The sequence below is a fragment of the Candidatus Krumholzibacteriia bacterium genome (genome assembly GCA_035268685.1).
Classification (GTDB): domain Bacteria; phylum Krumholzibacteriota; class Krumholzibacteriia; order JAJRXK01; family JAJRXK01; genus JAJRXK01.
In genome coordinates this window covers 1-57,671 of sequence record DATFKK010000087.1, presented here as the reverse complement: position 1 = coordinate 57,671, position 57,671 = coordinate 1, and the positions used below count along the sequence as shown (strand labels likewise).

Genomic DNA, 57,671 nt, shown 5'->3' with positions numbered 1-57,671 from the left:
CTTCAGTTCGATCTCGATCCAGATCGGCGGGATCGGTGCCCTGGCCCCGAACCGTCGACACGACCTCTCGCGCCTCGGCCTGCGGGCCATGATGGGCGGCGCGCTGGCCTCCAGCATGACCGCGGCGATCGCAGGGATCATGCTCTGAGACCGACCGGTCACGACGCGGCGAACAGCTCCTCGCGCGCGCGCTCGGTGACGGCCAGCACCGCCGGGTGCGTGACCTTGCGCTCGACCGAGATCGCGTAGAAGCGTTCGCGGACTTCGCCGGTTCGCCCCACGACCCCGACCCCGTACTGTCCGCAGATCTCGGACTCGATCACCGAAGGCCCGGCCATGAGCCCGACGCCCTGCTGCGCGAAGGTCTTCATGAGCGCGCTGTCGGCGAACTCGCCCACCACGTCGACGGCGAGGTTGTGGGTGTCGAACCACCGCTGCAGACCGCGGCGGAGCATCGACCCGTCGACCGGCAACAGGAACGGCGCCCCGTCCAACGACGCCGGGAAGCCCGCCCCGAAAGCATCGACCAGATCCCGCGTGCCGAAGACCGTGACGCCGCACTCACCCAGGGGGTGGTTGTACGCTCGCACGTGCACATCGGCACCAATGGGAGCGTCGGTCAGCACCAGGTCGAGTTCGTGGACGGCCAGTCGTCCCAGCAGCTCGCGCGGAGGACCTTCGGTGCACACCAGGCTCACCGGGAATTCCATGCGCAGCGCGGGCGTCAGCAGACGGTGCGCGATCAACTTCGGCAACACGTCGCTCACCCCCACGTGCAGGCGCTGCCGCACGTCGCCCGTCCGGCCGCGCACCGCGTCGACCAGCTCGGCACCGAGCGAGAAGATCTCGTCGGCGTAGCGGTACACGGTCTCACCGGTGGTCGTGGGCACGAGGCGCCGCCCCTGACGCTCGAACAACGGCTCGCCGAGTTGCTCCTCGAGCGCACGGATCTGGGCGGTGAGGGTGGGTTGGGAACGGTGGACGCGTCGACTCGCCGCGGTCACCGTCCCCTCGCGCACCACCACCCAGAAGTAGTACAGGTGCTGGTAGTTGAGCTCGAGCATCGCCGTCGCCCTCTCGTTCGACTATTGGCCAGACCTATCATTCGGTGTCGAATTATCTACTACCGCGAAGAAGGATCCGCACTATCCTGCCCTTGCGACGGCGGAACGGTCGCCGGCGCGACGTCCCGTCAGGGGCGCCCCCACGGGGCGGAGGCCATGCGGATCGACCTGCACATCCACGGGGTTTCGTCGGACGGACGGCAGCAGGAGATCGTGACACGGCGCATCCAGTTCGCGTTGGCACGTTTCGCCGATCGGATCTCGACCGTCACCGTGAAGGTGAACGACGAGAACGGTCCCCGAGGCGGCATCGATCATCGATGCCTCGTCGAAGTGGACCTGCGGTCGGGGCCGAAGCTCTACGTTGAGGCGCAGGGCGTAGATGCGGAGGCCTCGGCCGCCGTTGCTTCCCGCCGGGCCGCACGCCGTGTGCGCGACGAGCTCACCCGGCGACGACTCTTCGAGCGCCGCCCACGTGCGGTGACCGTCCAGGAACCTCCCGCGGCCGAGAGCTGATCGGGGAGGACCCATGAGAATCGAAGACCTCGAGCAGTCGTTGCGCCACATCGCAACGCTCGACGAAACCGACGACCACCTCATCACCGCCGTTCTCGACTGCACCGGGGGTCGGTCGGCGATCCGCCAGCGCCTGCAGCAGCGGATCCGGCCCGTCCTGACGGACCTTCCCGCCGATCGCCGGCACAGCCTGGACGAAGCCCGGACCCGGATCGAGCGCTGGATCGACGACGACCTGGCCGCCGACACCCGCGGCGCCGTCGTCTACGCCCGCGGAGGCGGTGACCCCGTCTTCCTGCCGCTGGAGTTCCGTGTCGAGATGTCCCGCGAGGCGGTCGTCGTCGACACCTTGCCCAGCGTGTACGACCTGTGCGCACTCAAGGATGCCTTCCATCGCTACGTGGTGTTGCTCTGCACCGAGGACAGCATGCGGATCCTCGAGGTACACCTGGGCGCGGTGACCCGGCAGATCTGGAAGGAGCGGCCCGAGATCCGCCGTCGTGTCGGCCGCGAGTGGACCCGGGAGCACTACCGCAATCATCGACGCGATCGCACACAGCGTTTCGTGAAGGAGATGATCGGCGTCCTCGAGGCACGGACGGACACCGGCGGCTACCAGCACCTGGTGCTCGCCGGCGTGCCGCGGCTCCTGGCGCAGGTCCGCGATGCTCTTCCCGGGCGACTCCGCGAGATCGTGATCGACCAGCTCCCGGCCAGCGGCCGGACGTCGGTGGAGGACGTCGTCACCGCGACACTGTCCACCTTCGTCGAGGAGGAACAGCGCGAGTCGCTGTCGTTGGTCGACGCTCTCTTCGACGCCTTGTACCGCGACGGGCTCGCCGTGGTGGGTGCACGCCGATGCCTCGCCGCGCTCGAGCACGACCAGGCCGACCTCTTGATCATGGCGCACGACTACGACACCGACGGCCGCGAGCCGATCCTGCGTGCTGCCCAGCGCCGCGGCTGCACCGTCGAGTTCGTCGGCGGCAACGATCGCCTCGACCGCGTGGGTGGTGTGGGTTGTCTGCTGCGCTACCGCCCGCCGTCGATGACCCTCGACTCCCTGGAGCTCCGCACCGTCGAGGGCGGCAACTGAGGAACCCGCCGTGCGAGTCGTCCGTGCCGGTCCGGCGCCGGAAGTTGCGGAATGCAGCGGACCCGGTCCCCTCTTCCGCGCGCCGGCCGGCGACTCACTCCTCGACGTTCCGCGACGCGCCCCGTGACGGCCGGGTAGCTCCGGGCATCCTGGTTGCTCGGGCCGCAGGCGACACGTCCCGTCGCCCCTCCCGCCGCGCGGAGCGCGCCTCCGATGAAGACCCGGGTCCTGATCGTCGACGACCATCCGACCTACCGGCACCTGCTGATCGCGGCCGCCGAGTCCAGGGGATTCCGGGTCCTCCCACCCGTGGAACGCGCATCCGACGCGATCGAGTGTTTCAAACGCGAGCAGCCCGAGGTCGTGATCCTCGACCTGCACCTGCCCGGCGAGGTCGACGCCTTCGCCCTGAGCGAGTTCATGCTCGACCTGGCCGGGAACACCCGGATCGTCGCCGCGAGCAGCTTCTCGGAGAGCGGGCTGGTCGACCGTGCCTTCCAGCGCGGGGCGCACCGGTGCCTGCGCAAGCCCTTCCACATGGACGAAGCGCAGCGCCTGTTCGATCACCTGAGCCGTGAGCTGCACCCCGTCGCGGTGTGATCGACTACTGCACGTAGCCCAGACTGCGCAGACCCTCGCGCATCTCGTCGGTGAGTTCACCGGCCGCGGTGGCCGGGGGTGCCTCGGCGATCACCCGGTCGTTCCAGTCCCGCAGACGTTCCTGCAGACGAATCCCGGCATCGAGGCTGTCGACCTGCGCCACGAGATCGTGGAGCTCGTAGGGATCGCGCTCGAGATCGTAGAAGGCCTGGACGTGCCCCAGGCGATCGGCGATCAGCTTGTACCGGCCGTCGATCCACGCGACCCAGTCGGGGCCGTAGGCCAGGCTCTCGGCGGCCATGGGAATCGGCGCGCGCTGGCGGTCGCGCATCCACTCGACGCGGTTCTCGCCGTCGATGTCCTCGGGTGCGCGCACGCGGAGCAGGCCGAGCACGGTCGGCATCAGTTCGGTCAGCGGGAACTGCTCGGCGATCACCTGGTTCGGTCGGACGCGCGGACCCATGAGGACCAGGGGAACGTGGAGCTGCTCCTCGAACAGCGTGTGGCCGTGCCCGATCCCCCAGATGCCGCGCGGGTCGTGGTTCCAGGCCCTACCCTCCTCGGCGTGGTCGAGGAACTCCTCGCCGTGGTCGGCGACGATCACCACGAGCGTGTCGCGCAGCAGGTCCCGCCGCTGGAGCAGCTCCAGGATCAGACCGATCTCCAGATCGACCTGCCGGATGGTCGCGTCGTAGAGGGCGATCTTGGTCCGCAGCATGTCGCGGACCTCGGCTTCGCTCGCACGATTGCCGAGGTAGGTGCCGGCGTCGCGGTCGCCCCAGCGCTCCAGTGCGCCACGGTGCGGGTCGTCGAGCACGGCCTCGTCGACGCCGATCGCGCGGAGCTGCGCGTCGGCGGCCCGTGTCGGCTCGTGCGGATCGTTGAAGTGGACCCACAGGTACCACGGCCGGTCGTCGCCGTGGCGACCGAGCCATTCGCGGCTCAGCGCACCGATCCGGTCGGCACGGACCGCCTTGACCACCGGATCGTCGAAGCCACGGACGGGACCGAGACGCAGGTAGGGATTCGAGGTGATCGCGTGCGTGCGGTAGCCGGCCGTGCGCAGGACCTCGGCCAACGTTGGGACCCGCGCGGCGAGCATGCGCGGCGGCTCGGTCGCGACGTTGCGCACCGGACCCGATGCCCCCGCCCCGTGGCGGGTCGGGTAGCGACCGGTGAACATGCTCGCGAAGCTCGGCAGGGTCCACGGCGCCACCGACCGTGCCGCGGCGAAGCGGGTTCCGTTGGCGGCGACCAGATCGATCGACGGGGTCGTGGGTCGTTCGTATCCGTAGCACGACACGTGGTCGGCACGCAGGGTGTCGATCGACAGGATCAGGAGGTTCGGACGCTCCTGGGCCCGCGCTGCCGGAACCACGACCAGTGCGGACAGCAGGACGGCGAGCAGGTTCCGGATCATGCGTCCTCCACGACCGCGAGCCGGTCGACCGTCGACAGCAACAGGGCCTCCATGGCGTCGCGCCGGGCGGCTCCCACCTCGACGACCTCGTCGTGCGTGACCACACCACCGCCGGCCTCGACCGCGACGTTGGTGATCAGCGACACCCCCGCCACCCGCGCGCCCAGTGCCCGCACCGCCACCGCTTCGGGCCCGGTGGACATCCCGACCGCCACGCCACCCAGACGGCGCAACAGACCGATCTCGACGGGACTCTCGTAGTTCGGACCCCACAGCGACACGTAGGTTCCCGTGTGCGGCGCGATGCGCTCTTCGGCGGCCACCGCGCGCAACTGTGCGGCCAGACCGGGGTCGAAGACCGGGCCGGGGGTCGCCCCGCGGGCGGCCAGTCCCGAGGGAACGGCACCGTCGGGGACGAGGATTCCACGCAGCGGGTCCCGCAGGTGCAGGTCGATCAGGCCGGTGAGCACGGCCACGTCACCCGCACGCATGTCGGGTTGCAGACCGCCGGCGGCGTTGGTGAGGACGATCGTGGCGCAGCCCAGCGCCCGCAGCACGACCACCGGCAGGATCACGCTGCTCAGGTCCAGTCCTTCGTAGGCGTGCAGTCGACCCTGTAGCACGACGAACTCCGCCCCGCCGCGCCGGGCCTGGACCACACGGCCCGAGTGGCCCGCCACCGAGGCCGTGTGGAATCCCGGGATGCCCGCGAAGGGGACCGACGCCACCGCCTCGGTGCGGTCGATCAGACCGCCGAGACCGCTGCCGAGGACGAGCCCGACACGGCCTCCCGTGATTCCCCTCTCGTGCAGATGCGACGTGGCGGCGTGGAGGCGATCGGCGAAGTCGCCGCCCAGGGTCCAGCCATCGGGGGCGAGCGCGGTGGGATCGATCACGGACGTACCTCGGGAGTGGGGTCGTGGCGGACGAGTCGAGAGGATGCCCACCCGAGGCCGGCCACGCAAGCGGCGCTCGGGAGACTTCGTGCTACCCTGGGACGCATGAACGCTCCGATTTCGCATCCCGACGTGGTCGCCCTGGCCGAACACGAACGTACTCTGGCCACGGTGACCGCCTCCGTTCCGCTCGGCTGTCCCACCCGCGACACGTGGGTCGAGGCCGCCCTGTCCGCCGTCGACGTCCTGCTCGACGACCACGCACAGTGCGAACTCAAGGCGTCCACCAACGCCCTGGCCACCGTCGGCCGCTTTCCCGAGCACGACGAGCTGGTGCGCCGCATGGCGAGCCTGGCCAAGGAGGAGATGGTCCACTACCGCATGGTCCGGCAGGTCCTGCTCGACCGCGGTGGATCTCCCTCGCGCCCGCTGCCGAATCCCTACATGAAGGGCATGGCCCGCGACCGGCGCGGCGGTGACTTCGCGCTGCTCGACGACCTGCTCGTGTGCGCGATGATCGAAGCCCGATCCTGCGAGCGCTTCCTGGCGCTGACGCGCGGCCTGCGCGGCCCCTTCGCGGGTCGCGTGGAGGGAGGCGAGGACCTGGCGACGTTCTACGAGCGCCTGGCCCGCAGCGAGAGTGGCCATGCGCACATGTTCGTGGCCCTGGCCGACGGCTACTTCGACCCCGAGGTCGTGCGCGAGGAGCTGGCCCGCCGCAGCGAGATCGAAGCGGCAACGATCGAGTCGCTGCCGGTGTCGCCGCGCATGCACGGAGGTCACCGCGCCGCCGGCTGAGCCGTGTGCCTTGCCGTGCCCCCACCGCGCGCGCATCTTGCCCTGCGCCGCCGCCGGCCGAGATGCCGCGCCGAACCGCCCCCGGCGGAGCCGTCCGCCCCGAAAGGATCCGTGCCATGGACGCCATCTCCCTCGACGAACTCATCGCCATCGAGGGCCAGCTCTCCGACGAGGAACGGCTGGTGCGCGAGACCACGCGCCGCTTCGTGCGCGACCGCTACCTCCCGCACGCGGGCGAGTGGTTCGAGAAGGGCGAGTTCCCGAACGAGCTGATCCCGCAGATCGCCGACCTCGGCCTGCTCGGCGGCTCGCTCCCCACAGAGTACGGCGCCGCCGGCATGAACACGGTGCAGTACGGCCTGGCCCTCCAGGAGCTCGAGTACGGCGACAGCGGTCTGCGCAGCTTCGTGAGCGTGCAGGGCGCGCTGTGCATGTACCCGATCTTCCGCTTCGGCAGCGACGAGCAGAAGGAACGGTACCTGCCGAAGATGGCCGCGGGCGAGCTCATCGGCTGCTTCGGTCTGACCGAGCCCGATGCCGGAAGCGACCCCGGCGCCATGAAGACCATGGCCCGCAGCGACGGCGACGACTACGTGCTCAACGGCGCCAAGATGTGGATCACGAACTCGCCGATCGCCGACCTGTGCATCGTGTGGGCGAAGGTCGACAGCGACGATCCGAAGTCCATCCGCGGCTTCGTGGTCGAGACGGGCATCGACGGCGTCGAGTGTCCCACCACCCACCACAAGATGAGCCTGCGCGCGAGCCACACCGGCGAGATCACGCTGAACGACGTGCGCGTGCCGAAGAGCGCCATCCTGCCGGGCACCAAGGGACTGGGCAGCGCGCTGGCGTGCCTGAACCAGGCCCGCTTCGGCATCGCGTGGGGAGCGATCGGCGCGGCCAAGGCCTGCTTCGACGAGGCCCTGGACTACGGAAACCAGCGCATCGTCTTCGACAAGCCCATCACCTCGAAGCAGCTCATCCAGAAGCAGTTCGCCGACTCCGGCACGCAGATCGCGCTGGCCGAGGTGCTGATGCTCCACCTGTCGCGCCTGAAGGACCAGCACGGCAGCGTGAGTCCCTTCCAGGTCTCGCTGAGCAAGCGGAACAACGTGGCCATGGCGCTCGAGACGGCACGTACCTGCCGGTCGATCCTCGGCGGCAACGGCATCAGCGTGGAGTTCGCCGCCGTGCGGCACATGCTGAACCTCGAGAGCGTCTACACCTACGAGGGCACGCACGAGGTGCACACCCTGATCCTCGGCCGCGGGCTCACGGGACAGGACGCGTTCTGAGGGAGCGGCGGCCACCGCCGGCGCCGCTAGATTGTCGCGACCGGGACCGCTCCCCACGACGACGGAGGCCGACGTGTTCAACGCCGACAAGATCCTGGGCCAGCTTCTGGGCAGCCCCGCCGCCTCGGGTTTCGCCGGCGGCCTCGCCGGTGGCATGCTCACCAGCAAGGGCGGACGCAAGATGGGCAAGAAGGCCCTGAAGTACGGCGGCATCGCCGCCGTCGGCGCCCTGGCCTACAACGCCTACAAGCAGCACCAGCAGAGCAAGGCCGTACCGGGCCAGCCGGCGACCGGGACGGTCCCGCCCGCCGGCGCCCCGACCGGCGCCACGCAACCGTCCGCCCAGGAGCTGGCCCCGCCGCCGCCCGACAGCGGCTTCGCCCCGGCGTCCGACACGAACGCAGCGAACGAACAGGGCCTGCTGATCCTGCGCTCGATGATCGCCGCCGCCCGCGCCGACGGGAAGCTCGACGGCGACGAGATGAACCGCGTGCTCGGGCACGCCGAGGAGCTGGACCTGGATCCCGAGAGCCGCAGTCGTCTGCTCGACGAACTGCGCTCGCCCGTCGACATGGACCGCCTGGTGCAGTCGGCGACCACCGACGAGCTCAAGGCCGAGGTCTACGCCGCCGCGCTGCTGGCGATCGAGATCGACACCGAGGCCGAGAAGGCCTACCTGGCCATGCTGCGCGCGCGGTTGGGCCTGGACGAGGGACTGGTGGCCCGCCTGCACGAGCAGGTCGAGGCGGCCTGAGCGCTCAACCCTTCTTCCACCACGGACGGCGGCGCGGTTTCGCGCCGCCGTTCGTCTCCGACGGCGGCGGGGTCGACGGCTGGTAGTCCGAGTGCAGGGGCGGCGGGTCGCCGGGGAGCTGCTCGCTCTCACCCGCCTTCCGCGCCTCTTGTTCGCGCTGTGCCTGTCGCATGGCGACCAGGCCGGACAGCACGGCTTCCTTCTGCAGGCGGTCGTCGATCTGGGGATCGAAGACCTCCCAGTCGGCCCATTCGGCGAGCATGAACACCAGCGCGAACACGCGCGGTCCGCGCTCCATGACCCACGGACGGGGCAAACGCACCTCGACCTCGTGAACCGTCCCGGCCTCGTCGTCGCGCACGTCTTCGGGCTCGACGCGGGCGCCGTCGCGGCGTACGAACACGTCGAGCTCCATGATCCCGTGCTCGTCCTCGTCGCCGAAGACGTAGCGGTCGGGCCCGCGCTCGACGACGCCGGGAATGCGGGTGAGATGGGCGATCAGACCCTCGCGCTCCGCCGCACGCGTGTGCCGGGCGTCGGAGCGGAGCAGCAACGTGTAGGTCTCGGACATGGCGCACCTCGGTCGCGGGGTCGCCCGACACGATAGGACGCCGCGCAGTGATCGCGAACGAAGCCACGAGCCACCGGTCGACCACGACCGCTCTGCTGCTGTCGGCGGTGCTCCTGTCCGTCGGCTGTGGCTCGGATCCCCCGGAACTGCCCGCGGGACCGGAGGCCCGGGTGACGGTGGACTTCGACGCGCAGCGCCTCGTGGCCGAGCGCGAAGACCTGCGTCTCGACGAACCGCTGCCCGCGGACGTTGCCGATACCCTCGACGAGCTGCGCGCCGTTCTCGCGACGGGCCGCGACGATCCGGCGCTGCGGGCCCGGGTGGGCCGCGCGCTCCTCGAACCGATCGAGCAGGCCCTGCGCGACGCCCCGCGCTGGGTCTGGCGCGGCGCCGGGACCGATCCCGTCCCCGGCTCCCTGGCCACACTCCCCGCCTGGATCCTGCCCTGGCACCGCGACCAGCCGGTCGCCGCGCACCACACCGTCCGGCTCGACTGGCCCGCGGATCTGGCAGCGCCGGTGCCACGGACCGACCCTCGGGCCAGGGGGGACCGTCTGCTGCTGGTGGCGCCCTTCCGCGAAGGTGTCGCTCCACACCGGGACGACCCCGACACCCTGCGACACGGCCTGCGGGCCGCCGTCGCGCACGTGGACCTGCTCCCCCGCAACGACAGTGACGCTCCCGCACTGCGCCGGACCCTCGAGGACGACGAGCACGCCTGGGTCTGGCTCCGGGCCACGCCCCGGGGTCTGGCCACCCTGCGTCCCGCCTTCGGAGCCCTGCCCGGCGCGGTGGTCTGGACGCTTCCGGGGGGCCTCGATCCGGGCAGCCGGCCGGTGCTCGCGCCCAGCACCCTGGCCAGCGGCGGGATCGGACCCGCGCTGGTGGTCGTCGGCTCCTGGCCGGTGGCCGGCTCCGCGCTCGGGCGCCTGGTGCGTCCCTGGATGGAGCTCGTCACCCGGGGGGTGCCGGCCGATCTGGCCCTGACCGAGGCCCGCCGCGAGGCGATCCGCTCCGGACAGCCCGTCCACGTGTGGTCGGTCCTGATCGCGGTGGGCCGGACCGAGGGCCTGGCGCCCCCCGCACGCGCGACCTGGCTGCGGAGACGCCTGGGCTCACGGGGCGGACCCGGCCCCCGGAGCGGCCGGTCGGAATTTCTCGAAAGATCCCGGATTCTCTCTGCATCCGCTCCCGTACCCGCTCCGAACTAGGAGGCGAGCGCGGCGGAAGCCCGACGGCAGGGCCGCGCGAACAGCTCGGGATCGGGGCGAACGCCACCGATCCGCACGAGGTGGGCCGACGGTTGAGCGTCGGTTCGCAGGGGGCGGGGGGAAAAGGGGGCCTCCCGCCCCTACCGTTTTCGGGGCGAGGGCCGTGGTCCTCGCCCCGCGTCTTTTCTGATAAGGTCCCGGCAGAACGACCGAACGGCGCCGAGACGCGCGCCCAGCCACGTGTCGGGGAGGATGTCATGGGCTCCGAGGGAGCTCCGGATCGGGTGCTGGTGGTCGGTGCCGGCCTCGCCGGCCTGATCTGCGCGCACCGCCTGCAGACCCACGGGATCGACGTGACCGTGCTCGAGAAGGGACGGGGCCCGGGCGGCCGACAGTCGACCCGCCGCGAGACCCTGGGCGAGCACGACCTGACCTTCGATCACGGAGCCCAGTACTTCACCGTGCGCGACCCCGAGTTCGCACGGTTCCTCGCGCCCTTTCGCGAGGGTGACGAGCCGGTGGTCCGGACCTGGGACACCTCGATCGTCTCGATCGAATCCGGAACCATCCGGGCGCGCAGCGAGAACACCGAACGCTACGTCTGCCAGCCCGGCATGAACGGTCTGGCCCGTGCGCTGGCCGAGCCCGTGCGCACCCTCTACTCGACCCGTGTCCACACCTGCCGCCGCGAGGACGACACCTGGATCCTCGTGGACGAGGAAGACGCCGAGCTCGCCCGGGGCGCAGCCCTGGTGATCACCGCTCCGGCCGCGCAGGCCCTGGCCCTGCTCCCCGACGAGGCGCCACTTCGCAACCGGCTGCGCGCCATGCGCTACGCCCCCTGCTGGACGGTCATGGTCCACTTCCCACGCTCGCTCGAACAGGACTACGGTGGAGCCTTCGTCGACCGCTCCCCGCTGAGCTGGATCGCCGACAACGACTCGAAGCCCGGACGCAATCCGGACGGAGCACCGGGCGAATCGTGGGTCCTGCACGGCTCCCCCGAGTGGTCCTACGCCCATCTCGAGGACACGCCGGAGGACGTGGCCGACGCCCTCCTCGTGGCCCTGTCCGAGGCGATCGGGCACGAACTCCCGACCCCCGACCTGGTCCGGGCGCATCGCTGGCGCTACGCCCTGCCGACGATGTCGGCCGAGGAACCCTGTCTGTGGGACGAGGACTGGCAACTCGCCGTGGCCGGCGACGGCTGTCCGGCGGGAGCCCGGGTCGAAGGAGCCTTCCTGAGCGGTTGGACCGCGGCCCGTCGGATCCGGCTCGACCGCGAGGACGTGGCCTGAGCCCCCCCTCGCGCCCGACGTGCGAAGACCTAGACTTTCGGACGTGACCCGGCGACGAGTTCCCTGCCCACGAGGCCCTCGATGATCCAACTGAAGGCGACGGTCCGTCCCGCGGAACGCCGTCTCGTGTTCGGGGCGACGATCACGCTCTTCGGCATCCTGGCCGGTCACGCGTTGCTCGAGACCGCGCGCGACGCGCTGTTCCTCGGTCGACTCCCCGCGTCGCAGCTCCCCTGGGTCTACCTGCTGATCGCGCTGGCCTCGATCGGGCTCATGCAATGGCAGGCCCGGTATCCGATCGCGCGCAGCAACCGTCTGGTGCTGGCGGTCCTGGTCCTGGGCTCGGCGGTGGTGACGGCCGGACTGTGGGCCCTGCTCGGAGCCGCGCCCCCACCGTGGGTCCTGTACGTGCTGTACGTGTGGGCGGGTGTCTTCGCGACCATGGTCGTGACGCGTTTCTGGCTGGTGGTCGAGGACGTCTTCACCGTCACCCAGGCCAAGCGCGTGTTCGCGATCATCGGCGCGGGGAGCGTGTTGGGAGCGATCGTGGGGTCGGGCCTGGCGCGCGGTCTGAGCGAGATCGTCGAGCCGCGCCACTTCCTGCTGGTCGCGTCGGGGATCCTCGGCCTGACCGGCCTGCTGCCCATGGCCCTCCTGCGCACCGCGGAGGAGGCCCGCGGACGCGACGCCGAACACCGCCACCCCTCGCATGCGCTGCACTGGAAACAGGCCACGCGCACGATCCTGCACCGCCCCTACGTGAAGAGACTGCTGGGGCTCGTCGTGGTGTCGACGATCGCGCTGACCTTCGCCGACTACCTGTTCAAGAGCATCGTGGCCAGTCAGCTCGAAGGCTCCGATCTGGCGAGCTTCTTCGCGACCACCTACCTGGGGCTCAACCTGCTGTCGCTGCTGTTCCAGTTGACGCTGGTGAGCGTCCTGCTCCGGAGCTTCGGGTTGAACCGGGTGCTGGGTCTGACCCCGGCGCTGCTGGTGGTCGGGGCGGGCCTGTTGATGATCGTCTACACGATCTCGCCGTTGATCCTGCTGGTGCCGGCGTTGGTGCTGAAGGTGGTCGACGGGTCGCTGCGCCATTCGCTGCACCGCACCTCGATCGAGACGCTCTACGTGCCGCTCTCGCGCACCGTCCGCGAGCAGGTGAAGACCTTCGTCGACGTGCTCGGCCAGCGGGGGGGACAGGCGGTCGCCTCGCTGGTGATCCTGGTGGCCGTCGCGCTCCCGGGCTCGGAGATGGTCCTCGCCGCCGGCGTGATCGCGCTGAGCGTGTCGTGGATCCGCCTCGCCCGCGACATCCGCCGGCACTACCTCGACCTGTTCCGTACGACCCTCAGCGAACGCGACGTGTTGTCGGAGGTCGAATTCCCCGAGCTCGACCTGGCCTCGCTCGAGAAACTGATCGAACGTCTGAACAGCGTGAACGACTCGGAGGTCGTCGCGGCGATGGACATGCTGGCCGAACAGGACCGCGTGCACCTCATCCCCGCGTTGATCCTGTACCACCCGTCGAAGACGGTGGTCACCCGCGCCCTGCACCTCTTCGCGCGTACGCGACGCCAGGAGGCCCTCCCGATCCTCGAGCGTATCGCCGACCACGAGGACGCAGCCATTCGTGGCGGTGTCCTGCGAGCACGTGCGATCCTCGCCCCCGACGTGAATCGCCAACTCTCCGCCTACCTCGACGATCCCTCGCCCGTCGTGCGGGCCACGGCCCTGGTCACCCTGGTGGCCGCGGGCTGGATCAAGGGCGACGACGCGGCTACCGTCCTGCGGAACATCGCCAAGGACGCCGACGACGTCGAAGCGCGGGCACTCGTGCTCTCGATCCAGGACCAGCCCGATCCCATCCACACCTCGTTGCTGATCGAGTTCGCACAGAAGCAGGACCGCGAGGTCCGCCGCGAGACGGCGATCGCCATGCGCGCGGTCGGGAGCGAGGAGTTCATCGAACCTCTGATCGCCATGCTCCCGGTACGCGACGTCCGGAGCGAAGCCCGCGCCGCCCTCGTCTCGATCGGCGATCCGGCCCTCGAAGCCCTCGACCGTGCCCTGGGTGACGAGACCAGGGCCCAGAACGTCCGCCGCCACGTACCTCGCACCATCTCCCGCTTCGATCCGGAGTCCGCCGCGTCGGTGCTCATGCGCCATCTGCTGACCGTCCGCGACGGCCTGGTGCGGTTCAAGATCCTGCGGGGACTGGGGTCGCTGCGCCGACTCGACCGCGATCTGCGACTCGACGGACACACGCTGCGCAAGGCGCTCGAGCTGACACTGTCGGGCGCGTTCCGATTGCTCGACTGGCGTGCCGCCCTGCGCGAGGGAGCCCGCACCGCCCCCCGGCGGGCGACGGCGGTCCACGAACTGCTGCTGCACACGCTCGAGCACAAGGAGGCGCACGCCCGCGAACGGATGTTCCGTCTGCTCGATCTGCTGTTGCCCGAAGAGGACTGGCTACGAATCTACAACGGCCTGGAGAGTGACCGGGCCGAGGACCACGCCAGTGCGCACGAGTTGATCGCGGCCACACTCGAGGCTCCGCTCCGCGACGGACTGCTCGGCTTCGTCGACGACCTTCCCGACGACGAGCGGCTCCGCCGCGGTCTGGCCTTCTACACGCCGCGTCCGTGGACCTACGAGGAAACGCTCGCGTCGTTCCTGGAACAGGGAAGCCTGGGCATGCGGTGCATCACGATCCACCACATCGGTGAACTGGGGCTCACGTCGTTCCGCGACGCCCTCCTGGCCCTGCGCGACGAGCCGCCCCTGGTGCAACAGCAGGTCGTGGCCCGCGCGCTGGTACTGCTCGATCAACCCGAGACGGAGTTGCTCGGACATGAGTGATCCACGCTTCGTCGGACCGATCGATCGCCTGCTCTACCTGCGTACGCTTCCGCAGTTGCAGGGCATCGCGACCCGCGACCTGACCGCGCTCTCGCGCCAGGCCGAAGAGGTCGTGTTGCGTCGAGGTGACCTGGTACTGCGCGAGGGCGAACCCGTCGATCGCTTCTTCGTGATCGTGAGCGGCCAGGTCGCCGTGTTCAGCCACGGCCGGGAGATCGTCTCGTGCGGCAGCGGTGAGAACGTGGGAATCATCCCCGCGCTCTCGCGGGTGGAACCGAACTTCGAGGCGCGGGCGGCGACGGAGGGCGTCGCGCTCGTGTTCGAACTCGATGCCATCGTGGCCGCGCTCGAGGAGAACTTCCGTCTGCTGCAGAACCTGCTGCGCAACGTGGCGTCGTACCATCTGCAGATCATGCCGCGGATCGTGGCGGGATCGAGCCGTGTGCCGTGGACCGGCGAGGCCGTCAGCCTGCCGAAGCGATCGCTCGACGCGGTCGAACGCCTCGTGCTGTTGAGACGCGGGAACATCTTCCGCAACCTGGGGCTCGAGGCGCTCATGCTGATGGCGACGTCCATGCGGCAGGAACGCTGGACCGGTGGAACCGAGTTGTGGCGGCCCGGCGAGACGGCCGATCATCTGCTCGTGATCCTCGAGGGCGAGGTCGAGTGCCGTCTTCCCGACGGCGGCACCTTCGAAGCAGGACGCGGCTACCCGCTGGGGAACCTCGAGACCCTGGCCCGGGGAGAGCGCTGGTACACCCCCGTGGCCCGGACCGACGTCACGACGTTGCGCGGGAATCACGAAGCGCTCTTCGACGTGCTCGAGGACGACTTCGACGTGGCCATGGATTTCCTCGCCGCCGTCGCCGCGGGGGCGATGAAGGCCGTGGAGACCCTGGCCGAACGCAGCGTGCAGGGCGCACCCGCGTCGATGACGATCTCGTCTCCGTGAACCGGACACGAGAACGCGCCCCCCGTTCGATCCGGAGGGCGCTGGAGCGGGACGGGAACCCCCGCCCCGTTCGGGATCGACCGGAGTCGGAGGAGTCACCCCCAGAAGTAGGGATCGCAGCCCTCGCGAGGAGTCCGCCCCTCGGAGGCGGCCAACCCGTGACGGTAGACCGACTCGTAGACCTGCTCGCTGCGCGCGCGCGCTTCGGGATCGAGTCTCTTGCACCCGAGATCGAAGGCGCGAAGGAACGCGTGCAGCGCCGGCTCGAGTTCCTGATCACGGGACACTTCGATCAGGTAGTCGGCGATGCGCTGGCACGTGGCCTCGACCTCGGAGACCGAACCACCACGCAGCGCGGTGCTCATCCGCAGTTCTGTACGGCGTTCGTACGCCGGACGTTCGCCCGGCCGTCGTGAGGCGCGTCGCATGGCTTCCTCCTTGGCAAGTGGCGAATCGCGGACACGGTACCCCGATCCATTCCATAGCAAAAGGTAATTGATATACCGATTCCGGACCCTGATGCTTTTCCATCACTCCGCACCGACAACGCGGCATTCAAGCCGGCAAAGATGCGTGTTAGGCTTCGCGATCCGCGCCGGACACGGCGGCCAGCGCGCAGACCTCCGAGGCGGTCAAGTGGAGTACCAGGTCGAAGTCGAGGAAGGCATCGAACAGCCCTACGTGGGCTTCGAGTTCGAGTGCATGCCCGATGAATTCGAGACCCGGGTCGAACAGACCCTCACCGAGGTGTGGAGTCTCCTGGACACGGCCGGGGTCATACCGGCCGGGCCGCCGATCTGTGTCGTGCCGCAGATCCAGCGTCTGGACGACGAGATCCCTCCGCCCACGCCGTGGCGGCTCATCTGCGGCTTTCCGGTGGAGGACGAGGTCGAGGCCGAGGATCCGGTCAAGGCCGGGACCCTTCCGGGTGGTCGCGTCGCGACCACGGTGCACCAGGGCAAGCTCGACACGCTGTCGACCGCCTACCTGGCCCTGCAGGTGCACATGATGCAGAACGGGATGGAGCCGAGCGGCGCCCCGTGGGAGATCTATCTCACCGACCCGGCCTGGGAGCCCGACGAGAGCCAGTGGCGCACGGTGGTACGTTGGGCGATTCGCTGACCGGAGCGATCCGTCGCGGCTCCGCGCCCCGACTCAGAGCGCGGAGAGACCGATCCCGAGCAGGATCAGCGTGAACAGGACTCCGGTGAAACCGATCAATCTTCTGACCAAGGGCTCCGTCCCCATCGAGCGAGTCGCGGCCGGGGCTTCGCCTCTCTGGACGAAGCTTCGACGACCGAATCGGTCGGGCGAGGTTTAGTTCCATCGCACAGGATTGGCAAGACGCGATCGCGTGCCGTGGATGCGTCAGGACGGTGTGTCGGTGACCAGACGACCGCGGCCCCGCGTATGGTGCCACGCCCACCGGCCGAGGATCGACAGAATGGTCACGCTGGCCAGGACCGTTCCGCGGATGGTCCCCGTGACCTTGCTGCGGCCGATGCGCTTGCGGTAGTGGGCCGGAACCTCGATACAGCGCGCGCCTGCGGCCGCCACCTTGAGCTGCATCTCGACCGTCCAGCCATAGGCCCGGTCCTCCATCGCGGCGGCCTCGAGCGTCGACCAGCGGATGGCGCGGAACGGGCCGAGATCGGTGAAGCGGACACCGGTGATCCACGCGATGGCCCGGGTGGCCAACCAGTTCCCCCAGCGGGCCTGGGGCAGCAGGGCACCCGCCTCACGACGGCCGAGCACACGGGAACCGATCACCATGTCGGCCTCGCCGCGTTCGACGGGTCCGACGATCTCGGGCAGCTGGGTGGGATCGTCGCTGAAGTCGGCGTCGAGGAAGCAGACCACGTCGTCGGCGGCGGGCCCGCGGGAGCGGACCTCGGCCAGCGCCGTCAGACAGGCCTGGCCGTAGCCCCGTCGCTCGTCGCGGACGACCGTGGCTCCGTGCGCGCGGGCGACGTCGGCCGTGGCATCGGTCGACCCGTTGTCGCACACCACGACCTCGACCCGCGGGCGGTCGGCGACGGGCTCGAGCACGTGACCGATCGAAGCCTCCTCGTCGAGAGCGGGGATCACCACGAAGATCCGACTCACGCTGCGGCTCCCGTGGACGTCGAGGGAGGCGCCAGGGCCGACACCACGTCGCGAAGGTGTTCGTCGCGTTGCAGGGCACGGAGGTCGGAGGGCTCGAAGGCCAGGACGGTGCTCGTCTCGAGGGCCTCGGCCGTGGCCGCTCGCACCTCACCGGGTCCCACCGAGGTGTCGATCCCGAAGACCTCGCCGCGCTCCAGGATGGCCACCGCGGTCTCCGAGCCGTCGGCCTCGAAGCGCGAGAGCCGCACCCGGCCGTCCTCGATCCAGAACACGGTGGCGGCGCCGTCGAAGGCGTTCAGGACCTGGGCCCGGCGCGGCAGGCGGCGGACCCGCGCGACCGCGTGCATGCGTTCCCGTGCCTCGTCTGCGATTCTCAGCAGCGAGTCGACCCGCTTGCGGTACCATGGGAGGGCGCGACGTTCCGTGCCCTCTTCCCCGGTTTCGCGCATGACCTCACCCATCGATGCCTGTCTCGGGATCTTCGCGAAGGCGCCGCGCCCCGGCACCGCCAAGACGCGTCTGATCCCTTTGCTCGGCCCCGACGGGGCCGCGTCCCTGTACGAGGCCTTCGTCGAGGACACCGTGAACCTCGCACTCGGGTCGGCTGCCCGCCACTGCCGGCTTTGGCTCGACGGGTCGGGACCCGAGACCTACGCATCGGCCCCCTTCCGCGTGACCCTGCGCCAGGCCCAGCGATCCGGTCGTCTCGACCGCAGCCCGCAGTCCGCGGGCGACCTGGGCGACCGGTTGAGCGCAGCCGTCGACGAGGCCGACGGGCGCGGGGAACTGCCGCTGCTGATCGTGGGGACCGACAGTCCGGACCTCCCGGCCGGGCACCTCGGCTCCGCCCTGGATGCCCTCGCCCACGGCGCCGACCTGGTCCTGGGTTCCGCGGCCGACGGGGGCGTGTGGTGCATCGGCGTGGGTCGGCGCGTGCCGGGGCTGTTCGACGCGTTGCCGTGGAGCAGTCCGAGGACGGGAGAAGCCCTGCGGAATCGTGCCGACGCCCTGGGCCTGGAGCGGTCCGAGACGCGCGGCTGGTTCGACGTCGACACGCCCGACGACCTGCGTTCGCTCGTCACCCGCTTGCGCGAGCACCCAGGGCGCGCGAAGATCACCCGGGATTGGCTCGTCCGTTGCGACCGGCCCGAACTCGACCCCCGTCCCGGCATCGACCTGCCCGAGTCATGAGCAAAGCAATCGACCGCGAGCGCCCGGTGGCGTCCTTCTTCTTCGTGTTCCTGGTCCTCGTGTCCGCACTCGGTCCGGTCCGGGCGGCGGCACAGAACCTCGGTTCCGATCCCGACCCCGACGTCGGCGACTACACGATCGGCCTCTACGCCGATCCCGAGGGGAGCTCGCGCGCGATCCGTCTGGACGATGACGACGACACCTTCACCTGCTACCTCGGGATCCGCGGGGATCCGGCGATCGAGTTCAGCGGCATGGTGCTGCGCATCGAGATGGCCGACTTCCTCGAGCCGGCCGGACCGGTGGTGTGGAAACCACTCGAGGGCCTGCAGGAGAAGGAGATCATCTTCGGCGAGGGCGCCGAGATCCTGTTCCTGGGCTGCGATCGGCAGCCGCCGGACGCGCCGCTGATCCTCGGGCACTTCGAGGTGGCCGTCGATCCGCGCTTCCGCGAGGGCACGGTCGAGCCGCTGCCCCACGAGCGCTACGGTCTCGGCGTGCAGCTGTGCAACGAGGGCGACGTCTGGCCCAAGCGCAATGCCGATGCCCTGCCGTTGCGCGTGGAGCGATCGGTCTCGTTCTGGGATCGCGTGTCGAACTGGTTCGACTGATCCATGATCGTTCCGCTGCGCGACCACAACCCGACCGAGCGGTTCCCCGTGATCACGCTGGGTCTGATCGCGCTGAACCTGCTGGTGTTCGTGCGCGAACTCGCCGCCGGCGCCGAAATGGGCTTCTTCATCGCGCGCTGGGGAGCGACGCCCTACGAACTCACCAGCCTCGTGGATCTCGTCGGACGCGTGCAGGGCATGCCCCTGGTGCACGTGGAAGGACCGTCGTTCCTGCCGTTGACCGCGGTCACGTCGATGTTCCTGCACGGTGGCTGGATGCACCTGCTGTTCAACATGCACTTCCTGTGGATCTTCGGGAACAACGTCGAGGACTTCCTCGGCCCGGTGCGCTTCCTGGGGTTCTATCTCGTCACCGGCCTGGTCGGCCTCGCCGCCCACGTGGCCACCGATCCCGATTCGATCGTGCCGGTGATCGGAGCCAGCGGTGCCGTCAGCGGCATGCTGGGTGCCTACGTCGTGCTCTACCCGAAGGCCCGGATCACTTCGCTGTTGTTCCTGGGGTTCTTCGTGCAGTTCCTGCAGGTACCGGCCCTGTTGTTGATCTCGGTGTGGACGGCTCTACAGGTGCTCGGTGGTGTGTTCGGCCTGTTGGTGCCCGGACAGTCGGGGGGCGTGGCCTACTGGGCGCACATCGGCGGGCTCGTCGGAGGCTACGTGGCTCTGCGCTGGCTGTTCCCCGGTGCCGTGGCCCGAGAACGACTGCGTTCCCGGTGGCGTCAGTTGCCGGGGCAGTTCGATTCGGGCGACCGCCGCTGAGGTTCGTGCGCAGCGCCGACGGGCCCGTTCAACTCTCTCGGAAAGCACCATCGGCGTCGCGCCGGATCAACTTGCGGATCCGATCGAGGTCCATTCCGCGCACGCCACGCAGCCCGACCAGGACGATCGCCCAACCAGCGGCCACCGTGGCGACCTGGACCCACGACGCGGCGTCGCTCATCCACACCGTGACGGCGAAGGCCGCGACCACCGCACCGATCGGCCCGATCACGGAGCGACCCAGAGGGATCCGACGACCGCGCCGTGCCGCCACCACGAAGTACAGGGCGAGGTTCACGCCGTAGGCGGCGAGGGTGGCGAAGGCCGCGCCCTCGATCCCGAAGCGGGGGATCGACCACAGGTTCAGCCCCAGGTTCACGAGCAGCGACGCTCCGGCCACCAGGGCGAAATCGCGCTCGGCCTCGATGGCCAGCAGCAGCCGGGCGATCATGTGGGCGCCGCCCTGCAGGACGATGCCCCAGCTGAGCAGGCGCAGGGCGTCGGTCGCGGGAACGAACTCGGGTCCGGGAATCCACCGAAGGGCCACCGGGGCGAGGAACCACACGGCGAGGCCCGCCAGCGAACACAACACCAGCGAGACACGGGTGGCGTCGGCGACCATCGCACCGAGCCGCGTGGCGTCGACGTCGAGCTGCTTGCGCAGGGTCGGATAGACGGCCGTCGCCAGGATGCGCGGCAGGAGCACCACGACGTCGACGATCCGGACCGCCGCCGCGTACAGCCCGACCTGCTCGGGAGCCTCCATGCGACCGAGCATGAGCAGATCCATGCGATGGAAGACCACGGCCAGGACCGTGGCGCCGAGCAGTGGAACCGCCGCCCGAAGCTGACGCACCGACTCGCCGCGTTCGAGCCCCCGCCATCGCGACGACACCAGGCCGTCCCGCGTGGCCGCGCGCAGCATGACCGCGAAGCGCACGACGAATCCGGCGGCGAAGCACGCGGCGTAGCCGAGCACGCCGAGCCCGCCCAGCAATGCCGCCGCACCGCTCACGAACACGAAGGCCGAGCTGGTGGCGAAGGCGATCGTCGTCACGTGCATGCGTTCGACGCCCTGGAACACGGCGTCGAGCGTGTCGCTCAGGTTCTCGAGGAACAGAGCGGTCCCGACGATCAGGACCACCCCGAGGACCGGACGCGGGTAGTCCATCCACACGACGATGGCGAGCAGGGCGAGGTAGATCACCGCGCCGGCCGCCAGCTTCAGGGCAGCCGCGTGACGCGCCACGCGGTCGGCCCGCTCCGGCGCACTCGCGACCTCGCGCGCGACCAGATAGTCCAGGCCGGCACCGCCGACGATCCGCCCCACCTCGACCAGTGCCGCGCCCGTTGCGTACAGACCGAAGCCGGTGGCACCGAGCACACGACCGGCGATCGCCGTCAGACCGATCGAGAAGAGTTTGGAGATCGCGAAGGCGAGCCCGAGGAAGGCGCTGTTGCGGGCAATGGTGCGGCCGTTGGCCAAGGACACGCTCCCGTTCAGAAGACCTGGCCCGTCCCCACACTGATCACGGGGCTGCTGCGGTCGAGATCGTAGAGCGCGGGCCAGGCCAGGTCGAGCCGTACGGGAAGATCGTCGGCGGCGCGTACGAAGCCCAATCGCAGCCCGATGCCGTAGGCGCCCCGCAGATCCTCGGGACTGAAGTCGCGCCCGTCCTCGAACCAGGCGACACCGGTGTCGGCGAACAGCGTCACGCCCGGCACGAAGGTGTCGAGCAGGCCGGGTGTGTAGACGGCGCGCAGCTCCATGTTCGCCCGCAACAGACGGTCGCCGTTGAACTCGCGGAAGCGCGCCGCACGGAGCCCGGATTCGAGTCCGAGCGAGAACACCTGATGCCGGTCGGCCTGACTGATCGCACCGGCACGGAAGCCACTCGCGAAGGTCAGTCCGTCGCGCAGACGATGATACCCCTGCAGGTCGGCCACGACGCGCAGGTCGCGTCCGCCGTCACCCGTGACCAGGCCGCTCGAGGAGATCGACGCGGCGTGCAACCAGCCACGGCCACTGCGTCCGAACCACGACGAGCGCAGATCGACCCACAGCCCGCTCTCGGTACTCCCGAGCGCGCGCGTGGTCCAGCCCAGACGCAGGTCGAACTCCGGTCCGAAGGCGATGTCCTCGACCTTGCCCATACCCCGGACGAAGCGCAGCTCTTCGTAGATCCGCGTGCGTTGCGAAACACCCAGGTACACCGTGCGCCACGACTCGTTCTCGGGAACGTCACGGGGGAATTCGTAGCGACGGTCGAGGGTGCCGCGAGGGGTCTCGATGGCGAGGCTTCCCTCCGAGCTCAGGTCCTGGCTGTGCAGGCGGAATCCGACCACGCCGCGCCACACGCGGGACGCCGTGGTCCCGACCCGATGACCGAGTTCGACACCCACGTCGGTGAACTCACCCTGCGGACGCACGTAGGCTCCGTCGGCGATGTAGTACCGCGGCGAGGCCGTCCGGTCGGAGAACGACAGACCGAACGTGGCACGGTCGGTCAGTGAGACATAGGGACGCGCCAGTCGCCACTGGATGGCGTTGCCGTCGTCGGCGTCCCGCCAGGACACCGATCCGTTCCATCTGCCGTCGAACAGCTGCGGATCGCTCAGCCCCACCGCCCAGCTCGACCGGTCGACCCCCGAGTCGAGCTGCAGGTCGACACGCCGAGCGGTGCCCAGGAGATTGCGCTCGCTCAGCGACAGGCTCCAGACGCGCTCGTCCTCGAAGCTCTCGTAGCCGACGTCGACGGAGGTGCTCCACACCTCCTGGGTGCGCACCACGACGTCCACCGAGTCACCCGGAGCGGCCCGCGCCTCGACCTCGACCGCGGTGAAGATCCCCAGGCCGCGCAGCTTTCGCTCACTCTCCTGCAGGTGTTCCGGGTCGAGCGGCTCGCCCTCGGCGAACAACAGTTCCCGCTCGATCACCCCCTGGCGGGTGTCGACGTGCAGATCGTTGACGAGGGACAGGGGGAGCCACCCGAAGCGCTCCTGGTCCTCTTCGTCGAAGATCGGCGACCGCTCGATGCGAACGTCCCGGACGATCACTCCGCCCGGTTCCGTCGCGGCGCGTGCCGCCGGCACGGCGGCGAGGGCGACGAGGGCGACAGCCACGAGAATCGTTCCGATCTGCCACGTACCCCGAAGGGCTGGCAGAAATCTCCGCGACAAGACTGCCCTTTTGGCAGCTATCCCCTGTCGGCCCTGGGGCGGCTGGCAGGCACCCTCGCCCCGAAGGCTTCGTGGACGACACCGCAAATCCCTGCTCTGCAACGACTTGCTCACGTTCGGACCACCACGTCGGAGCCTGGCATCGCACTTGGTTGTGCGTCGGGCGGAGGCAGCGAGACGAGAACCACGGGGGATCGAGCCCCGGCAACTGCCACGAGGACAGTTTCGAGACCACGACGGAGGAACCTCGATGAACCACCTGATCACCAAGTTCGACGAGATGGATCGAGTCTTCAACAGCATGTGGGGCAATGCCCCGACCGCCAACCGCAACGGCGACACCGAGGAGCCGGTGACCCTGCGACCGCGGGTCGACGTTTTCGAGAGCGAGAAGGACTACGTACTCGAGGCCGACCTGCCGGGCATCCGCAAGGACGACCTGAAGGTCGAGGTCGAGCGCAACGTCCTGAGCATCGAGGGCGAGCGCAAGAGCGAGCACGGTGAGGATCTGCACGGCGTGCACCTCGAACGTGCCGGGTCTGCACGCTTCGTCCGCCGCTTCACCCTGGGCCGCGAGGTCGAACCCGACAAGATCGAGGCTCGCTTCGCCGACGGCGTGCTGCGGCTGACCGTGCCGAAGAAGGAGCAGGCTCTTCCGCGTCGAATCAACGTCGCGTAACGACACGGAACGACGAGGGACCGGCGGAGCAGGTGTTCGACAGGATCCGGGCTCGCTGTGACCGCCACTCCGCCGGAACCATCGGGGGCTCGTGCCGCGCACGGGCCCCCTCGTCGTGTCTGGCCCGGAGATTGCGCGTTCTGCCCCCCGGACGGCCCCGAACGCCGTCCCGGGTCACGAAACCATCAGCGCGCTCGCGAGATCGCGGCAACATCCCTGGGGTCCACACCATGTCCGCGCGTTCCGCCGCCATCGTTCCGGATGTGCTCGTCGACGTCTTCGAACACGTGCCCGAGTATTCGGGTTACGACGACCACGACGTCGTGAAGTCCCGCGAATCCGATTTCCGGATCTCCCTGGGTCGGGTGATCAAGTCCTGGGGCGACCAATTGCTCGACGCCGCCGAGCACGCGGACACCCCGTTGACCCGCTCGGAGATGCACGCCGTCGACGTCTTGCTCGGCGGGATCGCCGACCTGTTCGACCAGCTCAATCGTTTCCGACCCGTGCTCGTGGACGACGACGAGTCGACGCGTCGCGAGTCGCTGGCCCGTGCCGACGCCGGGATCATCGCGCTGCTGGAGGAAGGCGCGCAGCTCATGCGCGACCTCCGCACACCGGCGGTCGCCCATCGCTGGCTCGAGCACAGCGCGGCGGACATGGCCGAGCGACTCCAGCACCTGAACGATCGCCTGGAGCGGCGCAACCGCGTGCTGCTCGACGACGGAACGCGCGAGGCTCAATCTCTTCTCGTGTGACGGGAGGCTTCCATGGACACGTCGATCCCCCACGTCGCCTGGGGCGGTGCCGAGCGCGGCGAGGTCTTCGCCATGCCGCGGTCCCTGCAGACCTGGGCCGGTGAACGCGTCGACGTGGCCGTCGACACGGGCGAGGTCGCGCTCGTACGCGACGACGGAGAGGTCGTCGCCGCGATGCTTCCCGGCCGCCACCCGGTGCACGTCCTGCGTCGAGGCGAGGACCCTGGCGACATCGATCGACGCGAGTTCGCCGCGCGCATGCGGGTGGACGTCGACGCAGCCGACCGTCTGAAGCGGCGCACGCGTTTCGTGGCGACCACGGCCGACCTGGTCTTCGTGGCCACGGAATCGCTGGTACCCCTCGAGTTCGGGACCGATGCGCCCGTGCTCTTCCACGACCGTCGGCACGGCGCCGTGCCACTCGAGATGACCGGCGCCGCGCGCCTGGCCGTGTACGATCCCGTGCGTTTCCACGACTCGTTCCTGCGCTGCACCGAGGACCTGCGTGCCCAGGACTTCGACCGGGTGGTGACGACGCTGGTCGAGGCAGGGCTCGGGCAGGCCCTCGAACAGGACACCGACGACGTGGAGAGGATCGGTTCCGACCGCGGTCGGCTGGCGGTGCTCGGGACCGACTTCCTGCAACATTCGCTGTCGGCGGTGGGTCTGGGGATCGAACAGCTCGAGCTGACCCGCGTCGAGACCCCCACTCGCGGGGCGAGTGCGACACCGGCCTCCGCGCTGGCCACGCCCGGCGCCCGTCGCTAGACTGCCGCCACGCATCGGCGCGACCCGCACCCGTCGTCCGGACGGCGGTGCGCCGACCCACCGGGATCGGTCCATGTCCCTGCGGCACACGCTCTACGCACTGCTCATCGTCGCCCTGCTCCTGCCCGTCCCACCGGCCGGGGCACAGAACCCTTTCCTGCAGAACCGCGGCAAGAGGACCGTCGAACGCGTCGAGTTCGTCGGCAACGAGATCACCCGCGACTACGTCCTGCAGCGCACGTTCCGGATCGAGGCCGGCGACGAGTACGATCCCGAACGCGTCGGCGAAGCCTGGGAACGCCTCGAGGCGCTGGACTTCATCGCCTACGTCGAGATCGAGACCATCCGCCCCGATCCCACACGCGTCGAGCTGGTCGTGCGCGTGGAAGAGGACACCCGCTTCCGCTGGGCGCCCGGACTCGAGTACAGCCGGCGCTACGGAGAATCCTTCCTGGGCACGCTACGCCTGGGCTGGTTGAATCTGACCGGCCGGGCCGAGAGCGTGGACCTGGAAGTCAGCGCGTGGTCACGGCGTGGCGCCCGGATCGTGTGGCAGAACCCGTGGATCCTCGGCCCCGCGCGTCTCGGCGTGTTCGTCGCCGCCCACTGGCAACAGTACGAGTGGGAATACGAGCTCGGTGCGATCGACCCCCGCGACGAGTTCACCGACTGGGGCGCGAGTGCGGGCGTGTGGCGCGCCTTCGACCCGTGGGTGACGGTCCGGGCACGGGTCGGCTGGCGCGAGCTCGAGCTCGAAGGGGCCGGCATCGACCAGGACCCGGCCGTCGCACTCGGACTGGTCCACGACAGTCGCGACGTGCGCTACTACCCGGGACACGGCCTCCACGGCCGCGGGGAGCTCCTCCGCGGTGGAATGAGCAACGGCGTGGAGGACTACACGATCGGTTCGATCTCGCTGTCGGCCTTCCGCACGCTGCCGCTCGTGGCGACCGTGCTGGGCGTGAACGGCGCCTTCCGGGCCACCGACACCGCGCTTCCGTTCTACCAGAAGGTCTACCTCGGGGGACCGATGAGTCTCCGGGGTGTCGACTTCGGCAGTCTCGTCGGCGACGAGGCCTGGCGCGCGAGCGTCGAGCTGCGGCGTCCCCTGCTGCTGCTCCCGCTGCGCGAGGGCCGCACCATCGGCGTGGGCGTGCACGCCTTCCACGACCGGGGAACCTCGTGGGCGCACGACGCCGACCTCGCCGATCAGCAAGTCCGCTTCAGCTCCGGGCTGGGCTTGCACTTCAACTTCAACACGCGGAACTTCCGCTTCGAGTGGGCCCGTACCGACGACGGCGAGGACGTCTTCGTGTTCGAGGACACCTTCACGTTCTGACCACGCAAGGGGGTGAGCCATGAGTGACGAGCAACGGATCCGTCTGACGCAGTACGCCAGCGCCGCCGGTTGAGCGGCCAAGCTCGCTCCGGGGGACCTGGAGATCGTGCTGCAGGGATTGCCGAAGATCCCGGACGACGACCGCATTCTCGTCGGGCTCGAGCCCGCCGACGACGCCGCCGTCTATCGTGTGAGCGAGGACCGCGCGATCGTGTTCACGGTCGACGTGATCACACCGATCGTCGACGATCCCTTCACCTTCGGGCGCATCGCGGCCACCAACTCGATCAGCGACATCTACGCCATGGGCGCCCGGCCGCTCATGGCCCTGAACGTGGCGTGTTTCTCTCCGAAGATCCCGGCCGAGGCCCTGCGTGAGGTGCTGGCCGGTGCGAGCGAGGCCTCGCTCGCCGCGTCGTGCCCGGTTCTCGGCGGCCACACGGTGAAGGACTCCGAGCTCAAGTTCGGACTGGCCGTGGTCGGCGAGATCCACCCCGACGAGCTCCTGACCAACCGCCATGCCCGACCGGGCGAGGTGCTGTTGATCAACAAGGCGATCGGCACCTCGGCCCTGTCGACCGCGCTGAAGAGCGGACGTTTCGGCGAAGACGACCCCTGGTTCGAGAACCTCGTCCGAGGCATGACGACCTCGAACGGCCCGGCCGCCGAGATCGCCCGCGCCCACGGGGCCCGCGCCGCGACCGACATCACAGGATTCGGCCTGAGCGGACACATGGCCGAGATGGCCGAGGCCAGCGACGTGACGCTGTGTCTCGACCACGAGGCCATTCCCGAGCTCCCGGGTGCGCTGCAGATGCTGGCCGAGGGCTTCACGTGCGGCGGCGCACAGGCCAACACGCGCCACGCCGTCGAGCGCATGGAGATCACGCGCGAACTCGCGGCGGAACGGGCCGAACTCCTGCACGATCCACAGACCTCCGGCCCCCTCGTGGCGAGCGTTCCCGCGGATCGGGCCGAAGACGCCCTGCGGGCACTCCGCGCGGCCGGCTACGAGCAGGCTGCACGGATCGGCACCGTCGAGCGCCGGGGTGGCACGCTGGTTCGCGTCGACTAGCTTGTCCTGCGATTGCATGGGCAACGGCCCCGACGTCGTCGCAATGGACTTCTCACGCGTCGAGGGCCCGACGGGCCGGAACGTAGGGACTGATCGACACCGCGCGGAACGATCCGCGACCCCGGCCCGCGAACGACGTCATCGCGTCGTGGGCCCATTGCAACAGCACGCGAACTGGAATCGAGTGTCGAACCTCCTTCCTCTTCGCTCTACGAGAACGTTCGTGGCCGGCTCCCGACCCCTCGTCCACGAACACAGTCGGAACGAGGTGTTCCCATGGCCGAACGTGTGGCCATCTTCGTCGATGGCGCCAACGTCTATTTCGCCCAGAAGGAAGCACTCGGCTGGTGGATCGAATGGCCGCGATTCCTCGCGGCCATGCGTGAAGGCCGTGAGCTGGTGGCGGCGCGTTGGTACCAGGCCTACAACCGCACTCCGGAACCCGAGCAGGAGCGCTTCCTGCACCACCTGACCCTGATCGGATTCTCCATCCGCAAGAAGGTGCTGAAGCAGGTCTTCGACCGGACGTCGGGCACCTACCACATGAAGGGCAGCCTGGACATCGAACTGGCGATCGACGCACTCAGCGAGGCCGACCACTACGACACGGCGGTCTTCGTCACCGGCGACAGCGACTTCGTCCCGCTCCTCGAGACCCTGCAACGCCGGGGCAAGCGCGTGATGGTGGCCGCCACGCCCCAGAACGTGGCGGTGGAACTGCGACAGCAGGTCGGCGTGAACTTCATCGACCTCAACGACCTGCGCGACGCAGTCGAGAGCGACAAACGTCCGCCAGAGCCGCGGGAGCGGCGCGAGAACGGCACCCAGGCCCAAGCCCCCTCGAGGGCAGCCGCCGATGAAGACGAGTACGACGACGAGTACGAAGACGAATACGACGACGAGTACGACGAGTACGATGACGAGTACGACGACGAATACGAACCGGGCATGGCACCGGAACCCATCGACCCCGAGTCGATCGACCTCCCCGAGGTGGGCGACGTGGTCGAGTGCCGTGTGCAGACGGTCAAGAAGTACGGGGTGTTCCTCGACCTGCATCAGCACGCCAAGACCCTGCTGCACGTGAAGGACATGAACCGCGGCTTCGTACCCGATGCCGGCGCCTACTACGAGGTGGGACAGGAGATCCCCGTGCGCGTGGTCAGCATCGACCGCAGGAAGTCACCCCCCGAGGTCCGCGTGGCCATCCTGACGGCCGAGACCGAGGCCAGCGAGTCTTGACCATCGCGGCGATCGGCACGAGCCTCGTCCCTCGGGAGGAGTGAGCCGTGCACGATCGCCGGGTCGTCTACTACGTCGCCACCAGTCTCGACGGCTTCGTCGCCCGTGAGGACGGAGCCGTCGATTGGCTCTCCACCGACGAGGACCTCGGCTTCGAGGCCTTCTGCGACACCGTCGACACCGTGCTCATGGGACGGCGAACCTACGAGCAGGTCCTCGGATTCGGCGACTACCCCTACGGCGACAAGAAGGGCTACGTGTTCAGCCGAACCCGCGCGGGCGAGGTCGACGAACACGTTCGCTTCCTCGACGACACCCCGGAGTCGGTGGTCGCAGCTCTGCGCGACGCCCCGGGCGGCCATCTCTGGCTGGTCGGGGGCGGCGAGTTGGCGGCGTCCTTCCTCGCGGCGGGCCTGATCGACGAGCTGCGCGTGGCGATCCATCCGATCGTGCTCGGGAGCGGGCGTCCCCTCTTCGACGGCGCGGCCTGTGAACACCACTTCGAGCTCGCCGGAGTCGACCGCCATCCGAACGGGCTGCTACAGTGCGAGTACGTCCGTGTGGACCCGGGCGCCGGGCGGGAACGGGTCGACCCTTCGATCCGCGCGCTCTGGAACACCTATCTCGAGCGGAACGACCAGGACCCCGCGCACACCCCCTGGACCTTCACGGCCGATCGCTTCGGCGACAGCCAGGAGCTCGCCGACGAACTCTGCAATCTGATCCTGACCGGCCGCAAGCGCGCCACGGCGCCCAGCGTGGCCGAACTCGAGGCCACCGGACGACCCCTACCACGCGTGGGCGACCACACCGTGGTCCTCGACGGCCGCGGTGTCGCCCGGGCCATCGTGCGCACCACGAGGGTTCGGGTGTGTGCCTTCGAGCACGTCACCCGTGCGTTCGCCGGTCGCGAGGGCGAGGGCGACGGCAGCCTCGAGAACTGGCGACGCGACCACCAGGCGTACTACGAACGCGTCCTCGCGGCGTCCGGACGCCACTTCTCGCCGAACATGGACGTGGTGTGCGAGGAGTTCGAACTGGTCTTCGGCCCCCGCGACCTGTTGGCCGGCCTGGTCGACGACGACTGACCCCGCTCCCCCTCACGAGAGGTCCGTACCGTGCCTCGCAAGATCGACGCACCCACCGTGATCGAAGCCGCCGGCACCGAGCCGAAACGGATCGAGGAATTCGCCGGTCGCGTGAACAGCGGCCACGACGCCGTCAGCGTGGCCCGCATGAAGTCACCGGCGGGCTGGATCGAACCGGGACAGCGCCCCGAGTTCGAGGAGATCACCGTGGTCCTCGACGGCGCCGTGCACGTCGAGTACGAGGGTGGCCGCCTGGAGGTCCGCGCCGGCGAGGCCGTGATCACCGCACCGGGTGAATGGATCCGCTACAGCACGCCGGAGGGCGCCGAGTACATCGCGGTGTGTCTGCCGGCCTTCTCCCCCGAGACCGTGCACCGCGACCCGGAGGACGCATGAGCACCGAAGAGGTCTGGGAACGCCGAGCCCATCCGGCAACCGTGTGGTCGCGTCTGGCCGCCCTTCCACTCTTCGCCGCGGCCCTGTGGTCGCGCCAGTGGTTCGACCCCTGGTACCTGCTGGCGCTGCTGGTGCTCCTGGGCTGGTCGATCGCGGCCCCGCGTCTGATCCCGCCGCCGGCATCGACGGCGAGCTGGGTCTCGCGCGCGACCTTCGGGGAACGCGTCCGGGCCGCCCGCGGCCGCTGGGACGTCGACTCCGGCCAGAAGTGGCTGACCACCCTTCTGGCGATCGCGGGCAGTATCGGGACGATCGTCATGATCAGCGGCGCGATCCTGTTCGACCCGGTGCTCACGGTCGGTGGTGGCGCGCTCATGGTCGCGGCCAAGCTCACCTACTTCGACCGATCGGCACGGCTCTACGACGAGGTCGCACAGGAGGACCCCGAGGTCCGGGACTGGGTGCGCTGACCGCCAGGGGCATCGCCGCGATCGACAGGGCCGGCCCCACGACGTCGACCGCACCGCGCGTGAGCTCCCGCCCTCCACCGCATCCCTTCGACGCCTGCGCCCGAGGTGCCCATGTTCTTCGTGATCCAGTTCCTGCCAGCCGTGAACCTGCTCGCCGCGGGACTGACCGTGAGCGAGGCCCTGGCGCTGTTGCTCGGCACGGCCCGCCGCCGCACGACCGCCTGGAGTCACGCGCACAATCGCACGCTGGCCGTCGCCGACATCGCGCTGGCCGCGCTCGCCCTGAGCCCCTGGGCGAGTCCCGCGCGGACTCCCCTGGTCCTGGTGACGGTGGCGTCGGTACTGGCCGTGCTGCAACTCTGGAAGGCCGTCGAGCGCGGAAGTCGGGGACGTCCTCGCTACGCAGCCTCGGGCGTGCTGCGCTCCACCAACGTCCTGCGTCTCCTGCTCTGGACGGCCGTGGCCCTGATGACGCTGGGACTGCACTTCGCCCGGATCAGTCCGCCGCGGCGCGGACCGATCTCAACGCCCCCGGCCGGGCGCGAAACGGTACGCCAGGATCTTGAATCCGAGCTTGGCGGCGACCATCTCGTTCACCTGGCTCTGCCCCATGGGCGCCACCTCGACCACGTCGGCCCCGAAGACCTCGGCATTGCTCTCCCGCACGGTGGCACGTACCACGTCGAGCGCCTGTTCCCAGCTCAGGCCACCGGGCTGCGGGGTGCCGGTGCCCGGGCAGAGCGTGCAGTCGAGCCCGTCGATGTCGACGGTCAGGTAGACGGGCCCGTCCAGAGCCCGTAGATCGTCGAGCAGGTGCTGCCAACGCGACGCGTCGTGCATCTGGTGCGCATAGAGCGTGTCGATGCGACCGTCGTCGCGAGCCATCGCGAACTCCTCGGCCGTGCAGCTACGGATTCCCACCGCGATCAATCGCCTCACGCCCAGATCGAGCACCCGGCGCATGGCGCAGGCGTGGTTGTTCCGGCTTCCGTGATAGCTGTCGCGCAGGTCGGCGTGGGCGTCGATCTGGACGACCGTGACGTCGGAGAGGTCGTCTCGGATCCCGTCGAGCACGGCCGGAGTGATCGAGTGCTCGCCCCCGAAGGTCAACGGGAACGGAGGCCCCAGTCCGAAGCCCATGCACGCGTTCTTGAGCCGGCCCATGAAACTCTCGGGGCGCTCGCCCCTCGCGGGCTCGATCGGCCGGAGCGTGACCACCTTCAGCGCTCCGTCGGATTCCCACTCGAGTTCCTCGTCGAAGGTTTCGAGGTGGGGACCCGCTCCGATCACGGCTGCCGGACCCCGCGCCGTACCGGTGCCGAAGCTGACCGTACCCTCGTAGGGAACCGAGAGCACCGCGGCATCGGCCTCTTCCAGGGTCGAGGGCTCGGCGTCGAGGAAGTGCGGAGCGGTGGCCGGATCGGTTCCCGCGGACGACGATGCATCGTTCATCGCACCCGCTCCTCCGCGAGCGCCAGGAAGGCCTGCACCAGAGCGTCGAGACGGCGCGTCGCACGCTCCCGAGCCCGTGCGACCTCCTCGTCCTCGTCCGGTTGCTCGGAGAGTTCGAAGTAGTACTTGATCTTGGGTTCGGTACCACTGGGCCGCAGCAGGACCTGCCCCCCGCCCTCGAGGTCGAAGGCCAGCACGTTGGACGGCGGCAGTTCCTCGTGGCCGTCCGCGTAGTCGACGACCCGGACCACCGCGTGCTCGCCGATGCGATCCGGAGCCTCGGCCCGGAAGGCGTCCATGATCGCCGCGATCTTCGCTGCACCCTCCTGCCCGGGCAACGTCAGGCTGTGCTGATGGCTGACGTACGACCCGAAACGCCGGACCATCTGTTCGAGGTACTCGACGAGGGTCAGGCCGCGGCTGCGACAAACGGCGGCGATCTCGGTGAAGATCAAGGCCGCACCCACCCCGTCCTTGTCGGGGACGACCGGGCCGACCGTGTAGCCGAGCGCCTCTTCGTACCCCATGACGAAGTGCCAACCCCGCTCGCGCGCATGCCGCTGCGAGACGTTGGCGATCCACTTGAAGCCGGTGAGCGTCTCGTCGTAGTGCGCTCCGAGTTCGTGGGCCATGGCCTGCAACATGCGAGAGCTCACGATGGTGGTCATCACCAGCGGATCGGACTCCGCGGGAGGATTCTCGGTGAGCAGGTAGTAGGCGAGCAGGCATCCGATCTCGTTGCCGGTCAGGAGACGGTAGTCCCCCCCTCCCGTCGGGACCCCCACGGCCAGACGATCGGCATCGGGATCGTTGGCCAGCACCACGTCGGCGCCGTGTTCGCGCGCGAGCGCCATGGACAGGTCCATGGCCCCGTCCTCCTCGGGATTCGGGAAGCGGACCGTGGGGAACTCCCCGTCGGGCTGGTACTGCGCGGCTTCGGGATGGACGTTCGCGTAGCCCGCGCGGTGCAACACCTCGGTCACGAAGCGGCCGCCGACGCCGTGCATGGCCGTGTAGACCACCCGGATCTCCTTCGGCACGTCCGGGTGCCGCCGCTGGGCGAGCAGTTCCGCGTAGTAGTCCTCCAGCACCGACTCGCCCACCGTCCTCAGCAGGTCCTGCTCCCGGGCTCCGTCGAGCGTGGGCATGGCGAGGTCGGCCACCGAGTCGACGCGATCGATCGCCGCGCTGATCCCACGGTCGTGGGGTGGAACGATCTGCGCCGCGTTGTCCCAGTAGACCTTGTAGCCGTTGTACTCCGGCGGATTGTGGCTGGCCGTCACGATCACACCGGCCGCCGCTCCCAACCGGCGGACGGCGTAGGCGAGCACAGGCGTGGGCACGAAGTCCTCGAAGAAGTGCACACGGATTCCCTTGCCCACGAGAACACGCGCGGTGTCCTCGGCCAGTTCGGGCGAGAGCCGGCGTGCGTCGCCGCCCACCACCACACCCATCTCGCGGGCCCGCGATTGCCGGGCGAGAAGATGGTCGGCGAGACCGGCGGTCACACGCCGGACGAGTGCCCGGTTCATGCGGTTCGGACCGGGTCCGATCACGCCGCGCAGGCCGGCGGTCCCGAACTCCAGGCGCGCTCCGAAGGCTTCGCGCAGCGCGTCGGTGTCGCCCGCGTCGAGCATGCGGGCGGTCTCTTCACGCGTGGCGGGGTCGGGGTCGTCGTCCATCCATCGGCGGGCCATGGCTTCGAGTTCACGGAGGTCGTCGGTCATGGGGATCTCCACGCGGGTCCGGGTGGCCGAGTCGGGAACGAAAGGGTAGCGTGAACGCTCTTCGAGTGGCGGGCAAGGACCGGTTGCGCCCTCCGCAGCCGGCACGACAGGGACACGCGACATGGAAGAACTCGCCGGCCGGCAGCTCCTCGCCCTCCTCGCGGCGCGCGCCGCCGATCCGGTGTGGCACGAGCTGTGGCGGGCGATCGCCTTCCTGGGCTCGGCCGACTTCTTCGCGGTGGCACTTCCGGTGCTCTTCGCGATCGCGCCCATGCGCTGGGCGCTACGGCTGGGACTGGCCTTCGCCGCATCGGCAACCACGAGCGAAGCCCTGAAGGCCGCGATCGGGCGACCCCGGATCGATCCCCTGGAGTTCGGCCTGCCCGCCGGCCTCGAGGATCCCGGCGCCTACGCCAGCCACGCCTTCCCGAGCGGACACACGCTCATGGCCGTGGTCCTGTGGGGCTCGGTGGCGGCCAACGCGCGCTCGCCGTGGCTGCGCGCGGCCTGCGCCGTACTCGTCGCCGCGATCGCCTTCAGCCGGCTGGCCCTGGTGCGCCACGACCTGATCGACGTCGGCGGCGGAGCGCTGATCGGAGCGGTGCTGCTGGTGCTGCTCGTGTGGGGTGAACGTGCATGGGGGGACTCGCTGGCCCGGCTGCCGCGGGTCGAGCGCGCAGGACTGTGGTTGCTCGCGGCACTGGCGGCACACCTGGCGACAGGCCTCGAAGTGACGGCCGTGGTGCTGGGAGTCGGAGCCGGAGTCGGGGTCGGTGCGATCGCGGGTGCCGGGTGGAAGCGGCGGACCGAGCGAACTTCCGTGGCGCTGGCTGTCCCCCGCGTCGTTCTGGCCGTGGCCGGCGTCGCGGCGGTGCGATGGATCGCCGAACCCGGCGACGGCTTCACGCCGACGACCCTCTTCGCTCTCTACTTCGTGGCGGCGGTGTGGGTGGCCGGTCTGGTCCCCGCTGCGCTCGGCGGAGTCCACGAGACGACGTCCGACGACGAAAGGATCAGGACTGCGCGCCCAGGCGTCGCTCGATCGCCGCGCGTACGGACGTGATCTCGGCCTCGATCGCGTCGAGTTCCCCGACGTCGACCATCGCTCCGGATTCGCGCGCGCGATCCTCCAGCCGACCGCTCATCCCGTGCAGTCGACGCGCACCGAGAGTTCCCGCGCTTCCGCGTAGAGCGTGGGCCGACTCGGCCACCCGACGCAGATCGCCGTCCGCGTACGACGTCCGCATGGTCTCGAGGTGCTCCGCTGCCGTCTCGAAGAAGGTCTGCACGAGCTCGTCGAGCATCGACGTGTCGTCGCCGGCCAGGGACACCAGTTCGTCGAGGCCCCCCGGTTCGAGCGTGACCTCGTCGTCCAGAGGGTCCTTCGACTTCGCGCTCACGGGCGCGTCGACGACCTCGTCGTCGGGATCGGTGTCGGGAATCCAGCTCTCGACGACCGCGACCAGGGCATCGGCCTTGACCGGCTTGCTGACGTAACCGTCCATCCCTGCCTCCAGGCATCGTTCCGCGTCGCCCGACATGGCGCTGGCGGTCATGGCCACGATCGGCGTCACCTTGCGATCGTCGTCGAGCGCGCGGATGCGGGCCGTGGCTTCGAAGCCGTTCAGCCGCGGCATGTGCACGTCCATGAGGATCAGATCGAAGGTCTCTTCGGCTTCGATCTTCTCGACCGCGATCTGGCCGTCTTCGGCGATCTCGGGCGTGTAGCCGGCCCGCTGCAGGATCAGCGTGGCCACGCGGCGATTCACGGGATTGTCGTCGACCACCAGGATCCGCCCGTCCCGCGTGCATGCACGGTCGTCGGAGTCCGACGCGGCGTCCGCCGCCGCGGCCTGCACCGCCGGAGCGATGCGCTCGACGGCGTCGTCGACGTGGCTCGGCGCCGGGTGTGCACTCCGCTGCCGCAACACCCGCAGCAATTGTTCCCGCAGGACTTCGTGACGCACAGGCTTGGGAATCGGCCTCGGAAGTCCGGCGGCGTCGATCTCGGCGCGCGCCGCCCCGTCGCTCCCGGACGCCATGATCAGGACCGCCGGTCCACCGAAGGTGCTGTCGGCCCGCACGCTCTCGGCGAGCTGCACGCCCGATGCTCCCGGGAGGTCGACGTCGAGGACGACGGCCCGGAACGGATCTCCGGCCGTCGCCGCCGCTCGCAACGCGGCCAGCGCACTCGGGCCGTCCGCCGACGCCGAAGGTACGCACTTCCACTGCCGTGTCTGCTGGATCAACATGAGACGCACGTGGCTCGACGCGCTGATCACCAGCACCCGCGCACCGCTGAGTTCCTTCTCGACGCGCCTGGTCTTCACCGCATCGCCCGGCCGCAGGCCGATCGTGAACCAGAAGGGGAAGCCGTCGTGGGTGTCGGGCCCCGAACCCAGGCTGCCACCCATCCGCTCGACGAGACGGCGGGAGATCGCGACTCCGAGTCCGGCTCCGGTCGGAACGCCGTCCTCCGGTTCCCTCGACCCGGCCTCGGTGTCGAAGTCCTCCGAAGCTCCGTCCACGGACGGAGGGAAGACGGCGAAGCGTACTCGACGCGAACCGTCCGCGGAATCGACGGGCTCGACCCGGACGTGCAGCTCGTCCTCGTCGGTGCACGATGCCGCCCGGACGAGCAACCGACACAGTACCTGGCGCACACGGTTCGGATCGGCGCGCAGCGTCTCGGGCAGATCCGGATCGAGGACGTAGGACGACTCGTGGCAGCGGTCGTGGCTCCCGCCGAAGCAGTCCAGGGCCTCTTCCACGAGATCGCGCACGGCGAAGGATTCCTCGCGCAGCGAAAGGCGGTCGGCCTCGATCTCGGAGAAGTCGATGACGTCGTCTGAGAAGCCGAGCAGTGTCACGGCCTGACGTCGCAGCTCCGACAGACCTTCGGCGCGGGTTTCGTCGTCCTCCTCGGCGATCATGGCGTCGACCGCGGTCAACAGACGGTGCATCGGGGTGCGGACCGAGTCTCCGAAGGATCCGAGCAGGTCGGTCTTGCGACGGTCCTGCCGCTCGAAGCGTTCGAGCTCCCGGCGGGCCCGGAGGAGTTCGGTCGAAAGCTCCTGACTGCGTTCGGCCAGGCGCTCGTCGGACAGCCGCGCCGCATCGCGGGCCGCGGCGAGTTCACGGGAGAGGGCGGCCACGCGGAACTCGGCGGCGCGGCCCGTCTCCGCGGACCGCTTCCAGCCGAGCGCGAGACCCGCCACGACGAGCGACGCCACGCCGGCGACGGCCAACAGAGCGGGATCCGGCGTCGATCCGCTCCGCACGGCGATCACGGCCGGCAGACTCCACAGGGCGGCGAGGCAGATTCCGCCGAGCCGGACCGGCCGCACCCGCCGCGCCGCGGGCGACGCCGTCGAGTTGTCCACCTGAGGGATCTCTGGAGCCAAGTGTTTCCCTGCCAGCGGTTTGCAGAACCGGACACCCTCACCGCCCGGAAGCGGTCCCGGGCGGTGACGGAGCGAAGACCTCCCGTGGCGGACCACGGAATCGATCGTTCCCCAGGCAGGATCCCGGCCAACCGGCCGGAGCGTCAGTCCGCGAAACCGGGCTTGCCCAGGCGGCGGAAGAGGTTCGTCTTGTAGGCTTCCACGCCGGGCTGGTCGAAGGGGTGCACACCGAGCAGACGCCCGCTCACCGCGACCGAGAACTCGAAGAAGGCCAGCAGGCTTCCGAGGCTCGACTCCCCGAGGTCGGGAAGCGTCACCACCTGCGAGGGCACGCCGCCGCTCGCGTGCGCTTCGGCCACCGCGGGCAGTGCCTCACGATTCACCTCGGCCACACCGCGACCCGCCAGGTACTCCAGACCGTCGAGGTCGTCGCTGTCGCTGGGGATCACCGGGCCCGCGGGCGGATCGGCCACGTCGAGGAAGGTCTCGAGCAACAGACGTCGACCGTCCTGCAGGTACTGGCCCATGGAATGGAGGTCGGTGGTGTAGTCGACCGACGCGGGGAAGAGACCCCGGCCCTGCTTGCCCTCGCTCTCGCCGAACAGCTGCTTCCACCACTCGGACACCTGGTGGAGCGAGGGGAAGAACGACGCCAGGACCTCGATCGCCGTGCCCTGCAGGTAGGCCGCGTGACGCAGCGCGGCGTAGCGCACCGCCGGGACGTCGGTGGCGTCGCCCTCGAGGCAGCGGACGAGCTCCGCTCCCGCGCCGTCGAGCAACGCCTCGACGTCACATCCGGCCACCGCGAGCGGCACCAGCCCCACCGGCGACAGCACCGAGAAGCGCCCGCCGACGTCGTCGGGAACGGCGAAGGTCGTGTAGTCCTTCTGCTCGGCCAGGGTGCGCAGGGCTCCGCGATCGGCGTCGGTGGTGGCCACGATCCGGCGTGCGGCCTTCTCCGGGCCGTAGGTGTCTTCGAGGTACTTGCGCAGGAGCCGGAAGGCGATGGCCGGCTCGGTGGTCGTCCCGCTCTTGCTGATGACGTTCACCGCGACCTCGCGGCCCTCGAGTGCTCGCAGCAGGGCCCCGAGTTCGTGCGCCTCGAGATGGTGGCCGGCGAAGAACACGCGCGGACCGGGGTCGTCGGTGCGGCGCCATGCCGTGGCCTCGAGCACGGCGCGCGCTCCGAGGTAGCTGCCACCGATGCCGATCACGACGAGCGTGTCGATCTCCTCGCGCAGACGCGCCGCGGTGTCCGTCAGGCGTGGCAGGTCGTCGCGGCGAGAAGGCAGATCGAGCCACCCGAGCATGTCGTGACCGAGACCACGACGCTCGCGGATGCTCCGTGCGGCCTCCAGGACGGCGGGATCGGCGACGATCCGGGCAGAATCGTCGTGGAGGCGGCCGAGGTGTTCACTGGAATGGGAGACGAGAAGAGACACGGAACGACCTCCGGGATCGCGGGGCACACCGGCTCAGCGTGGAACGCCGTCGGTGGAGAGTTCGAGCGCGCGCAGGGAATCGGGTCGCTCGAGTCGCGACGCCGCCCATTCGTAACGCGAGCGCTGGCAGGCCATGAGCAGCACCTGCTGCTGGGGAGCGACCGCTTCGATCAGCAGACGCAAGGTGTCGAGCAGACGCCGATCGTCGGCGTTCGCGAGCGGATCGTCCAGGACCAGGGGTAGAGGGTCTCGATCGCCCCCCAGGAACCGGGCCACGGCGAACCGCGCGGCCAGGAACACCGCGTCGAGCGCTCCCGCCGAGAGGATACGCGCCGCCTCGTGCCCCGTGAACACGCGATCGTGTTGCCGGATCCTCAGGCCCAGGTTCTCGTCGAAGCGCACCTCGTCGACCTCACTGCCCATCCGGCGGAGGAAGTCTCCCGTGGTCCGCTGGATCGACGCGGCCCACAGCCGGTGCGTCTGCTGCCCGAGACGAGCGAGGGTGTCGCGGGCGAGCTCGACCGCCGCCCGGTGCTCACGGGCCCGCTGCAGCGCCCGCTCGTGCGAGGTGATGCGCTCGCGCAGGTCGGGCGCGCGCGTCTCGTATTCGGCGAGGAAGCTGCGGGTCTCGTCGCGGCGCACTTCGTCCTCGGACCGACTGCGACGGGCTCTCTCGTCGAGCGCGCTCAGTGCTTCCTCGTAGTCGGTGGCGTCGAGGGGACGCTCCGCGTCCTCATCGTCGACGAATGCGGGCTCGAGGGTCTCGATCTCCGCTTCGATCGCCCGCAGACGGTCCCGGTGGGCGTGGCGCCCTTCCGGGTCGAGCCGCCGACGTTCGAGCAGGGGGATCCGGTGCTCGCGGATCTCCTCCCGCCCACGCCCGTCTTCGACGAGCGTCTCGAAGTCCGCCAGCACCTGGCCGAGTGGTCGGCCGTCGACGTCGACACCGAGTGCGCGGCATTCCTCGCGCAGGACCGTTTCGTGCTCGTGATGCCGCACCTGCAGCTCCCGCAGTTGCTCCCGGCGTGCGTCGGCGCGCCGACGCACGGTGTCCAGACGTTCGCTCTCGGCGCGTGCGGCCCGGGCACGATCGACCCACGACTCCACCCGCACTTCGAGGGCGGACTCGCCGAACAGCTGTTCGAACCCACCGGCAGCGTCGAGCGCGCGAGTCCGCGTCGCACGCCATTCGTCGGCGCGTGCGCGATGCACCGACGCGCTGCGGGCGTAGTGCTCGACACGACACCATGTCGCGTAGCGTGACGCCAGGTCGGTGGTATCGATGCCGACACGAGCGGCCAGGGCGATCCATCGCCGCTCTTCCTCGCTCTCCTCGGCGTCGAGTCGTTCCCGGGCGTCGGACGCGGCTTCGATCGTGGCCCGCGCGACCGTTGCGTCGCGCCCACGGTGCCGAGGAGCAGTGAGCCCGATCACCCCGCCGCCCACGGCGAGGGACGCCGCGGCCACGAGCAGGACCGCGGGCGGTGCCGGAAGCCGGGGACCGGCGACGAACAGGACCGCCGTCGCCGCGAAGGCCAGGGCGAGCACACCCCACCCCAGACGTCGGCGTCGCGAACGCGCCCGGGCCACGTCTTCGAGCGTGTGGGCAGCCCGATCCAGGATGCTGTCGTGATCACGCCGTGCGGCGTCGCGTTCACCGCGCCGGGCGCCGCGGCCCACCAGGAGCACGCGGTCGGCGTCGGTCAGACCTTCGAAGGCATGCGCCAGCGACAGGACCTCGTCGAGATCATGACCGAGCTCAGCGAGCGCCGTGCGGTCCTCGTCGAGACGCCGCAGGTAGGTCTCGTGCTCCTCGCCCGCGTCGGCGAGCCGGCGCGCGGCGTCGTGCAGGCGATCGATCTCGTCGTCGGAAGGCACGTACGCGAGTCCGGTGTTCCGCACCGCCGCCTCCTGTGCTTCGATCTCGGCGTCGGCGCGGCGGAGCTCCTCGTGTTCGCGCTCGAGATCGTGCGCACGGTGCTCGTGCTCGCGCCGCAGTTGCTGCACGCGTGTACGGCGCTCGGACAGCCGTGTGTCGAGTTCGGCGGCGGTGTCGAGAGCGGAACGCAACGACGCGATCTCGTCGGCCACGGCCGTGTCGTCGTCGAGCACGCGTCGGACGGCTGCGTGCTCGGTGCGCAATCGGCGGAGCCGCAGTCGCTGTCGTCGTCGGTCGTCCTCCAGAGCAGCCGCGCGGCTCCGTTCGAGAGCGGCGAGCGGCTCCTCGAGCGCCGCGTGACCCGTCTCGAGTGCGGTGAGTTCGGACGAAGCCTCGGCGATCACGGCCTCGCAGCGCTGGATCTCGGTGTCGACCTTGCCCGGCTGTGCCAGCGTGAGGCCGTCGTAGCGGTCGAGCGCGCGATCGAGTGCCTCGACCGCAGCCGCCGCCGTCGATCGGCCGGACTGTGTGTCCGCCACGCGCTGCAGGGCTTCGGTCAGGCGTTCGGGATCGTTCCAGACGACATCGCCCTGCCCGACGAAGACGCTCGCCGTGAACTGCTCGAGCCGGAGCCCGGTGAAGGTCTCCCCCACGGCCACCGCGTGTCCGCGACGGAAGCGATCGGTCACGTCGTCGGCACCGCACAGCACGCGCACCGTGCCGTGCGTGAAGTCACGGTCGACGGTGTACTCCCGGCCCTCGTGCCGCAGAGTCAGTGCGAGCCCGTAGGCACCCTCCGACCACGGACGGTAGCGGTCGAGGTCGGTGATCGTGCCGCGGAAGCGCCGGCGGTCGCCGTCGAGACCGTAGAGTGCCGCGAGCAGGGCCGCCGCCAGCGTCGACTTGCCGGCTTCGTTCCGCTCGAGCAGGAGTCCGATCGCACCGTCACCGGCATCGAGCTGGACACGCCCCCGCAGACGTCCGAAGCCCCGGATGTCCAGCTGCAGCAGATGCACGGTCACTCCTCGTACCGCGCGTCGAGCCGGCCGTGCTCGAGCGCGTCGAGTCCGTAGAGCAATGCGCGGTGCACCCGATCCGCAGGGACGTCTCGCGGGGGGTCGTCGCGCAGGGTCGCGACGAAGCGCTCCTCGGTGGTCACGGCGTCCTCGAGCGAGGGGAACTCGGCAGGGTCGACCGCCGCCCGGACGCGTGACGCGTCGATCCGCAGGTGGAAGGTGTCGGCGGCGTGGCGGTCGAGAGCGCGCAGGTCCAGCCCCCGCGCGCGCCGACCGAGGACGCGGACGTGCACCAGGTCCTGGGCGCGAACACCTGCGCTCTCGAGGGCGCGATCGAGGCGTGCGCGGAGTTCCTCGGTGAACTCCGCGCCGGTGATGTCGAGATCGACCGCGTGGATCTGCCGCGGATCGAGCGGCAGCGCTTCGACGTGTGTCGATCCGGGATCGAGGTCCACCACGAGCGCACCGCGAGCGCCGCACTCGTCGAGCCCACCGGCGATCAGGCACCCACCGTAGGCCGCCCGGGCGCGACCGCCATCGTCGAGGATCACGTCGCGCTGGTGGTAGTGGCCCAGAGCGACCCAGTCGAAGTCCTGGGCCAGCAATTCCTCGCGCGAGAAGGGGTGCGTGGCCTTCTCGGGCTGCAGGAAGTGACCGTCGTCGCGACTGCCGTGGAAGAGGAGCAGGTGGAGTCCGTCGCCCTCCCGCGCGACACGTTCGCGCAGCACTCGTGTCGCGTCGGGAGAGTTGGTGGCCACACCGCTTCCGGTGACGTGGACGTCGTCGCGCCCCGGCCAGGCAACGGTCCGGAAATCGGCGTGGGCGAACACGTGCACGTTGTCGGGCCACCGCACCCCACGCGCATCTTCCTGTCCCACCGTGCGATACGGCGATGCCCCGCCGTAGGGATCGTGGTTGCCGGGGGCCACGAAGACCGGACGCGGGGCGATGCTCTGCATGGTGTGTGCGACGAAACGCAGCGTGTCGGTGTCGATGGATTCGTCGTCGAACAGGTCGCCGGGGACGAGCACGCCGTCGAGTTCGCGTTCGATCACGACTTCGAAGGCGCGCGCGAAGGCGGCCCGACGTTCGCGCGCGCGCGTGCGCGCCGCCTCGGCATCGAGGCGCAGTCGCCCGCCGCGCATCGGTGCACCGAAGTGCACGTCGCCGAGCTGCAGGAATCGAAGCGGTCGCACGTCCGCACCTCGCTCGAGGCTTCGTCCAGAGTCTCCCCGACCCGGCGATGTCTAGCACCGCGGGGAGCGATCGCCAAGGTGCAGACGCTGCTCCACCGACGGAAAAAGCCGGCGGTCGAGATCGACCGCCGGCAGGACGCAGGGCTTCCGTCTTCCCTGCTCGCGCATCGGAGACTTCGTTTCATGGGAGTCCTCTTGCAGCCTGGGCTCCCGGCGATCTCCTCTGCGCTGCATCGCGTGGCTGTTCTGTCGGTGTCGCGGCTCTGACGCGTGTGCCGTCGCGATTCACCTGGACGCCCCAAACAATAGAGATGATCCCGACCGACGACAACGGTTTTCGTGGCGTCAGAGCTGGTGCGAGTACGAGAGTTTCAGGGTCCAGTCGTTGCGTCGGCGATCGCCGAGGTCCACGCGGAACCGCTCGCTACCGACGATGATGTCGGCGTCACGCGCATCGTTGAACACGAGGTACAGATCGCTCTCGTCGCCGAAGATCCAGTGGGCGCGCACCTGCGACAGGGCCAGGCGCCGTTCACTGTTGTACTGCGCGAAGACGTCGAGACCGAAGGAGGTGTTCAGGTCCACGCCGAGGCGGAAACGCAGCAGATCGCTGTCGAATCGCTGGTTTCCGCCATTCTCGGCATCGCGTTCGATGCGCTCGGAGATCGTCGTCGCACCGATCTCGACATGAGGTGCGAAGCGCACGTCGAGCCGGGTGTTCACGTTGGTGCGCGTGCCGTCGAAGAACTCCCCGGTCACGCCGTCGACCCGCGCCGTCCACCAGTGGCTGGGATCCGTCTGGAGTTCGAACCCGAGGTAGTCGTAGGTGTACTCGCCCGCGGGGAAGACCAGGTCGAAGCTGTCGTCGGGATTGGGGCCGAGGGGGAATCCGAAACCGAACAGCCGATCGAAGTCCCGCTCCCAGTAGAATCCCACGCGTTCCTCCGAAGGCCCCACCAGCGTGCTCCCCGCGAAGAGGTAGCGCGCTTCGAGGGGGCCACGGCGACGGTTCAGCACGTAGATCTCGACCGTGTTCTCGAAACGGCGGACCCACGAGAGGTTCGGCTCGGGAGCGTGGGTGAGTCCGCCCGCGTAGACGTTCACGCCGACACCCGGTGCACTGCGCAGGTTGACGAAGCCGGTCGCGGGATCGTAATCGCTCCCCACCGACTCGTGCAGGGCCGTGATCCGGTAGGAAGGATGGCTCCAACGCGCGCGGGCACCCCATGTGAACTTGTCGGGCCCGTTGCCCCGCCGCTCGTTGAAGGCCGTGTATCCCGACACGAGGAGCCGGTCGGTCGGGTTCAGGTCGCCATCGACGCCGATCGCCGTGTCGTCGGCTTCGTCGACGGTCCCGTCGTCGGCCGAGTTGCGGTGGGTGACCAGGAGTCCCACACTCGACCGCGCGCCCACGTCGTGACGCAGACGAACCACCCCGAAGCGACGCGTGGGGAGTCCGCGGGCATCGCCCTGCTCGATCGCGAGCATTCCGACCTCGGTCTCGTCGATGCGTCCGGTCAGCCGCGCACCGTAGTCGATGGGAAGGGTCCGTCCTTCGTCGTCCAGGCCGATGGTTCGACTGTAGAAGAGTTGGTTCCGTGCCGAGCCGAAGCGGAAGAGATTGGCCTTCTCCAGGAAGAATTCGCGTTTCTCGGGGAATTCCACGTCGAAGCGCGTGACGTTGACGATCTGGTCGTCGACCTCGACCTGCGCGAAGTCGGTGTTCAGGGTGAGGTCGAGGGTGAGCGACGGACCCAGACCGACCTTCGCGTCGAGACCGACCTCGGAGTCGGTCTTCCAGTCGGAGGAGGTCCCACGACTCGCACGGCCGAGCACGTAGGGACGCACGACGACGTTGCGTCCGGGGTCGATCGCGCGCAGACCCGACATCTGGCCCGCCAGCTCCACCCGGTACACGGAGAACTGCCGCGGAACCGCCGACCAGTGGCTCTGCTCGTTCACGCGCCGGCGCTGGCGTTCGAAGTTCACACCCATCGACAGCGTGTCGCGCCGCGGGAAGCGCAGCGTCCGCCACGGAACACGGATTTCCCCCTGCCAGCCATCGGTGGTCACCTGAGTGCGGACCGACCAGATCCCGTCCCAGTCGAGGTTCTGGTACTCGCCCTCGTTGCGCACCAGCCGATCACTGCGCGCGCCGTTCGGATTCACGGTGAAGACCGAGGCGCTCAGGTCGTCGTCGAAGGTGTCGAGCACCAGCCGGAAGTAGTCCTCGTCGGCGAAATCGCTGTCGCGTCCCAGGGCTCGACCCAGCACGCCGGCCGAGTCGGGCTCGTCACACCGGAATCCGACGTACAGCGCGTCGTCGTCGAAGGCCAACCGGACCGTCGTCGTCGCCGTCGAGAGGGCGCCGGTGTCGGGCCGCTGCTGCACGAAATCCGAGGTCGGGGGCGTCCGCTCCCAGACGGGGTCACTCAACCATCCGTCGAGGGCGGGGGCCTGGTCGACCCGTACCGCCACGGCCTGGCGTGCCGCTGTCGCGGGGGTGGCGCCGACGACGATCAGGAGGACGAAGGTGACGAGGGCGGCCCACTGGCCGTACATCGATGACGACATCATGCGATCTTCCGGGGGCCTCGTACGGCGGTCGCGATGCCGCGCACGACGGGGAAACGCGGTCGAGTCTAGGGGACGGCCGGCCGCACGTCACGCGACGACGTGGAACCGTTCGTCCCTGTTCGGGAAACGGCGCTCGGGCTACCATGGGGACACTCACTGCCCACACGAGGAGACCGATTGACCACGCCCGACACCGCGTCCGACCGCGCCCGTGACGTCCTGATCCGTGGAGGGTATGCGCCCCGGCAGGTCGAACCCGCCGGGACCGGGAGCCAGCACCACCTGTTCGTGGTCGAACTCGACGACGGACCGATGCGTCTCCTGCGCCTGCCTCGCGTCGAGTTCATCGACCGACTCCGGCCGGTCCTGCAGGCCGAGGCCGAAGCCGCACTCCGCGCTTCCCGCGTGCTGCCGGCTCCGCATCCCGCGGAGTTGCTCCCGGCCATCGACCTGCCCGAGGCCAGCCTCGAACCCATCCTGCCGGGCACACGGGCCAGCGCACTCCGACGAGACACGGGGGGGAATCCCGATCTCAGCCGGATCTGCATCGAGCTGGGCCGCTCCCTGGCCGCCCTCCACCGCGTCGAGCGCGGCCCGGACGATCCCTCGGTGATCCGCACGATCAGCGTGGATCCCCCCGTTTCCCAGACGTGCCTGTTGCACGGGGACGCCCATCTGGGCAATCTGCTGGTCGAGGGCCATGCCCACGACGGCTGGACCATCAGCGGCGTCATCGACTGGAGCTTCTGCGCCTGGGGCCCGCCCGAGGCAGACCTCGTGGAGATGGCGATCTGCGAGGCCGAACCCCGGCCCCATCTCGGCCGTGTGTTCTACGAGTCGTACGTCGACGCCGGCGGACTCCCGCCGCGCGAGCCCGTGTTCCGCGAGCTGCTGGTCCGGGAACTCGAACGCCGCCTGCACGAACACAAGCAGGCGCGCGAAATGGAGGTCCGGGACCGCTGGACCCGTTGGCTCGACGCCCTGCGCCGCCCGGCCGCCGTCGCGACCCAGGTCTTCGCCGTGGGACGCGAACCCGGACGCGGGCTCACCTGATCGCCGTCCGAGAAACGAGGTGGGCCTTGGCCCGCGAGAAACGAACCGCCACGCCGAACGTTCCGCTCATGACGACCACCCTGTGGGATTTCCCTTCGCAGAACTACCGCGGGGGGGCGGGCCGGGGTCGCCAGGGCGATTCCGACTACGCCGGCGCGACGCCGAGCTACGTGATCTGGAACCTCCTGCAGCGCTACACGCGGGAGAAGTGGCTGGTGGTCGATCCCATGGCGGGCAGTGGGACCACGCTCGACGTGGCCCGCGACCTGAACCGTCGGGCACTCGCCTACGACGTCGAGCCCACACGCGAGGACGTCTTCCGCGCCGACGCTCGGACACTGCCCCTGGAGACCGGCAAGGCCGACTTCGTCTTCGTCGACCCTCCCTACTCCACACACGTGAAGTACTCCGGCCGGCCCGAGTGCATCGGCGAGCTCGACGCGCGTCGTGGGCACGCCTACTACGAAGCCATGGAGAAGGTGATCCTCGAGATCCATCGTGTGCTCAAGCCCGAGCGGCACATGGCCCTGTACGTGAGCGACAGTGCGAAGAAGGGCTCACCTCTCGAACCGATCGGGTTCAAACTCTTCTCCATGCTCAGCCAGTTGTTCCTCTGCGAGGACATCGTGGCGGTGGTCCGCCACAACAAGTCGCTCGCGCGCCAGAACTGGCACGATGCCGCGGCACAGGGGAACTTCTTCCTGCGGGGCTTCAACTACCTCTTCATCATGTACAAGCCGAAGCCGGCGAAGAAGGTCTCGGCCCGGTCGGGGCACGGGGCACCGAAGAAGAAGCGTGGTGGACGATCGAAGAAGAAGACCTCTTCCCGCGCCGGGACGGGACACCCCTCGACCCGGCGCCCGAAGGGCCGCCGTTCCGACCGCGACTGAGCCTCGATTCCCGGAGAGACACCATGGCCGTCCAGAAGTGGGAACGCCTGTCGCAGGAGACGGTGGCGCGCACCCGGATCTTCGACCTGACCCTCCAGATGATGCGCAATCCGCGCAACGGTGTGGTCCGCGACATCAACCTGCTCGAGACCCGCGACTGGGTGAACGTGGTGGCCGTGACCACCGGCCACGAACTCGTGCTCGTGGAGCAGTACCGCCACGGCATCGACGACGTCACGCTCGAGATCCCCGGCGGGATCGTCGACCCCGGCGAGGACCCCCGCGACACTGCCGTGCGCGAACTGCGCGAGGAGACGGGGTACGAGGGCACGCATGTCACGTCGCTGGGTGCCGTGCAGCCGAACCCCGCGATCCTGGGAAACCTCTGCCACACCTATCTCGTCGAAGAGTGTCGGTCCGCCCACGACCTGGAGCTCGACGTGGGCGAGGACATCGAGGTGCAAACCATGCCCGTGGGCGAGATTCCCGGCGCGATCGCCAGCGGCCGGATCCGCCACGCCCTGGTGGTGTGCGGGATCTGGTGGCTGGCGACCCGGCGACCCGACCTGTTACCGGGCCTCGGCTAGGAACGCGGAGGACGAACCGCCCGAGGACTATTTCAACAACAGCATCTTCCGGCTCAGCGTCCGCTCCCCCGCCGTGAGCCGGTAGAAGTACGTCCCGCTCGCCAGAGGGCGTCCACGGTCGTCGCACCCGTTCCACGTACTCCGGTGTCGCCCGCCGGGTAGCACGTCGTCGACGATCGTCGCCACCCGGCGGCCACGGAGATCGTAGACCGTGAGCCGGACCTCGGTCTCAACCGGGATCGAGAAGCCGATCGTGGTCGTCGGATTGAAGGGGTTCGGCACGTTCCGTTCGAGGCGGAGCGGCCGTGGCGTCTTCGCGGCGGTGACCGTGCCGCCCGCGTAGCCCAGGTTCACGCACCACGAGTTCAGCGTTCCGGTGTCGAGGCCGGCGTTGTCGCTCACCCGCAGACGCCACGATCCTCCCATGTCCTCGCCGACGAACGCGCCCAGGCCCTCGGCCGGGGTCAGGGGATCGGGGTACCAGCCGACGATGTCGTCGGTCGACCCCCCGCTGCGGTCGTGCAGCACCACCGTCGTGCCCGAGGGCGAGACCAGCTCGACGATCAGGTCTCCCTGGTAGGTGTGGGTGAGGTCCAGGTGCGCCCGGACCCACGTGATCTCGCCGACCGACCCGACGTCCAGGGTCGAGGTCACGCCGCGGACGAAGTCGTCGGGGATGGCCAGCGCCGGCTCGACGCAGGCCTCGGTCTCGTAGACGATCGACAGCTGGAAGTCCATGCCGTCGAGGTGCTCGCCCTCGGCCACCGTGAGCGGGACCGTGCCGACCGAGAAGCCCTCGCGCTCGGCCGTCAGCACGTACTCGCCGGCCCCCAGTTCCGTCAGGAGGTAACTCCCGTCGGCCGCGGTGATCGTACTCGTTCCTCCCGGCGATGCGGTCAACACGACCCCGGAGAAGTCCACCTCGCCCTCGAGCTGCACCGTGCCCCGAACGCTGCCCTGGGTGAGCACGGGAAAGGTCTCGGCGTGGATCTCGTGGCCGGAGGCCAGGAGAAAGGCGCGGACCTCGCCGCCCTCGGTGGGTGTACAGACCAGGGTGTCGTCGACCGACTCCATGCGCCCGAGACCCGGGACGTAGGCCACCAACGTCGCACCCGGGGTCCCGCAACGGGCCACGATCGTGCTCTGCAGGTTCATGCCGAACAGATCCTGGAATCCGAGCTCCGTGCCCACGGTGAGATCGGGTTCCACCAGCGGTGCGGCGGTCACCGTGAGTCCCTCGTCGAACAGGAAGCCCTCGACGGGGTGGGTTCCGCGGACACCGAGCGCAGCGCCGTAGGGATATTCGAGGGTCAGGCTCGCGCGGCCGGCCGAGTCGGTGACGGCAGTGGCGACGTACTCCATCGGATCGCTCACACGGACCTCGACGTCGGCGATCGGTGTCACGCCGTCGTTGCGCAGGACGCGCAGATCGACCTCGGTCGGAATCCCGGCCGGGAATTCGGCGGGTACCATGGTGACCTCACTCGGCGCCGCCACCGGCAACTCGGCCACGTAGGGCACCAGATTCTGCCCGGTCACCACGACCATGGCGGGGACACCGGCCTGCAGGGACTGCAGGTAGTCGATGGTCACGTCCGTTGCGCCAGCGTGGACCGTTGCCGCTCCGAGGAGCGCGCCGTTCTGGCTCACACCCACGTAGCTCCCCGCAGCGGCGGACACGGTGACCGACGTCTGGTTCGCCACCAGGTTGTCGGCATGGACAACGGGATTGGTCGCCGGCACGCCCACGTGCACGGGTAACGACGGATCCCCCATCAGGTTGTAGATGTCCCAGTAGTAGCTCGTCAGCCCGGAGCCGGACTCCTGCACGGCGAGGTTGCCGCAGAAGGCCACGGCGTGCGCCGTCACGTACCACTGAGCCTCGGATTCTCCGTGATCGTGGAAGAGGCCGTCGTAGGCTCCGTGACCCGTACTCTCGAAGGGCATGTCGGCCGTGATGGAAGAGGTCGAGCCGACGCTCCAGTACACGTCTTCGTCCCAGTAGGTCGAGTTCGATCCGCCGATGTACCCGATCGCGCCCCGATCGGGCGCACGCAACCACGACTCGGCGAAGCATTCTCCGTAGTCGTAGGTCGACGTCAGGCAGCAGTTGCCGATCACCAGACCGTACTCGTCGACGTTCTGCAGCCCGGCGATGTCGGACTGCGTGAAGCTCGGATCGGCCCAACTCGTCCGACTGCCGTGCGCGGTGTAGTTGACGAAGCCTCGACCCTGGCTCACCTCGCTCACGATCGACGCGGCGTCGTACTGCGACTGCGGGTAGAGATGGACGTCGGCCGCGATGCCGTGTGCGGCATCGAAGTAGTTGTCACTGCCGTAGTTGATGGTGCCGTTGCCGTGCGTGGGCGCCCAGCTGGCGTCGGCGCCGGCGATCAGGACCACGTCGCCCAGGTAGCTCGGATCGGCCATCGACAGTGTGTCGTAGGTCATCGTCTTGTCGACGATCGCCCGCAGTTCGGACGTGTTCGTGGCCGAGAATCGGCCGTAGTACATGTCGGGGATTCCGTCCCCGTCGACGGTGCAGTAGGGGCGGTCGGTCGCGTTCCCGTCGATCGTCCACGTGGGACATTGGGCCACGTCGCCGACGAAGAGGACGAAGCTCGGTGCCGGTCGCTCCGGCGTCGCCCCGTGGAACAGGCCGTGGAGGTAGTCCTGGATGCTGGTCGTGGTACTGCCGACCCCGGGCGAACCGATCAACCCGACCTCGACGCGGAAGCCGCGCTCGACCTTCCAGGCCAGGAAGTCCTCGAGCACCGGCTCGAACTCCGGCGGGGTGACGACGACGAAGGTCACCTCGTTGCGCACCACGTCCGGATAGGAGTCGTGCAGGCCCTTGCTGGCGGCCAAGCGGTCGTAGATCCCGTCGAAGAAGGGACTCCGGGTGCGGGCGAGCAGATCCGCCGTCGTACCGGAGCGCCCCCCGTCGAACCGCACCCGCAACTGCAGGCTCTCGGCGATCTCCAGGACCCCCGCGACCGGATCGTAGGCCACCGGCTGCACCTCGAGGCGTCCGAAGTCCAGGGCGCGGAGCCTCCCCTGGACGACCATGCGTGCAACGTCGACGTCGTCGAGTGTGACCGGCGTGGCATACGCGTGCTCGTCGAAACGGAGGGGTCGTCGGGTCGGATCCTCGCTCTTGGACAGGCTGGGCTGGGCCGGCATCAGACGGTGGCCGACGCCGATGTCGTCCAGGGGGACCTTTCGGGTCTTCGCCTCGACGACGTCGACGGTCACCGCGGCACCGTCCGGAATCGCCAGCAGGCGGTTCATCACGGGCACGGCCGGGCGCCCGACGTCGCGGCTGCGGTGGAAGCCCGGGATCACCATCTGGGTGAACGTCCCCTCCGAGGTCTCGACGTCGAAGAACCGGAGGCGACCGACATCGACCTCGACCCGGAGCTCGACGCTCGACACCCGGCTCACTCGCATCCCCGGTTCTGAACCGAGGTCGAGGATGAGCGGTGCGGCCGACCAGCCGGGGGTCGCGAAGAACAGCAGGGCCAGGACCGGGAAGAGGGCGCGACGCATAGGGGGCCTCCACGGTGGGTGAATCGACCGGGAGCCGCAATGCCGGTGTCGACGTCGACAGAACGGCGCGACGACTCTAGATCACCGCGAAGGAGGCGAGCCACCGAGGGATCGCTCGCTGTCACACAATCGGTGGAGATCGGCCCGGAATGCCGGACGAAGACGATGCGCGTGCATCAGAGGACGAGCCGACTCGCGGAGTGGAGCCCCGTGGGGTCCCGGCTCCGGGGCGGATCAACCGCCCCAGAAGCCGAGGACGCTGCGGTCGGCCAGGCCCTTCAACGGCGCCCAGTAGAGACCGAAGATCACGGTGGGGATGGCCAGCAGGACGACGAGCACGACGTGGGGCACGGCCAGGCTCAGCGGCCCCTGCTCCGTCGACGGCGTGAAGTACATCGCCTTGGCGATCCGCATGTAGTAGTAGAGGCTCACCACGCTGTTGAGCACTCCGAGGATCGCCAGCCACCACATGCCCATCTCGCCGACGGCCGCGAAGAGATAGAACTTGCCGATGAAGCCGGCCGTCGGCGGCAGGCCCGTCAGGCTGATCAGGAAGACGAACATGGACCCGGCCACGAGCGGCTCGCGGAATCCGAGCCCGGCATAGTCCTCGATGTCCTCGCTGCCCAGGCGGTTGTTCAGAGCGATCACCACGAGGAAGGCCCCGAGGGTCATGATCGCGTAGATCAGCAGGTAGAAGAGGATCGCCTGCAGACCGCTCTGGGTGAGCAGCACGAAGCCCATGAGCAGGTATCCCACGTGGGCGATCGAACTGTAGGCGAGCAAGCGCTTCACGTTGTTCTGCCGTATGGCGGCCAGATTGCCCCAGGTCATGGTCACCGCACTGAGGACGGCCAACACCATGTCCCACTGCACCTCGCGCAGCACCTGGAAGCCAACCGCGCCATCGGCGCCGGTCAGCGTGGTGTAGAAGAAGCGGATCATCAGCGCGAAGCCGGCTGCCTTCGGACCGGCCGCGAAGAGCGCCGTGACCGGCGTGGGCGCACCCTCGTAGACGTCCGGCGTCCAGAAGTGGAAGGGAACCGCACTGATCTTGTATCCGATGCCCGCCATGACGAAGAGGATCGCGACGAGAAGGGTCACGTCGCCCGCCTGGGACACGGCCAGGCCGTCCCGGATCGCGTCGTAACCCGTGGCCCCCGTCAGCCCGTAGAACAGGCTGATTCCGTAGAACATCATGCCGCTGCTCACCGCGCCCCACAGCACGTACTTCATCGCCGCCTCACTGCTGCGCAGACTGAAGCGGGCGAAGCCGGCCATGACGTAGCTGGTGATCGACACGAGCTCGATGGTCAGCGCCAGCATGATCAGGTCGGTGGCACTGGCCATGCTCATCATGCCGAAAGCCATGAGGGCGAGCATGGCGTAGTACTCGCTCTGGTGCTCGCGGTCGCGGCCCATGATCTCGCGACTGCTGTAGCTGAAGATCGCCGCGACCAGTGTGATGCCCAGGAACACCAGACGGAAGAAGTGCGAGAACCCGTCGACGACCATCATCTGGCCGAAGATGTAGTGCTCTCCGACGGGCGGACGAACCAGCGCCACGATCGTGGCCAGCAGCGTTCCCACGATCAACTTCCCGAACACCAACGACGTCCGCCGGGGCAGGATCAGGTCCAGCACCAGACACCCGATGAAGGTGCCGAGCATGATCAGCTCGGGAATGTAGTAGCTCAGGTCGAGCCAGGTGAAGTTCACGGCTCTCGGCTCCTAGCCCGGGATCATCCCGATCAGATGCACCAGCGAGGTCTTGATCATGTCGATCAGCGGCGGCGGGTACACGCCGAAGAGAATCACGACGATGCCGATCGGCACCACGCTCACCAGCTCACGCCGGCTGATGTCGGGCAGGTCGGCGTACTTCTCGTTGGTCGGGCCCAGGAACACGCGCTGCAGCATCCAGAGCACGTAGGCCGCACCCAACACGATTCCGATCGCGCTGACGATGGTCACGGTCTTGTACACGCTGAAGGCGCCGACGAAGACCAGGGCCTCGCCCACGAAGCCGCTCAGGCCGGGCAGACCCAGCGCGGCGAACAGGGCGAGCGAGAACACGGTGGTGTAGCGGGGCATCTGTGTTCCGAGCCCACCGAAACCATTGATCTCGCGGTGATGGGCCCGATCGTAGATCACACCGACCATCAGGAAGAGCATCGCCGTGATCGTGCCGTGGTTGAACATCTGCAGCACGGCGCCGGTGATCCCGGCCTCGTTGAACACGGCCATGCCGAGAAGCACGTAGCCCATGTGGCTGACACTCGAGTAGGCCACGAGACGCTTCATGTCGGATTGGGCGAGCGCGCACATCGCCCCGTAGACGATGTTGATCGCTCCGAGAATCGCAAGCGGCCACGAGAACCAGGCTGCGGCGTCGGGCAGAATGGGGAAGCAGATCCGCAGGATGCCGTAGGTGCCCATCTTCAGCAGAACGCCGGCCAGGATCACACTGACGGCCGTCGGCGCCTCGACGTGGGCGTCGGGCAGCCAGGTGTGGAAGGGAACGATGGGGACCTTGATCGCGAAGCCGATGAACAGACCCAGGAACAGGATGTGCCGGATGTCGGGCGTCGACAACCAGTCCCCGTGGTTCGCCTGGTTCATCATGTGCAGCATGTTGAAGGTGTTCTCGCCGGTGAGCGGATCGCTGATGTTGAAGTAGAACGCGATCATCACCAGCAGCATGAGAACGCTGCCGGCCAGGGTGTAGAGGAAGAACTTGATCGCCGCGTACTCCTTGCGCGGCCCGCCCCAGATCCCGATGAGGAAGTACATGGGTAGGAGCATCACTTCCCAGAACACGTAGAACAGGAAGAAGTCCAGGGCGATGAACACGCCCATCATGCCCGTCTCGAGCAACAGGAAGAGCGCGAAGTAGCCCTTCGTTGCCTTCTGGATCCCCCAACTGGCGATCACGCACAGGAAGCTGAGCAGCGCCGTGAGCAGGATCATGGTCACCGAGATCCCGTCGACCCCGACGAAGTACTCGATGTTGAAGGCGCTGATCCACGAGACCTGCGTGTGGTACTGGATGTCGGTCGTCGTCCGATCGAAACCGATCATCAGGAACACGGCCAGCACCACGGGTACGGCCGTGAACGCCAGGGCGACGTACCGGTGCAACTGCTTCTGCGCAGATGGCAACAGGGTGATCACCACGGCGCCCAACAGGGGCACGAAGGTCATCCAGGTCAGCAGAGAGCTCTCGGCTCCCTGAGCGAGTTCGAGCATGGACCCGTCACCTCTCCGGAAACGAGGACGCGCGTGCGGCGGCTACAGCCAGCCCGCGCGCACCACCAGGATCAACACCACCAGCCCCGTAACGAGGCCCAGGAAATAGTTCTGCACGCGGCCGGTCTGCCAGCTCGAGAGCCAGCTGCCGATCGACCGCAGGACGTCGCCCGTGGCGTTCACGAGACCATCGACGACCCAGCGGTCGGTCTGACCGCTCAGGACCGACGACCAACGCCCCACGGCGCCGACGCCGTTGACGATTCCGTCGATCACGTACTTGTCGAACCACCCGGCCACCGCGGACAGGTTCAGGGTCCCCCGAACGACCGTGGCCCCGTAGAACTCGTCGACGAAATACTTGCCGTACAACCAGCGGTGCACGCCCGGCAGGGCGCGGAGCATGCCCGCGCTACTGATCAGGCGCTGCCCGTAGGTCAGCCAGCTCAGCAGGATGCCCAGGCCGGCCGCGATCAGGCTCATGACCATGGCCCGGCCGTGGGCCACGTGATGGATGTCGTGGTGGCCGTCGTCCGCGTGCGCCCCGGTCTCCGCGGCGTGCGTCGGTGCCGCCGGGGTGGTCTCGGCGTGCGTGTCGACCACGTGCGGGTCCTCGGCACCCGCCGGAACCTCGTGGGCGGCGTCGTCGGCCAGGTGCAGCTCGATGTCGTGGCCGGCCTGCGCCACCGCCGGGTCCTCGACGAAGCGGTCGAACCAACCGGTCCCGGGGAAGCCACCGCCGATCACGGCCAGGATCCCGAGGATCACCAGCGGCGTGGTCATGCGCCAGCTGACCTCGTGGGCGTGGTCGTACTTCTCGCGGTCGCGCGGCTCGCCCAGGAAGGTCAGGAACACGATCCGGAACATGTAGAAGGCGGTGATCGAGGCGGCGAGCAGGGCGAAGACGAAGGGCAGGTAGTGCACCCCGTGGTTCGTCATGCCGAAGGCCAGGGCCGAGGCCAGGATCGCGTCCTTGCTCCAGAACCCCGCGAAGGGCGGCACCCCGCTGATCGCCAGGGTCGACACCAGGAAGGCCAGGAAGGTGATCGGCATCTTCCGGCGCAGGCCACCCATCGATCGCATGTCCTGAGTGTGGTGCATTGCGTGGATCACCGCCCCCGAGCCCAGGAAGAGGCAGGCCTTGAAGAAGGCGTGTGTGGTGAGGTGGAACATCCCGGCCATGACGCCACCCACGCCCACGGCCATGACCATGTAGCCGAGCTGGCTGATGGTCGAGTAGGCCAGCCCGCGCTTGATGTCGGTCTGCACGATCGCGATCGTCGCGGCGAAGATCGCCGTGACGCCCCCCGTGTAGGCGATCACCATCAGCGCGTCGGGCGAGAAGAGTGGGAAGAGGCGCGCGACCATGTACACACCGGCGGCCACCATGGTCGCGGCGTGGATCAGGGCCGACACGGGCGTGGGACCCTCCATGGCGTCGGGCAGCCACACGTGCAGTGGCACCTGCGCGCTCTTGCCCACACAGCCCAGGAAGAGAAGCACACCGGCCCAGGTCAGGGTCGACCCACCGATCAGGCCCTCCTGAACCCCCTCGAACAGGGCACCGTACTGGAACTCGCCGATCGCCGTGAAGAACAGCAGGATGCCCAGGAAGAACCCGAGGTCCCCCACCCGGTTGACCAGGAAGGCCTTCTTGTTCGCGTTCGCCGCGGAGTGCTTGAAGAAGAAGAACCCGATCAGCACGTAGCTGGCGATTCCCACCAGCTCCCAGAACACGTACAGGAAGAAGAGCGAGTTGCTGAGCACCAGGCCCAGCATGGAGAACGTGAACCAGCCCAGGAACGCGAAGTAGCGCGAATAGCGCTGGTCTCCCCACATGTAGCCGCTGCTGAATAGGTGGACCACGAAACTCACCGTGGTCACGACCACCAGCATCACGGCCGACATCCCGTCGAGCAGGATCCCGAAGTCGATCGAGAACCCGGCCACGGTCAGCCAGTTCCAGCTCTGCTCGATCGGTGTGTCGTGGGTCCAGAAATGCGCGAAGATCCGCAGCGCCAGGATCCAGGTCACGCCCAGCAGTCCGATGCCCAGCCAGTCACCCCGCCGCGGCAGCCTCTCGCCGAAGAAGAAGAGCAGGACATAGCTGAGGAGCGGCAGCACGAGGATCGCGATCGCGCTCGTCATCAGGGGGTCCATGTGACTTCCCTCTCCCGGTCAGTTCCGCAACCGGTCGACCCGGTCGACGTGCACGGTGTTGAAGTTGCGGAAGACGGCCAACACGATGGCCAGGGCCACCGCCGCCTCGGCGGCGGCGATCACGATCACGAACACGGCCATGAGCTGACCGGTGAGCCCACCGGCTACGTAACGCCCGAAGGCCACGAAGTTCAGAGCGGCCGCGTTCAGCACCAGCTCCACACCCATCAGGATCACGATGGCGTTGCGCCGGCTCAGGATGGTGAACACCCCGGCGGCGAGGAAGAAGGCCGACAGCACGAGGTAATGCGTGAGTCCGACGCTCTCCATGCTACTCGTCCTCCTCCGACCGGCGCTCGCGGGTGATCATGGCGGCTCCGATCATCGCCATGAGCAACAGCACGCTGGCGAACTCGAAGGGATACAGGAATTCGGTCAGGAAGCCCCGCCCGATCTCCTTGGTGGTGGGTGTGATCT

49 protein-coding genes and 1 pseudogene (1 of these 50 running past the window's edge) are annotated in these 57,671 nt (G+C 69.0%); 28 read left to right on the top strand and 22 right to left on the bottom strand.

The window, feature by feature from the left end:
• Positions 1-148, top strand: partial view of a NupC/NupG family nucleoside CNT transporter gene (locus VKA86_08750; protein ID HKK71294.1) — the end only. 1,091 nt of this gene lie to the left of the window's left edge; only the last 148 of its 1,239 coding nucleotides appear in the window; its start codon lies off the left edge, out of view; its stop codon occupies positions 146-148.
• A gap of 10 nt (positions 149-158) precedes the next feature.
• On the opposite strand, the gene nhaR is transcribed toward VKA86_08750, so the two are convergent.
• Positions 159-1,064, bottom strand: coding sequence for a transcriptional activator NhaR (gene nhaR / locus VKA86_08745; GenBank protein ID HKK71293.1), 906 nt, complete (start codon positions 1,062-1,064; stop codon positions 159-161).
• Positions 1,065-1,220: 156 nt separating this feature from the next.
• Between nhaR and VKA86_08740 the strand changes: the two genes are divergently transcribed.
• From VKA86_08740 to VKA86_08730, 3 genes are all read left to right on the top strand, one after another.
• Positions 1,221-1,580 (top strand): HPF/RaiA family ribosome-associated protein, encoded by a 360-nt coding sequence (locus tag VKA86_08740; protein HKK71292.1) that lies wholly within the window; start codon positions 1,221-1,223, stop codon positions 1,578-1,580.
• Between the two features lie 13 nt (positions 1,581-1,593).
• Positions 1,594-2,676, top strand: coding sequence for a host attachment protein (locus VKA86_08735; GenBank protein ID HKK71291.1), 1,083 nt, complete (start codon positions 1,594-1,596; stop codon positions 2,674-2,676).
• A 213-nt stretch (positions 2,677-2,889) separates the two neighbouring features.
• Positions 2,890-3,276 carry a response regulator gene (locus VKA86_08730; GenBank protein ID HKK71290.1) on the top strand — a complete coding sequence of 129 codons (387 nt, stop codon included), beginning with the start codon at positions 2,890-2,892 and terminating at the stop codon, positions 3,274-3,276.
• 4 nt (positions 3,277-3,280) lie between these two features.
• On the opposite strand, the gene VKA86_08725 is transcribed toward VKA86_08730, so the two are convergent.
• Entirely contained in the window at positions 3,281-4,696 is a 1,416-nt protein-coding gene (locus VKA86_08725) for a sulfatase (protein ID HKK71289.1), read from the bottom strand.
• Complete coding sequence (locus tag VKA86_08720; protein ID HKK71288.1) at positions 4,693-5,592, bottom strand: purine-nucleoside phosphorylase; 900 nt, start codon at positions 5,590-5,592, stop codon at positions 4,693-4,695. The genes VKA86_08725 and VKA86_08720 overlap by 4 nt, the downstream gene beginning before the upstream one ends.
• A gap of 105 nt (positions 5,593-5,697) precedes the next feature.
• Between VKA86_08720 and miaE the strand changes: the two genes are divergently transcribed.
• The 3 genes from miaE to VKA86_08705 all read left to right on the top strand — a co-directional run bounded on the left by miaE (position 5,698) and on the right by VKA86_08705 (position 8,442).
• On the top strand, positions 5,698-6,390 hold the full coding sequence (gene miaE, locus VKA86_08715) for a tRNA isopentenyl-2-thiomethyl-A-37 hydroxylase MiaE (GenBank protein ID HKK71287.1): 693 nt from the start codon (positions 5,698-5,700) through the stop codon (positions 6,388-6,390).
• A 116-nt stretch (positions 6,391-6,506) separates the two neighbouring features.
• Positions 6,507-7,688 carry an acyl-CoA dehydrogenase family protein gene (locus tag VKA86_08710; protein HKK71286.1) on the top strand — a complete coding sequence of 394 codons (1,182 nt, stop codon included), beginning with the start codon at positions 6,507-6,509 and terminating at the stop codon, positions 7,686-7,688.
• Between the two features lie 73 nt (positions 7,689-7,761).
• Positions 7,762-8,442 carry a tellurite resistance TerB family protein gene (locus tag VKA86_08705; protein HKK71285.1) on the top strand — a complete coding sequence of 227 codons (681 nt, stop codon included), beginning with the start codon at positions 7,762-7,764 and terminating at the stop codon, positions 8,440-8,442.
• A gap of 4 nt (positions 8,443-8,446) precedes the next feature.
• Here VKA86_08705 and VKA86_08700 read toward each other — a convergent pair whose 3' ends face one another.
• A complete protein-coding gene (locus VKA86_08700) occupies positions 8,447-9,013 on the bottom strand; it encodes a hypothetical protein (protein HKK71284.1) in 567 nt (188 codons plus the stop codon).
• A gap of 47 nt (positions 9,014-9,060) precedes the next feature.
• Here VKA86_08700 and VKA86_08695 point away from each other — a divergent pair, with 47 nt between their 5' ends.
• The 4 genes from VKA86_08695 (at position 9,061) to VKA86_08680 (ending at position 15,333) form a co-directional block, all read left to right on the top strand.
• Entirely contained in the window at positions 9,061-10,224 is a 1,164-nt protein-coding gene (locus tag VKA86_08695) for a hypothetical protein (GenBank protein HKK71283.1), read from the top strand.
• A gap of 257 nt (positions 10,225-10,481) precedes the next feature.
• The gene (locus VKA86_08690; protein ID HKK71282.1) at positions 10,482-11,522 is read left to right on the top strand and encodes an FAD-dependent oxidoreductase; all 1,041 of its coding nucleotides are present in this window, start codon (positions 10,482-10,484) and stop codon (positions 11,520-11,522) included.
• A gap of 81 nt (positions 11,523-11,603) precedes the next feature.
• A complete protein-coding gene (locus VKA86_08685; GenBank protein HKK71281.1) occupies positions 11,604-14,381 on the top strand; it encodes an Npt1/Npt2 family nucleotide transporter in 2,778 nt (925 codons plus the stop codon).
• A complete protein-coding gene (locus VKA86_08680) occupies positions 14,374-15,333 on the top strand; it encodes a cyclic nucleotide-binding domain-containing protein (protein HKK71280.1) in 960 nt (319 codons plus the stop codon). Before VKA86_08685 ends, VKA86_08680 begins: the two co-directional genes overlap by 8 nt.
• 95 nt (positions 15,334-15,428) lie before the next feature.
• On the opposite strand, the gene VKA86_08675 is transcribed toward VKA86_08680, so the two are convergent.
• Entirely contained in the window at positions 15,429-15,761 is a 333-nt protein-coding gene (locus tag VKA86_08675) for a hypothetical protein (GenBank protein ID HKK71279.1), read from the bottom strand.
• 208 nt (positions 15,762-15,969) lie between these two features.
• On the opposite strand from VKA86_08675, the gene VKA86_08670 reads away from it, so the two are divergent.
• Positions 15,970-16,455 carry a GyrI-like domain-containing protein gene (locus tag VKA86_08670; protein ID HKK71278.1) on the top strand — a complete coding sequence of 162 codons (486 nt, stop codon included), beginning with the start codon at positions 15,970-15,972 and terminating at the stop codon, positions 16,453-16,455.
• Between the two features lie 246 nt (positions 16,456-16,701).
• Here VKA86_08670 and VKA86_08665 read toward each other — a convergent pair whose 3' ends face one another.
• Both VKA86_08665 and VKA86_08660 read right to left on the bottom strand, forming a co-directional pair.
• Entirely contained in the window at positions 16,702-17,439 is a 738-nt protein-coding gene (locus tag VKA86_08665) for a glycosyltransferase family 2 protein (GenBank protein ID HKK71277.1), read from the bottom strand.
• Positions 17,436-17,900: a Crp/Fnr family transcriptional regulator gene (locus VKA86_08660; GenBank protein ID HKK71276.1), complete on the bottom strand. Its 465-nt coding sequence runs from the start codon at positions 17,898-17,900 to the stop codon at positions 17,436-17,438. Before VKA86_08660 ends, VKA86_08665 begins: the two co-directional genes overlap by 4 nt.
• Here VKA86_08660 and VKA86_08655 point away from each other — a divergent pair.
• From VKA86_08655 to VKA86_08645, 3 genes are read left to right on the top strand one after another with little or no spacing between them, the layout of a single operon-like run.
• Positions 17,887-18,630, top strand: coding sequence for a TIGR04282 family arsenosugar biosynthesis glycosyltransferase (locus VKA86_08655; GenBank protein HKK71275.1), 744 nt, complete (start codon positions 17,887-17,889; stop codon positions 18,628-18,630). The two genes, VKA86_08660 and VKA86_08655, sit on opposite strands and share 14 nt — an antisense overlap.
• Entirely contained in the window at positions 18,627-19,241 is a 615-nt protein-coding gene (locus tag VKA86_08650) for a hypothetical protein (protein ID HKK71274.1), read from the top strand. The genes VKA86_08655 and VKA86_08650 overlap by 4 nt, the downstream gene beginning before the upstream one ends.
• Before the next feature lie 3 nt (positions 19,242-19,244).
• The gene (locus VKA86_08645) at positions 19,245-20,018 is read left to right on the top strand and encodes a rhomboid family intramembrane serine protease (GenBank protein HKK71273.1); all 774 of its coding nucleotides are present in this window, start codon (positions 19,245-19,247) and stop codon (positions 20,016-20,018) included.
• Between the two features lie 28 nt (positions 20,019-20,046).
• Here the strand turns inward: VKA86_08645 and VKA86_08640 are convergent, their stop codons facing one another.
• Positions 20,047-21,504: a flippase gene (locus VKA86_08640; GenBank protein ID HKK71272.1), complete on the bottom strand. Its 1,458-nt coding sequence runs from the start codon at positions 21,502-21,504 to the stop codon at positions 20,047-20,049.
• 14 nt (positions 21,505-21,518) lie between these two features.
• Positions 21,519-23,141 carry a hypothetical protein gene (locus VKA86_08635; protein ID HKK71271.1) on the bottom strand — a complete coding sequence of 541 codons (1,623 nt, stop codon included), beginning with the start codon at positions 23,139-23,141 and terminating at the stop codon, positions 21,519-21,521.
• A 307-nt stretch (positions 23,142-23,448) separates the two neighbouring features.
• Here VKA86_08635 and VKA86_08630 point away from each other — a divergent pair, with 307 nt between their 5' ends.
• From VKA86_08630 to VKA86_08590, 9 genes and pseudogenes are all read left to right on the top strand, one after another.
• Positions 23,449-23,877, top strand: a complete 429-nt coding sequence (locus VKA86_08630; protein ID HKK71270.1) for an Hsp20/alpha crystallin family protein — start codon at positions 23,449-23,451, stop codon at positions 23,875-23,877.
• Between the two features lie 230 nt (positions 23,878-24,107).
• Positions 24,108-24,635, top strand: coding sequence for a hypothetical protein (locus tag VKA86_08625; GenBank protein ID HKK71269.1), 528 nt, complete (start codon positions 24,108-24,110; stop codon positions 24,633-24,635).
• A 12-nt stretch (positions 24,636-24,647) separates the two neighbouring features.
• The gene (locus VKA86_08620; protein ID HKK71268.1) at positions 24,648-25,403 is read left to right on the top strand and encodes an SPFH domain-containing protein; all 756 of its coding nucleotides are present in this window, start codon (positions 24,648-24,650) and stop codon (positions 25,401-25,403) included.
• 73 nt (positions 25,404-25,476) lie between these two features.
• On the top strand, positions 25,477-26,742 hold the full coding sequence (locus VKA86_08615) for a BamA/TamA family outer membrane protein (protein ID HKK71267.1): 1,266 nt from the start codon (positions 25,477-25,479) through the stop codon (positions 26,740-26,742).
• An 85-nt stretch (positions 26,743-26,827) separates the two neighbouring features.
• Positions 26,828-27,817 (top strand): annotated as a pseudogene (selD, locus tag VKA86_08610) (selenide, water dikinase SelD).
• 276 nt (positions 27,818-28,093) lie between these two features.
• Positions 28,094-29,059: an NYN domain-containing protein gene (locus tag VKA86_08605; protein HKK71266.1), complete on the top strand. Its 966-nt coding sequence runs from the start codon at positions 28,094-28,096 to the stop codon at positions 29,057-29,059.
• 47 nt (positions 29,060-29,106) lie between these two features.
• A complete protein-coding gene (locus tag VKA86_08600) occupies positions 29,107-30,147 on the top strand; it encodes a dihydrofolate reductase family protein (protein ID HKK71265.1) in 1,041 nt (346 codons plus the stop codon).
• A 30-nt stretch (positions 30,148-30,177) separates the two neighbouring features.
• Positions 30,178-30,543, top strand: coding sequence for a cupin domain-containing protein (locus VKA86_08595; protein ID HKK71264.1), 366 nt, complete (start codon positions 30,178-30,180; stop codon positions 30,541-30,543).
• Positions 30,540-31,013, top strand: coding sequence for a DUF6653 family protein (locus VKA86_08590; protein ID HKK71263.1), 474 nt, complete (start codon positions 30,540-30,542; stop codon positions 31,011-31,013). Before VKA86_08595 ends, VKA86_08590 begins: the two co-directional genes overlap by 4 nt.
• Before the next feature lie 522 nt (positions 31,014-31,535).
• Here VKA86_08590 and speB read toward each other — a convergent pair.
• Together speB and VKA86_08580 are read right to left on the bottom strand one after the other, a co-directional pair.
• The gene (gene speB, locus VKA86_08585) at positions 31,536-32,465 is read right to left on the bottom strand and encodes an agmatinase (GenBank protein HKK71262.1); all 930 of its coding nucleotides are present in this window, start codon (positions 32,463-32,465) and stop codon (positions 31,536-31,538) included.
• Positions 32,462-34,192, bottom strand: a complete 1,731-nt coding sequence (locus tag VKA86_08580) for a phospho-sugar mutase (protein ID HKK71261.1) — start codon at positions 34,190-34,192, stop codon at positions 32,462-32,464. Before VKA86_08580 ends, speB begins: the two co-directional genes overlap by 4 nt.
• A gap of 121 nt (positions 34,193-34,313) precedes the next feature.
• Between VKA86_08580 and VKA86_08575 the strand changes: the two genes are divergently transcribed.
• On the top strand, positions 34,314-35,255 hold the full coding sequence (locus VKA86_08575) for a phosphatase PAP2 family protein (protein ID HKK71260.1): 942 nt from the start codon (positions 34,314-34,316) through the stop codon (positions 35,253-35,255).
• Here the strand turns inward: VKA86_08575 and VKA86_08570 are convergent.
• The 5 genes from VKA86_08570 to VKA86_08550 form a co-directional block, all read right to left on the bottom strand.
• Positions 35,206-37,575, bottom strand: a complete 2,370-nt coding sequence (locus VKA86_08570) for a response regulator (protein HKK71259.1) — start codon at positions 37,573-37,575, stop codon at positions 35,206-35,208. The two genes, VKA86_08575 and VKA86_08570, sit on opposite strands and share 50 nt — an antisense overlap.
• A 164-nt stretch (positions 37,576-37,739) precedes the next feature.
• Positions 37,740-39,038, bottom strand: coding sequence for a glucose-6-phosphate isomerase (locus VKA86_08565; protein HKK71258.1), 1,299 nt, complete (start codon positions 39,036-39,038; stop codon positions 37,740-37,742).
• 33 nt (positions 39,039-39,071) lie between these two features.
• Positions 39,072-41,933 carry an AAA family ATPase gene (locus VKA86_08560; GenBank protein ID HKK71257.1) on the bottom strand — a complete coding sequence of 954 codons (2,862 nt, stop codon included), beginning with the start codon at positions 41,931-41,933 and terminating at the stop codon, positions 39,072-39,074.
• A gap of 2 nt (positions 41,934-41,935) precedes the next feature.
• Positions 41,936-43,129: a metallophosphoesterase gene (locus VKA86_08555; protein ID HKK71256.1), complete on the bottom strand. Its 1,194-nt coding sequence runs from the start codon at positions 43,127-43,129 to the stop codon at positions 41,936-41,938.
• Positions 43,130-43,474: 345 nt separating this feature from the next.
• Positions 43,475-45,706, bottom strand: a complete 2,232-nt coding sequence (locus VKA86_08550) for a DUF5916 domain-containing protein (protein HKK71255.1) — start codon at positions 45,704-45,706, stop codon at positions 43,475-43,477.
• Positions 45,707-45,883: 177 nt separating this feature from the next.
• Between VKA86_08550 and VKA86_08545 the strand changes: the two genes are divergently transcribed.
• The 3 genes from VKA86_08545 to VKA86_08535 are packed head-to-tail and all read left to right on the top strand — an operon-like array spanning position 45,884 to position 48,236.
• Positions 45,884-46,759, top strand: coding sequence for a phosphotransferase (locus tag VKA86_08545; protein HKK71254.1), 876 nt, complete (start codon positions 45,884-45,886; stop codon positions 46,757-46,759).
• 26 nt (positions 46,760-46,785) lie between these two features.
• Positions 46,786-47,649: a DNA methyltransferase gene (locus tag VKA86_08540; GenBank protein HKK71253.1), complete on the top strand. Its 864-nt coding sequence runs from the start codon at positions 46,786-46,788 to the stop codon at positions 47,647-47,649.
• 23 nt (positions 47,650-47,672) lie between these two features.
• Positions 47,673-48,236 (top strand): NUDIX hydrolase, encoded by a 564-nt coding sequence (locus VKA86_08535; protein HKK71252.1) that lies wholly within the window; start codon positions 47,673-47,675, stop codon positions 48,234-48,236.
• A 27-nt stretch (positions 48,237-48,263) separates the two neighbouring features.
• Here VKA86_08535 and VKA86_08530 read toward each other — a convergent pair whose 3' ends face one another.
• The 6 genes from VKA86_08530 to VKA86_08505 form a co-directional block, all read right to left on the bottom strand.
• Complete coding sequence (locus tag VKA86_08530) at positions 48,264-51,785, bottom strand: C25 family cysteine peptidase (GenBank protein ID HKK71251.1); 3,522 nt, start codon at positions 51,783-51,785, stop codon at positions 48,264-48,266.
• Between the two features lie 234 nt (positions 51,786-52,019).
• Positions 52,020-53,504: an NADH-quinone oxidoreductase subunit N gene (locus tag VKA86_08525; GenBank protein HKK71250.1), complete on the bottom strand. Its 1,485-nt coding sequence runs from the start codon at positions 53,502-53,504 to the stop codon at positions 52,020-52,022.
• A gap of 12 nt (positions 53,505-53,516) precedes the next feature.
• Positions 53,517-55,034 (bottom strand): NADH-quinone oxidoreductase subunit M, encoded by a 1,518-nt coding sequence (locus tag VKA86_08520; GenBank protein HKK71249.1) that lies wholly within the window; start codon positions 55,032-55,034, stop codon positions 53,517-53,519.
• Between the two features lie 42 nt (positions 55,035-55,076).
• Positions 55,077-57,194, bottom strand: coding sequence for an NADH-quinone oxidoreductase subunit L (gene nuoL / locus VKA86_08515; GenBank protein ID HKK71248.1), 2,118 nt, complete (start codon positions 57,192-57,194; stop codon positions 55,077-55,079).
• Positions 57,195-57,212: 18 nt separating this feature from the next.
• A complete protein-coding gene (gene nuoK, locus VKA86_08510; protein ID HKK71247.1) occupies positions 57,213-57,524 on the bottom strand; it encodes an NADH-quinone oxidoreductase subunit NuoK in 312 nt (103 codons plus the stop codon).
• 1 nt (position 57,525) lies between these two features.
• Positions 57,526-57,648, bottom strand: coding sequence for a hypothetical protein (locus VKA86_08505; GenBank protein HKK71246.1), 123 nt, complete (start codon positions 57,646-57,648; stop codon positions 57,526-57,528).
• Positions 57,649-57,671: the final 23 nt, after the last annotated feature.

Excerpts from the sequence above, each read along its gene's own strand:
- VKA86_08740 (HKK71292.1), top strand. The coding sequence starts at position 1,221 with ATGCGGATCGACCTGCACATCCACGGGGTTTCGTCGGACGGACGGCAG.
- VKA86_08535 (HKK71252.1), top strand. The coding sequence starts at position 47,673 with ATGGCCGTCCAGAAGTGGGAACGCCTGTCGCAGGAGACGGTGGCGCGC.
- VKA86_08530 (HKK71251.1), bottom strand. The coding sequence starts at position 51,785 with ATGCGTCGCGCCCTCTTCCCGGTCCTGGCCCTGCTGTTCTTCGCGACC.
- nhaR (HKK71293.1), bottom strand. The coding sequence starts at position 1,064 with ATGCTCGAGCTCAACTACCAGCACCTGTACTACTTCTGGGTGGTGGTG.
- speB (HKK71262.1), bottom strand. The coding sequence starts at position 32,465 with ATGAACGATGCATCGTCGTCCGCGGGAACCGATCCGGCCACCGCTCCG.
- VKA86_08690 (HKK71282.1), top strand. The coding sequence starts at position 10,482 with ATGGGCTCCGAGGGAGCTCCGGATCGGGTGCTGGTGGTCGGTGCCGGC.
- nuoK (HKK71247.1), bottom strand. The coding sequence starts at position 57,524 with ATGGAGAGCGTCGGACTCACGCATTACCTCGTGCTGTCGGCCTTCTTC.
- VKA86_08710 (HKK71286.1), top strand. The coding sequence starts at position 6,507 with ATGGACGCCATCTCCCTCGACGAACTCATCGCCATCGAGGGCCAGCTC.
- VKA86_08590 (HKK71263.1), top strand. The coding sequence starts at position 30,540 with ATGAGCACCGAAGAGGTCTGGGAACGCCGAGCCCATCCGGCAACCGTG.
- VKA86_08605 (HKK71266.1), top strand. The coding sequence starts at position 28,094 with ATGGCCGAACGTGTGGCCATCTTCGTCGATGGCGCCAACGTCTATTTC.
- VKA86_08550 (HKK71255.1), bottom strand. The coding sequence starts at position 45,706 with ATGATGTCGTCATCGATGTACGGCCAGTGGGCCGCCCTCGTCACCTTC.
- VKA86_08520 (HKK71249.1), bottom strand. The coding sequence starts at position 55,034 with ATGCTCGAACTCGCTCAGGGAGCCGAGAGCTCTCTGCTGACCTGGATG.
- VKA86_08630 (HKK71270.1), top strand. The coding sequence starts at position 23,449 with ATGAACCACCTGATCACCAAGTTCGACGAGATGGATCGAGTCTTCAAC.
- VKA86_08725 (HKK71289.1), bottom strand. The coding sequence starts at position 4,696 with ATGATCCGGAACCTGCTCGCCGTCCTGCTGTCCGCACTGGTCGTGGTT.
- miaE (HKK71287.1), top strand. The coding sequence starts at position 5,698 with ATGAACGCTCCGATTTCGCATCCCGACGTGGTCGCCCTGGCCGAACAC.
- VKA86_08650 (HKK71274.1), top strand. The coding sequence starts at position 18,627 with ATGAGCAAAGCAATCGACCGCGAGCGCCCGGTGGCGTCCTTCTTCTTC.
- VKA86_08615 (HKK71267.1), top strand. The coding sequence starts at position 25,477 with ATGTCCCTGCGGCACACGCTCTACGCACTGCTCATCGTCGCCCTGCTC.
- VKA86_08685 (HKK71281.1), top strand. The coding sequence starts at position 11,604 with ATGATCCAACTGAAGGCGACGGTCCGTCCCGCGGAACGCCGTCTCGTG.
- VKA86_08580 (HKK71261.1), bottom strand. The coding sequence starts at position 34,192 with ATGACCGACGACCTCCGTGAACTCGAAGCCATGGCCCGCCGATGGATG.
- VKA86_08735 (HKK71291.1), top strand. The coding sequence starts at position 1,594 with ATGAGAATCGAAGACCTCGAGCAGTCGTTGCGCCACATCGCAACGCTC.
- VKA86_08620 (HKK71268.1), top strand. The coding sequence starts at position 24,648 with ATGGACACGTCGATCCCCCACGTCGCCTGGGGCGGTGCCGAGCGCGGC.
- VKA86_08700 (HKK71284.1), bottom strand. The coding sequence starts at position 9,013 with ATGTCCGAGACCTACACGTTGCTGCTCCGCTCCGACGCCCGGCACACG.
- VKA86_08575 (HKK71260.1), top strand. The coding sequence starts at position 34,314 with ATGGAAGAACTCGCCGGCCGGCAGCTCCTCGCCCTCCTCGCGGCGCGC.
- VKA86_08680 (HKK71280.1), top strand. The coding sequence starts at position 14,374 with ATGAGTGATCCACGCTTCGTCGGACCGATCGATCGCCTGCTCTACCTG.
- VKA86_08660 (HKK71276.1), bottom strand. The coding sequence starts at position 17,900 with ATGGGTGAGGTCATGCGCGAAACCGGGGAAGAGGGCACGGAACGTCGC.
- VKA86_08655 (HKK71275.1), top strand. The coding sequence starts at position 17,887 with ATGACCTCACCCATCGATGCCTGTCTCGGGATCTTCGCGAAGGCGCCG.
- nuoL (HKK71248.1), bottom strand. The coding sequence starts at position 57,194 with ATGGACCCCCTGATGACGAGCGCGATCGCGATCCTCGTGCTGCCGCTC.
- VKA86_08730 (HKK71290.1), top strand. The coding sequence starts at position 2,890 with ATGAAGACCCGGGTCCTGATCGTCGACGACCATCCGACCTACCGGCAC.
- VKA86_08645 (HKK71273.1), top strand. The coding sequence starts at position 19,245 with ATGATCGTTCCGCTGCGCGACCACAACCCGACCGAGCGGTTCCCCGTG.
- VKA86_08625 (HKK71269.1), top strand. The coding sequence starts at position 24,108 with ATGTCCGCGCGTTCCGCCGCCATCGTTCCGGATGTGCTCGTCGACGTC.
- VKA86_08675 (HKK71279.1), bottom strand. The coding sequence starts at position 15,761 with ATGCGACGCGCCTCACGACGGCCGGGCGAACGTCCGGCGTACGAACGC.